The following is a 57,671-nucleotide window of genomic DNA, read 5'->3' as shown; positions in this document are numbered from 1 at the left end:
AGGGTGACGTCGGTGGTGGTGCCGCCCACGTCCACGATGAGGGCGTCCGGCGGTGGCGGGGTGCCGGTGTTTGCCGATGCATCCGGCGATGTGTTCGGGGCCGTGGCGGGCGAAGCCACGTCCTTGCCCGCGTTTGCGCCTGCCGGTATCGCGTGTTCCTTTCCGTCCGCGTTTCCGGCGTCTTCATCCCCATTTGGCAGCCTGCCGGCGTCATCATTTCCATTTGGCAGCCTGCTGGCTGCATGCGCCGCGCCGTACCCGGCCATGGCGGCGGGGCCGCTGGCCACGGTGGCAGATGCGTTGCGCAGGGCCGCGTCCATGGGCATGGCCGTGGCGTCGCCGCGCACCACCACCACCGGGGCGGCAATGCCCAGATCCTCCAGCGCGGTGCGCACCCCGTCCAGAAAACGGCGCATCACCGGCAGCAGGCGGGCGTTGAGCACCGCCGTGGCCGCGCGCTCCTTCATGCCCGCGCGCGAACTGGCCAGATGCGAGCAGAACACCGGCTTGGGGTCCACCATGCCGATGGCCCGCTCCGCCACCAGTTCGTGGGCCGGGTTCACGAAGCTCATCATGCCGCACACGGCGTAGGCGTCCACCCGGTTCTGCATCAGGCGGATGGCGTCCACCAGCCGGTTCAGCGCCAGCGGCTCCTCTTCCGAGCCGTCCAGCTTGTGACCGCCAGGGATGGCGTCCATGGAGGCGCAGGGCACGGTGATGCGCCCGGCGTAGCCGATGATGAACAGCCCCACCTCGGCCCCCTGCCCTTCCACCACGGCGTTGGTGGCGAGGGTGGTGGACACGGAGACCAGGTCCACGGCGCTGGCGGGCAGGCCGGACGAGGCCAGCGCGGCGGCCATGGCCCCGGCCATGCCCCGGCCAAGGTCGTGATGGGTGGTGGGCCGCTTGGCCGATGCCACCACCCGGTGGGTGGCGGCGTCCACCAGCACGGCGTCGGTGCAGGTGCCGCCGGTGTCCACGCCCATGACGTAGCGCACGGGCCGGATGGGCCGAATGGGCCGGTTGGGTTGGTCGGATCGGTCGGCCCCGGCGATCTGGTCCTGTTGATGGGGCTGATGGGGGGCGTTGCTGGCGGCGGGGGTGTCGGCTTGGCTGGTCATGAAAAAACCTTGCAATGCATGGGGATGATGTCGGAAATCCGTTGGGCTGGAGACGGCGTGCTCAACAGCGCCAACGGGCGAAAGGACAATCCGGATGTTGCCTGGGCCGGCTTCAGGCCGGATGTCGCCTAGGCCAGCTTCAGGCCGTTGTCCACGGGCCGCTCCGGCACGGCCAGCACCACGCTGCCGTCCGCCTGCGCGAAGCCGGTGACCAGGAATTCCGAGCGGAACGGCCCGATCTGCCGGGCCGGAAAGTTCACCACGCCGATGATCTGGCGGCCCAGCAGGTCGTCCGCCTCGTACAGGTGGGTGATGCGCGCGCTGGACTTCAGCACGCCGATGCCCGGCCCGAAGTCGGCCCACACCTTCCACGCGGGGCTGCGGGCCTCTGGAAACGGTTCCACCTGCACGATGGTGCCGGTGCGCAGTTCCACCTTCTCGAAGTCGTCCCAGGTGATGGCGGGCAGGCCGGAAGCGGCGGCCGGGGTGGTCATGGGCGTTTCTCCCGTACTGTGTCGTGACGCGCGGGCGGGGCTATTCCGCCCTGGTGGCGGCGAACAGCATTCCTTCGGTGACGGACGAACTGCGGTAGCCGGTGCGGCCCAGGCAGGCCGCATCGTGAAATCCCGCCTCGCGGAGCATGGCCAGGAACACCGTTCCCGGTACGGCGCCGCCCTGTCAGCGAAACCAGCTGGACACCACGTCCGCGCCCTGCGGGGCGGGACCGTCCAGCATCTGGTCGGCTAGGCGCAGGCGGCCACCGGGCCGCAGCACCCTGTGGATTTCGCGCAATGCGGCGGGCTTGTCCACTATCAGGCTGAACACCCCGTTGGAAATGACCACGTCGAAGCTGCCGGAGGCAAAGGGCAGGCACTCGGCCCCGGTTTCCACGAAGCGGATCCGGGCGGACTGGCGGTCTGGTCCCAACGGGTCTGGCCCGGACAAGTCTGGTCCCAACGGGTCTGGCCCGGACAAGTCTGGCCCGGACGGGGTCGGGACGCGCCCCACCGGGGGCGTGACTGGGGCCGTTGCGGCATTGGTGGCGGCCAGATTGGCGCGGGCGCGGTCCAGCATGTGCGGGCTGGCGTCGGCACCGGTCACCGCGCCGTCCGGCCCGGCCAGCAGGGCGGCGCACAGGGTGTCCACCCCCGCGCCGCAGCCCACGTCCAGCACGGCATCTCCGGGGCGCACCGGGCAGGCGGCCAGTTCCGGCGGCAGGCAGCGGTCGCGGGGGGCGGCGGGGCTGCCGTCACCAGCCGCGTTGTCAGCCCCGTCGTCGCTATTGTCGCCAAAGCGCACCGGGGCATCCAGTTCCGCGTCCGGCATGTCGCAAAAGATATCGCCGGGCACGCCGCTGCCCGCAGCGGAGGGGTATCCGGCGGGCGGCGGTGGCGGCAGCAGGCACACCGGCGGCCACACGCAGGCGTCCACGGCGGCGAAGGGGTTGCCCACGCCGCAGAAATGGGCGCGCACGGCGGCGGGCAGACGGTCGGTCAGCGCCCCGTCATAGCCAAGGCCAGCCAGCCCGGCGTCACCCACCGGATAGCGGAACTTGCCCTCCGGCCCCTGGGCCACGGCGATGAAGCGGTCGCGCACGGCGCGGGCCACCAGCGCCCGTTCCGCCGGGCTCAGTGCGGCAGGGGCATGCCCGCCGGGTGCGCACCCGGACGGGAAAGAAGAGGCGGAAGGGGACGCGGCGGCCCCGCCCGGGGCCTGCGGCGGCGCTCAGACCCCGGTGGCGCAGGAATCGCCCGCGAAGGGCGGCGTGCGGCGGTGCATGGGTTCCTCGTGGTGGAGGTGACGACAAGGGCTCGGGCCGGTCCGCATGGTGTGTGCGGTGCGCGGTCTGCCTGTGGCCGTCATAGGGGGTGGCGCGGCGTGCCGTCAATGAAAGCAGGGAGAACGGCGAATTCGGCAAGGCCCATGCGCCGATGCACGGCGACACAAGAATGAGGTACGATGCTTTGTTTCTCCGCTCCTTTCTTTGAAGAAATTGTTTGTATTTCCTGTACATTTGGGGATCGTAAAATACGGGGTTCCAAGGGGCGGTAGCCACTTGGCCGCCGGAGGCGTCCAACAAAAGACATTACCAACAAGCTGAACCGGGCGCGGGTTTCCCCGCGCCCGGCATTGTGCATCCGGCAGCCCCGCACGTATCAATTTGCCCGGCCTCCGGCTATTCCCCGGCGGCCTCGGCCAGCTGGCGGCCCAGGGCGCGGCAGCGTTCCAGCCCTTCGTCGTCGGGGTTCCAGGCCTCGCGGGCCGGGTCGCCCACCTGCGAGAAGCCGCACTTGGCCAGCCGTTCGGCCAGCACCTTGGGCGATTCGCCGCTCCAACCGTACGAGCCGAAGGCGGCGGCCTTCTTGCCCCGGAACTTCAGCCCTTCCACCTCTTCCAGCAGGCCCGCCACGGAGGTCAGCACGCCCCGGTTCACCGTGGGCGACCCCACGGCCAGCACCTTGGACCGGAAGATCTGGGTGATGATGTCGTTCTTGTCCACCAGCCCGGAATTGAACAGCTTCACCGTCAGCGTGGGGTCGGCCTGCACAGCCCCGGCGGCGATGGCCTCGGCCATGCGCCGGGTGGAATTCCACATGGTGTCGTACACTACGGTCAACTGGTGCTCGGCGTAGTTGGCCGCCCATTGCTGGTAGCGCTGCACGATCTGCAACGGGTCCTTGCGCCAGATCACCCCGTGGCTGGGGCAGATCATGTCCACGGCAAGGCCCAGGGCCAGCACCTCGTCGATCTTCTTGGTCACCAGCGGGCTGAACGGGGTAAGGATGTTGGCGTAGTACTTGATGGCCTCCGCCCACAGTTCGCACTCGTCCACAAGGTCCGCGAACATCAGTTCCGAGGCGTAGTGCTGGCCGAAGGCGTCGTTGCTGAACAGCACGTTTTCGCCGGTCAGGTAGCACATCATGGAATCGGGCCAGTGGAGCATGGGCATTTCCACGAACACCAGTTCGCAACTGCCCAGCGAAAGCCTGTCGCCGGTGCGCATCACCCGGAAGTCCCAGTCCGCGTGGTACTGGCCCTTCAGCGATTTGACCCCGTTGGCAGAGCAGTACACCGGCGTCTTGGGGATGTGGCGCATCAACTCCGGCAGTGAACCGCTGTGGTCCGGCTCGCCGTGGTTGGCCACCACATAGTCGATGGACGAAAGGTCCACCACCTTCGCCAGATTATCCACGAATTCGCGGGCGTACGGCCCCCACACCGTCTCGATGAGCGCGGTGCGGCCACCGGGGTCGCGCACCAGGTAGGCGTTGTAGCTGGAGCCCTTGTGGGTGGAGTATTCCTGCCCGTGAAAGGTGCGCAGTTCCCAGTCGATCTTGCCCACCCAGTGGACGCGGTTGGTGAGTTGCATGGCCTGCCCTCCGTGCGGCGCGCGTGGCCACCCCCGGGTCCGCGCCGCGTGGCCCCAAGGGTGAAGAAGGAGGAGTGTCTACTTTGACAGGCTGGCAGGTTGCGCGGCAGGTGTCAACAGACTGCGATATGCCGGGCCGGAATGCGCCGGACCGGAATGCGCGACCGGGTGGAATGCGCGCCGGGCCGGGATTCCCCGGCGGGCGCGGAACGGGGGGAAGGTGCGGGATTCCCCGGCGGGCACGGAACGTGGGGAAGGTGCGGGGTCCGGCCCTTCGGGTGCCGGGCGCGGCGCGGCTGGTGTGGCGTTGCGCCGCCCGGGGCGGCAACGGGCGCGGGATGCGGAAAACGGCGGAGGGGGTGGCCCCTCCGCCGTCGGCTGTGGCGAGTCGTCGATGCCCCGGGCCGGAATCCGGAACGGCTTCCGTGAATACGGGGCGATGCTGTGCGCGGTGCCGCCGGGGTGCCAGTGCGGTCCGGCGGGCGGTGCGCGGCGTGCTCTCGGGATTGCGGCGTCACGTGACATGTCTTCTTGCGTCGGATGACATGTCTTCCTTACGTCAGGTGACTGCCTTCCTCACGTCAGGCGGCACGCCTTCCCGACGTCGGAGATGGAGCGGAATCAGGCGTGGCACCCGGCGCGCGGCGCGTCTTCTCCGGGCACCCACACGCATTCCTCGGACGAGGCGCGGGGGATGCTGACGGTCAGCACGCCATTTTCAAGGGCCGTGGCTATGCCCTCGGCCACGGCGTCATCCGGCAGCACCAGAATGCGCCTGAAGGTGCCGGTCCTGCGTTCCATGCGTTGCCAGCCGCGCCCCTTGTCCTGCGGCGAGGGGCCCATGCGGCCCGTGATGAACAGCCGTCTGCCGTCCACCCGCACGTCTACCCCCGCGTTGTGGCCGGGGGTGTCGACCGGCGTGTGGCTCTCGTCGCCGATCCCGCCGTTGCCCCTGTCTCCGGCCGACATGCGGACCAGACCGGGCACATCGGCCATCACGAGGTAGGCGTCGTCCTCAACCGCGATGTCCACGGCCAGGCGGCGGGTACCCTCAAACCCGCATTCGGCGGGCTGATGGGGCAGGGTTTCGTACAGCAGTTCTTCCGCCCCTGCCAGTTCCATGAGCCTGCGGATCTTTTCCTTTTCGTTGGCGCATTCCACATCGTAGGGAACGGGAGCCGCAAGGCGTCCATCATCATGCCGGTCGGAACCGGCGTCTTCGCGTTCGGCACTCCTGCGGAACCAGTTCCGGGGGTGCAGTGCGTCCAGTTTCATGGCGGTTCCTCCGTTGTCTTCACCGGCGGCACGGGCGCCGCGCGGCTGGGCCCCGGATGGCCGCGCCGCCGTGCGCAAGGCGTGTCGGAAAGGGGATGCCGCTTCCGGGCGGCGATGACCTGTTCCGGAAGGCGGACGGGCACGGCGGAGGCGTATGCGGGGTCCGACCGCGCGGTGTGCTCCGGTCCATACTTGAAAATAATTCTCAACAATAAAATGGCAACCGTCGCCGCGTGGATTTTTCGGTTCGGCGGCGCAGGCCGGGCACTCGTCCCGCAGGCACGCAAAAAGGGCGGGACGTCCGGCCCTTGCCGTGCGTCCCGCCCCCCTGCGTGATGAATGTGGCGGTGGGTTATGCCTCGTCGTGCTGCATCCGTTCGATGAGCTTGCGCAGCGAAAGGGCCTGGGTTGCCAGTTCCTCCACCGCGCGGGCCGACTGGTGCATGCCGTCCGTGGTTTCGCCCGAGATGCGGTTGATCTCGTCCACGGCGCGGTTGATTTCCTCGCTGGCGGCGGATTGCTGCTCGCTGGCCGTGGCGATGGAGCGCACCTGGTCGGTGGCCTGTTCCACCAGGGTCACGATTTCGCGCAGCGCCTCGCCGGAACTGCCCGCAAGGCCGGTGGCTTCCTCAATGGAGGCCACGGCGCGCTCCACGTGTTCCACGTTGCGCCGGGTGCCCTGCTGGATGCCGGTAATGGCCTCGCCCACTTCGCGGGTGGCCTGCATGGTCTTTTCGGCCAGCTTGCGCACCTCGTCGGCCACCACGGCGAATCCGCGCCCGGCGTCACCGGCGCGGGCCGCCTCGATGGCGGCGTTGAGCGCCAGCAGGTTGGTCTGGTCAGCGATGTCCGAAATCACGTTCATGATCTTGCCGATGCCGTCGGCCTGGCGGCCAAGGTCGGCCATGTCGTCCTTCAGGGCCACGGCCTGGCGTTCCACGGTGCCGATTTCCTCCACCACCCGGCCCACCACGGCGGCGCCGGTATCGGCCTTGGACCTGGCGCGCTCGGCGGTGTCCGCCGCCTGCGAGGCGTTGCGGGCCACCTCGAGCACGGTGGCGTTCATTTCTTCCATGGCGGCGGCGGTTTCGGCCACGCGCTGCGATTGCACGGCGGCGCCCTGGGTGGACTGGCCTATCTGGGCGGAAAGCTGTTCGGATGCGGACCCCACCACCTCCACCACGCCCTGCAACTGTCCGGCGGCGGCCAGCATGCCCTCGCGCCGGGCAGACTGGGCGCGGCGGGTGGCTTCTTCGGCCTGGGCCATGGCCGCGCGGGCGCGTTCCGCCTCTGCCCCGGCGTCGCGGGTGGCGGCCTCGGCCTCGCCGATCTTGGACTTCAGGTTGTCCACCATGGTGCGCAGGCTGTCGGCCAGTTGGCCCACTTCGTCGCGCTGGTTGATGTCCAGCCGGGTGTCCAGCCGCCCTTCGGCCACGGCAGAGGCAAACACCACCCCGCGCCGCAGGGGCCTGACGATGGAGACGGTCAGCAGCACGCCCGCCAGCAATGCCAGGGCGGGCACGGCCACCATCAGCACCGAGATCACCGTGCGGCGCCCGGCGGCGGTCTGGGCGGCGGACTGCTGCTGGGTCTTGGCGGAGGCCATGTTCACGGAGATGACGTCGCCCAGTTCCTTGAACAGCGCGCGGCTGCGCTCCGTGACCGGACCCAGCACGAGGGTGGCGGCCTTGTCGTGTGCCGCGTCGTCCGAGGGGCTGCGTTCCCAGTCGCCGATGAGGGCGGCGGCCTCGGCCATGTCGCGCTCGAACACGGCAAGGCTGTCCAGGAATTCGCGCCATTCGGCCTGTTCGGAGGCGCCGTGCTCTATGGCCTCGTACCGGGCGATGCCCGATTTGTAGGCCGCCACGGCGTCCGCAAGGTTCTTGTACTGGCGGGGCCGGTCGGCCAGGTCGGGGATGAGCAGGGTGCGGTGGGCCACCGTGACGTTGCGCAGGTTGAAGCGGGCCTGGGCCAGCGCCTCTATGCCGGGCAGGTACACGTCGGAAAGTTCCGTCTGCGCGGCCAGTTGTTCGCGCATGCTGACGTAGCCCGCGATGCCGAGGCCCATGGACAGCAGGGCGACGAAGATGAAACAGGAAACGAGACGGGTGCCGATTCTGACGTTGCGCATCAAAGCCCCCCTTGCTGCGGTACGTACATGGTGTGTCCCATCCCGCAGGCGCCGTGGCGCGGATGCGGAGGGCGAAACTGCGTTGGCGCGGGATGCGCCGTTTTTTTCGCAGGATTCCGGCTGCGGGTGGGCATGCCGTCAGAAGGCAGCGCTACACCGGATGCCGGTGCCCGCGCAATCACTTTCGCATGCCCGCGCCAGAGGGCCGTGACCTGGGTCACGAACGGGCAGGGCTTCCGCATGGGGTCGGATTTGGCCGGATACCGGGGCGCCGGTGCGGAACCCGGCGGAAGCGCCGGGACGTTGCATTGGGCGGGCTGGCCGGGTATCCTTGAAAATGGGGCAGATGTCCGCGTTGCCGCGCCCGGCTTCCGCCCCGTGTGGTCAGGGGCTGGTGCCCCCGCCCGGCTGCCGTCCGCCTGCGTCGGTTCATGCCGCGCATGGCCGTTTCCGGCCAATTCTGGATTCGTCCCGTTCCGCCAACGTACAGGAGTGCAACATGACGCAGCGTGTTCAGGTGGGTGGCTTGCAGATCGCAGCGCCGCTGTATGACGTCATTGTCCGCGACATCGCGCCGGGTACCGGCGTGGACCCCGACCGGTTCTGGACGGCCCTTGAGAACATGGTGGAAACCATGGCCGACAGGAACCGCGCCCTGCTGGCCAAACGGGCGGAATTGCAGGACGCCATCGACGCCTGGCACCGCGAGCGGCGGGGCGCACCGCACGATGGCGCCGCCTACGAGGCCTTTCTGCGCTCCATCGGCTACCTGGTGCCCGAAGGGCCGGACTTTGCCGTGACCACCGAAGGCGTGGACCCGGAAATCGCCCTGGTGGCCGGGCCGCAGCTGGTGGTGCCCATCACCAATGCCCGTTACGCCCTGAACGCCGCCAATGCCCGCTGGGGCAGCCTGTACGACGCCCTGTACGGCACCGACGTGATTTCCGAAGACCCTGCGCAGGGCGGCGCGCCGCGCGGCGGCGCCTACAACCCCGCGCGCGGGGCGCTGGTGGTGGCGCGGGCCGCCGCCTTCCTGGACGAGGCCTTTCCGCTGGCCACCGGCAGCCACGCCGATGCGGCGCGCTACGACGTGCGTGGCGGCAAGCTGGCGGTCATCCTGAAGGACGGCGCGGAAACGGGCCTTGCCGACCCCGCCCGCTTCGTCGGGCATGCGGGCGACCCCGCCGGGGGCAACGGCGCGGTGCTGCTGCGCAATCACGGACTGCACGCGGAAATCCGCATCGACCGTGAACACGCCATCGGCAGGATCCATGCCGCCGGGGTGCGCGACGTGGTGATGGAGGCGGCCATGACCACCATCCTCGACTGCGAGGATTCGGTGGCCGTGGTGGACGGCGCGGACAAGGCGCAGGCCTACCGCAACATGCTGGGCCTGTTCCGGGGCGACCTTTCGGCGGAATTTCCCAAGGGCGGGCGCACCGTGCTGCGCACCCTGAACCCGGACCGCGAATACACCGGGCCGGACGGGGCCGCGTTCTCGCTGCCGGGCCGCAGCCTGCTGCTGGTGCGCACCGTGGGCCACCTGATGACCACTGACGCGGTGCTCGCCCGGTCCGGCGAAGAAATTCCCGAAGGCATGCTGGACACCATGGCCACGGCCTACATCGCCCTGCACGACCTGCGCGGCACGTCCAGCCACCGCAACAGCCGCACCGGCGGGGTGTACATCGTCAAGCCCAAGCAGCACGGGCCGGAAGAGGTGGCCTTTACCGTCGAGCTGTTCCGCATGGCGGAAGACGCCCTGGGCATGCCGCGCAATACGCTGAAGATCGGCATCATGGACGAGGAACGCCGCACCACGGTGAACCTGAAGGAATGCATCCGCGCGGCGGCGGAGCGGGTCATCTTCATCAACACCGGCTTCCTGGACCGCACCGGCGACGAAATCCACACCTGCATGGAGGCGGGCCCGGTGGTGCGCAAGAACGCCATGCGCGGCGAACGCTGGATCATCGCCTACGAGGACTGGAACGTGGACACGGGCCTTGCCTGCGGCCTTGCCGGGCGCGCCCAGGTGGGCAAGGGCATGTGGGCCAAGCCCGACATGATGCGCGAGATGGTGGAAACCAAGATCGGCCACCCCAGGGCGGGAGCCAATTGCGCGTGGGTGCCCTCGCCCACCGCAGCCACACTGCACGCCATGCACTATCACGCCGTGGACGTGGCCGCCGTGCAGAAGACCCTGGCGGGCCAGCGCCGCGCCACCCTGGCCGACCTGCTGACCCTGCCCCTGATGGGGCCCGCATCCCGCCCCACGCCGCAAGAGGTGGAAGAGGAACTGGCCAACAACGCCCAGTCCATCCTGGGCTACGTGGTGCGCTGGGTGGAACAGGGCATCGGCTGCTCCAAGGTGCCGGACATCACCGACGTGGGGCTGATGGAAGACCGCGCCACCCTGCGCATTTCCAGCCAGCACATCGCCAACTGGCTGCACCACGGCATCTGCACCCGCGATCAGGTGGTGGCGGTGCTCAAGCGCATGGCCGCCGTGGTGGACCGCCAGAACGCGGGCGACCCGGCCTACCGGCCCATGAGCGCCGACTTTGACGCCAGCGTGGCCTTCCAGGCCGCGTGCGACCTGGTGCTGCTGGGGCGCGAGCAGCCCTCGGGCTACACGGAGCCCATCCTGCATGCCCGCAGGCAGGAGGCGAAGGCGAAGTTCGGCATCATCTAGGGCGGATGGCGTCTGCCGCCGCCCCCGGCGCCCAGGCACGCCCGATACGCCAGACACGTCAGACACGCCAGACACGCCAGACACGCCCGATACGCCTGATATGATTGTCCCCGCCGGAAGCCAGCTTCCGGCGGGGTTTTTCGTCGTGGGCGGGCCGACCGCCGGGTTGGTCGGAAAATAATGGCGCTGCACGGGGGCTGCGGTATGGCGCGAAGAGGGGAAGGCGCACGCGCATACGGGCCGGGCCGCGCCCGGCGGGGATGGAAACCGTCATGTCGGATGCCAACATTTGCGGCAAGGATACCAAGATCCTGCAACAGTTCCGCACTACCCTGTCGGCACAGGCCGGGTTGCTGGCGCGCGGCCCGTTCAAGGGCACGGAGGTGCACGCCGCCGTGGCGGCCCGCCTGGAAAAGCCGGATTTCTCGTGGGACGATGCCTACTTCGTGGAGCAGAGCCTTGCCCCGTTCCATACCGACGAGCGCGTGCTCATCGAGATAGAGCGGCTGTTGTCGCAGGCCCGCGGCATCATGGACCCGGGCACGGCGGGGTTCTATGCCGATGTGGACCCCAAGCCCATGTCGTCCCAGTGCCGGCGTGAACTGTTCGCGCGCATCCTTGTGGACCTGCAACTGGAATCGCAGAAGCGCGAGCGGCGCAAGTGGCTGCTGGAACGCACCTGCAAGTATCTCGTGCGGCTCATGCTGGGCACCTTTGCGGTCATGCTGTTCCATGCAGAACTGTCCGCCATGGCTGCTGCGGTGTTCTGGGTGGTGGCCGGGTGGCTGGTCAACTGGATGCCGGGCGGCATGGGGTCTGCGGGGTTGCCGTGGCGGGGGCCGGGCATCGGCCAGGTGATGCTGCTGGCGCTGGCGGGCGGCTGCGCGGGCGCGCTGGTGACGGTGGCCCTGCGCATGAACAACTATTTCAAGACGTCGCGCCTGCGCGAGGTGGAGGCGTACGCGTCGGTCTGGTACATCGGCAACCGCATGCTCATCGGTGCGGTGGGGGCGCTGGCGGGCTGCTATCTGGTCAATGCCAAGATCATCTCGCTGTTCAACATCAACGACCTGTTCCTGCCGTTGGGCAGGGGGGGCGGCATGCAGGGCGGGGCCACCGTGTACAGCATCGACGTGCTGAAGACGGTGGTGGTGAGCATAGCCTTCGGCTGCTCGGAATACTTCATTCCCGCCACGTTCGGAAAGCTGCCCGGACTAAAGGCCGATGCGGGCGGGGCCACGGGGGCCGCTGCCGGGGCCAGCGTTCCGCATCCGCAGGCGGGCACCGCGCCGCATCCGCATATCGCGCAGGCCGCCCGTTCCGGCAAGGCCGCCGGAGCGGACCGGGATGCGCCGCCCCAGAAACGGCCCCCGGAGCAGGCACCGGAACAGCCGTCAGCGCTCCCGCCAGCCCCCCTGGCCCCTTTGGACCCTTTGGACCGGCTGGACCGGCTGAATCTGGACGAACGGCTGGAAGCGGAAGTCACGGAGGGGGCGGGTACGCCGGACAATGCCCATCCAATCCCCCGCCCGGTCCCCCGTCCGGACAAGGGCGCGGCGGGTTCCGGCGGCGGCAGTGCCGGAAGCGGAGCCTGACACCGGGACGAGAGCAGACATCCGGGCCACGTGCGGGCAACGCGCCGCCCGCGGATGACGCCGCCGCCGCACCTGATGGCGGCGGCGTTCGTGCGTCCTGTCCCCGGCCCCCCATTTCGCGGCCCGGCGGCCCGCCGCACGTCTTTCCCCTTGCTCCCTCCCCCGGCCTTCACTATTTTGTGATAATGGAAGATCAGCCCCGCCGTTGCCGAAGGTCGGCCCGGCGGCGCGCCGTTCGTCCCGGAATTTTCCGCATTGGCCACGGCTGGCCGCATGCCGCCGTCACATAGGGAGGTTGCCATGAAGGTGCTGATGATCGTCACGTCCAACGACAGGCTGGGCGATACCGGCCACAAGACCGGGCTGTGGCTGGAGGAACTGGCCGCGCCCTATTACGCGTTCACGGATGCCGGGGCCCGGGTGACCCTGGCCTCGCCCAAGGGCGGCGCCGCGCCCGTGGACCCCCGCAGTGAAACGGAAGAGGCCCAGAACAGGACCACCCGCCGCTTCACGGCGGACCCGGCGGCCATGGCCGCCCTGAAGGACACCGTGCCCCTGGCCGAAGTGCGCCCGGAGGACTACGACGTGCTGTTCTATCCCGGCGGGCACGGCCCGTTGTGGGATCTGGTGGACGATGCGCGCTCGCTGGCCATCATCGAAAAGATGCACCGCGCGGGCAAGCCCGTGGCGGCGGTCTGCCACGGCCCCGCCGTGCTGGTGCGGGCCACCACGCCCGACGGCAAGCCGCTGGTGGCCCGGCGCAACATGACCGGGTTCTCCAACGCCGAAGAGGACGCGGTGGGCCTGTCGCAGGTGGTGCCCTTCCTGTTGCAGGACGAGCTGACCCGCCTTGGGGCCAAGTACGAGCGCGGCCCGCTGTGGGAACCGCACGTGGTGGCGGACGGGCTGCTGGTGACCGGGCAGAACCCGGCCTCTTCCGAGCGCACCGCCAAGACGGTGCTGGAAGTGCTGGCCCGCTCGTGCGGCTGCGCGCCGTATCCGGGCGAACCCATCAGGGAACCGGGGGAGCCGGGGGAAACGGGGGCGCAGGGGGCGTAGCCCGAAGGCGATGGGACGGAGGGGTGGCCTCGTGACGGGACGGCAACTCCGTCGATCCGGAAAAAGGAAAACGGCAAGGGCAGGTGGGTCGCCATGGCCGCCTGCCCTTTGTCGTGTCTGCGGTGCGGGCGGTGAAAAACAGGGAAAGGAAACGGCGAATGCCTGCCGAGTGGCGCCGACAGTGGTGCTGCGGGGGATGGTGTCGGGCAGCGCGGCCTTGGGGGCGGATTGCCGTCGCCTCGGTGGCTACCTTGCCCCGTTGCCGCCGTTGCCGCCATTGGTGCCATTGCCATTTGCCGTGGGTCGCAGCAGGCAGGCGATGGCGTGGAACACGGTCTGCACGTAGCGACCGGACAGCACCTCCGGCAGGGGGAAACAGGGGGGATCTTCGGACGGTTCGCACCCGGCAAGGGCGGTGAAGGTGCGGCGCGACAGAGCTTCCAGCGGTTGTTCCAGCATTTCGATCCACAGGCGTTCGCTCTCGCTGGGGCCGTCGCCGGGGCCGTCACCGCAAGGGCCGGTGGACGGCGGGATGTCTGACAGGCGGCAGCGCAGGGGGCGGCGGGCAAAGAGCATGCACCGCCCGACCGGTTCGTCCGGTTCGTCTGGCATGCCCGGTGTGCCGGGTCCGCCTGCTGTGCCGGACGCGCCAGATACGGCAGATACGGCAGATGCCCCGGATGCCCCAGACGCATCCGCCTTTTCGGTCCTGTCGGCCATGTCCGCCGTGCCGGGCCGGACGGCAGTGCCTACGACGCCCGCATCCGCCATCTGTGGCGTCCGGGCCAGCAGCGGACAGGCGGTCCGGTTAGCCGGGGCGTCACCGCCACCCTGCCCACCGGCAAGCGCACCTGCGCCCGTGTCCGTGTCCCTGTCGTGAGTGGGGGCGGGCGCGGCTCCCATGCGGTGCGCCCGGCAGGCCTCCTGCACGGCCCCGCGCTGGGCGGCGGTGAGCAGGGTGTCGGCGCTGCGGGCCAGCGCCGCCGCCTCCACCAGCGTCACAACCGGGGGCACGCGGCAGCAGCGGGCATGGTCGCGCCCGCACTGCGGCGCGTCCGCCGGACTAGGCATGCCGGGCATGCCGGGCATGGCGCGCAGGGTGGCGTCCAGACGGGCCACCAGGGCCTCGTATTCGGCCAGCACGGGCAGAAGATCATCGTGGCGGGCGGGTTCTGGCGCGGGTTCGCGCAGGGTCAGGGCGCGGTTGCGGCGTCCGTAGCGGCGCAGGGCGCTCCACTGGCGGTAGTTGGCGGGCTTGGAGCGCAGGCGGCGCATCAGCCGTTCGGTGCGGCGCTGGCCCAGCCCCCGGCGCAGCAGGTAGGCGTTCAGCACCGTGCCGGTGCGACCAATGCCGTAGCGGCAGTGGATGTATACCCGGCGGCCCAGGTACACGGCCTCGTCCAGCCAGTCCAGGGCCTGTTCCAGGGCGGCTTCGTCCGGGGCGTGTTCGTCCTCTATGGGCAGGTAGAACACGTCGAAGCCCTGTTCCTGCTCCAGATCGGCCAGCACGCACAGTTCCTCGCACAGGTTCAGGATGGCCTGTATGCCCTGTTCGCGCAGGGCGTCGAGGTGCTGGCGGGTCACCGGCGCGGGACCGGCGGCGATGTGCTGGGTGACCCAGGTGACGGGAAACGCGGGATGCCCCGAAGGGGCCTGCGTGGTCAGGGCATTGCGCAGGAAGGCCGCCACCCCTCGCGCGGCGCGTTGCAGCAGGCCGCCCCGGCGGGGGGCGTCGCCGCCGCTCCCCCCGGGCGGGCTTGCCGGTGGTGCCGCGTCCGGGCCGCTCATGGCGCGCCCTCGCCCGCCGTGTCCAGCCGGGCCAGGAAGTCGTCGGCCATGGCCTCGGCCTCGTCGGCATCGCCCAGGCGCACGTCCAGCAGGCGCGTTTCCGCCAGCAGCATGCCCAGCATGGCCAGCCGCTTCTGGATCACGGCCTCTGCGTCCGGGCCGTGCCGGGCGTCCAGCAGGTCGCCACGGGTCTTCACGGCAAAGCCCTGCCGGGCCAGGACCCGTTCCAGCACGCGGATGCGCAGTTCGCGCCCTTCCGCCGCCGCGCCGCCGCCCTTGAAGCGGAACTGGATGTAGTTGGTGCGGTCCTCGGGCGAGCACAGGGTGTCCACCAGCGCGAAATGATAGCCGAAGCGCATCATCAGGTGCGCGTAGTGGGCGGAAATGACCGCGTAGCTGGCCAGTTGGGGCGCATCGCGCCGGAAGATGCCCGCGCTGATGCGGTCCAGCTCGTTCCAGTCCGCCGCCGGGGGCATGTTGGCCCACAGCTCGCGCGCGGCGGACAGGCCGAACCACAGCGCCCACATGGGCGTGGAGCGGAAGTCGTCGGGGCCGATCTCTTCCTTGCCCGCCGCCGTGGGGAACAGCCCGTCCTCGATGTTCAGCACGTACATGATCATGGGCACGTCGGTGCGCAGCTTCTTGGCGCCGCCAAGGCCGCGCCCGCCGCGCCCCACGAGGGAGAACATCTCGGCCACGCCGCGTTCGTGGGCAAAGCGCACCAGGTCGTGCATGGACCGGCAGTTTTCCGGCGCGAAGTCGCTGGACGCCGGGTCCGTCAGGTTCAGCTTGGCGATGTGCTGCATGGCCCGCGCAAGGCGGCGCATGCCGCCGCGCCGCTCGCGCGCCGCTGCCGCCGCCTTGCGCCGGGCGCGGGGCCGCGTGCCGTCCCCCTTTTCCTGGGGCGGCCTGCCCGCGTGCACCCGGCCCGTGGCGCCGTCCACGGTGACCATGGCCCCGTCCGCGATGGCCGTGAACGGATCGGCGATGCCGGTGACCACCGGCAGCCCGAATTCGCGCGCCACCGAGGCGAAATGACAGGCCCGGCTGCCGGTCTGGGCCACCACGGCCTCCAGCCGGTCGATGATCCGGGTCAGCGAGGGGCCAAGGGTGGTGGTGACCAGCACCGTCCCCTGGGGCATGTCGCCGATTTCGCAGCAGATGGCCGCGTGGCGGGCCGTGCCGCTGCCCACCCCGGCGGAGACCGGCTCGCTGCCTTCGGCCAGCAGGGCGAGAGATTCATGGGACGCGGGTGCCGTGCCGTCCGGCCCGCCTTCCGCGCCAGCCGTCTGCTCCGGCACGATGCCGTGCTCCGTGCCGCCGGGCACCGGGCGCGACTGCACGATGAAGATGCGCCCCGCCGTATCCAGCACCCATTCCACGTCCTGCGGCTCGCCGAACAGGTTTTCCAGCTCGCGGCCATAGCGGGCCAGGCGCTTCATGTCTTCGGTGGTCAGCAGGGGCGTTGACGGCACCGGCTGGGCAAGGGTGGCCCCCACGGCTTCGGGGCGTTCCAGAATGCGGCTGCGCGGGCGGCGCGACAGCCACGCCGACTGCGCGGGGGTGTCGCCGCTGACCAGCACGTCTCCGGTGCCCGCCACGGCGTGCACGGCGGTGACGCCCTCGGTCAGTTCCTCTGCGGGCAGGCGGCGCGGCGGATCCGGGTCGCGGGTGTAGATGACCCCGGCGCAGGCCGCGTCCAGCATGGGCATGAGCAGCGCGGCCATGGGGGTTTCCGCGTCGGCAAGGCCGTGCAGGATGCGATAGGACAGGGCGCGCGGCTGGTACTTTGAGGCCACCACCCGCTTCCAGGCCATGCCCGCATGGCCCGGCTCCACCCCCAGCACGCTGGCGTACTGCCCGGCGAAGGACACCGGGCCGTCTTCCGCCACGGCGCTGCTGCGCACCGCCAGCGGGGTGCGCTGGGGGCTCATGGCGTAGGCGGCGCTAAGGATGTCCTCTTCCAGCCGGGGCGGCAGTTCCGCCTCCAGGATCATGGCCCGCAGTTCCTCGGAAATGGCGGCCAGTTCGTCCGGGCGCGACAGGCGCAGGCGGCGCAGGCGCGCGTCGATGGGCTCGCGCAGTTCGTTGTGCTCGATGAAGTAGTGGTAGGCGGCGGCGGTGACCACCGTGGCGTCGGGCACGGGCAGCATGGACTGGCTGCGCACGGCGGCCAGGCGCGCGGCCTTGCCGCCCGCGCGGTCCGGGCGCTGGTGCGCCTCTGCCAGCGGAATGACGTAGGGCGGGGCCAGGTCCGGCTCGGGCACGCTGACCGCCATGCGCATGTAGAAGGCGATCTTGTTGCAGTAGTCGGCCAGGCCCATGTACCGGGCGGGGTTCATCTCCATCAGCTGGCCCAGCATGGCGCGCACCGCATCGTCCAGCTGATCGGCCAGCTCGACCACGCGCGACCAGTCCACCTTCTCGTTGCCGTAGTGGATGTCCTCCAGCTCGGCGATGAGTTCGAGGCTGCGCGAATCGTGCCGCAACAACTCGCGGAACGCGTTGTACTTGCGCCGCAGCAGGGTGCCGGGCGCGAAGACCTGGTAGGTCCAGTGACGGAACAGTTCGCCGATGGCCATTGCGCTCCCTTGGGCTGGCTGGGGTGGAAGTGGCGGACGCATGCGGAACCCCGGTCTGCCCGGTAGCCCGCCGGGCATGACCGGCTGTCCGGCCAGACGGGTCGCCCGATTCGTCCGATTCGTCCGGTTCGACCGGTCCGTCCGGTTCAGGCGGTCCGGCGGCGTCAGCCGCCCAGCACCTCTGCCACCTTGCTTTCCAGTTCGTCCTTGTCGATGGGCTTCACGCAGTACTCGTTGGCGCCCAGGCGCAACGATTCGCGCGCCGTTTCCAGTGTGGGGTAGCCGGTCAGCATGATAACCCGGATGTCCGGGCGCAGTTTTTTCATCTCTTCCAGCACCTCCACCCCGGTCATGCGCCGCAGCTTCATGTCCAGGATGGCCAGGGCCGCGCCCTTGTCGCGCACGTGGGCGATGGCCTCTTCCTCGTCCGTGAACACCGAGACCGCGTGGCCCTTGCGCTCCAGGATGCGCTTGATAAGCACCCCCGCGTCGATGACGTCGTCCAGCACGATGATGTCCGCCATGGGCTTCCTTCCTTGTTGTCTCTGCGGGCCGGTTTTTTTGTAAGCCTCCGGCGGGCAGGGGGTATACCCCCTGCACCCCCGAAATGTTCTTGAGGGGAGCCCCAGCCGTTGGCGAGCGCGCAGCGCGAACCTTGCGGATGGGGACGGCAACGCGGGGTTAGGGGTGGGCGACCCTTCGCCCCAGCCCTTGGCGAGCCTGCGAGCCTTACGGCCATCGTGCGCAACGCGCGAACCTTACGGATGAGGACCGCACCGCGTTAAGGGGTTCCCTCTCCGGTTCGTTCTTCAGTATTGTCCACCCCGTTCTTTTCTTCCTCCTGCACCTTGGCCCTGGGGTCGGTATCGGGCAGGTCGGCGGCGCCCAGAGGTTCCAGAGGCAGAACCACGCGAAACACGGCGCCGGGGCCGCGCGTGGCGCCCTGAGGCATGTCTTCGTCGATGAACCCGGGGGGCAGGGGGCTGTGTGCCTCGATGAACCCTTCGTGGTCCTCGATGATGCCGAAGGACACGGACAGGCCGAGCCCGGTGCCCTTGCCCACGGGCTTGGTGGAAAAGAACGGGTCGAAGATCTTTTGCAGATGGGGTTCGGGAATGCCGATGCCGGTATCGGCGAACCAGGCGGTGACGGTCATGTTCATGATGTCCAGCCGGGTGCGCACCTTGATCAGCCCGCCGCCGGGCATGGCGCCGGTGGCGTTGTGCAGCAGGTTCATCCAGACCTGCTTCAGCTTTTCGGGCGCGCCGTAGATGACGGGCAGCCGGTCGTCGAGATCGGCGAGGATGGTCACGTTCTCCAGCGAGAAGGTGTGGCGCACAAGGGTGACCACTTCCATGATGGAGTTGTTGAAGCACATCTCCTTCTTCTGGCTTTGGGTCTGGCGCGAAAAGCCCAGCAGGTCGGAGACGATCTTGCGGCAGAACTTGGCCTGCTTTTCGATGATCTGCAGGTCCTGATGCATCTGGGCACCCGGGGGCACATCCTCTTGCAGCAGTTGCGCGTAGCCCAGGATGATGCCGAGGGGGGTGTTGATCTCGTGCGCCACGCCACCGGCCAGCTTGCCGACCGATTCCATCTTCTGCGACTGGATGAGCTGGTCCTGGTAGCTGCGGATGGCGGTAATGTCGCGCGCGGTGGACAGCACGCCGATGATGCGCCCGGTCTCGTCGGACACCGGCACCTTGACCAGGTGGAACCATTCGTCGCGGCCATGGCCGAAGTCGGAGGCGGCGTCGCTTCCGCCCGCTGCGGAGGCGGCGTCGCGGCGGTCCTGCGCCTCGCGGTACACGGGCTGGCCGCCGGTAAGGATGGCGCGGTTTTCGGCCACGCGCAGTTCGGCCTTGTCGCGCGGAAAGATGTCGAAGTCGCTCTTGCCGATGATTTCCGCCGGGGACAGCCCCAGCGAATCGGCAAAGGCCTTGTTCACGGAAAGATAGCGCAGGTGTTCGTCCAGCAGGGCCAGCCTGTCGGGGGTCACTTCCAGGATGGTGCGCATGATGCCCTGCTGCCGGGTAAGGTCGCGCTCGGTCTCGCGCAGTTCGGCGATGTGGGCGCGCAGGGCGTGGGCCATGACGTCGAAGGTGTCGGCCAGTTCCTCTATCTCGTCACCGGCAAAGGTTTCGTACACCTCGCACTGGCGGCACTGGGCAAGCTTTGCGGGATAGGCCCTGCCGTCGCACCCGGCGCAGGCGGTGCCCTTGACGTACCAGCAGCGGCGTTCGGTATCGCCGTAGGCGGGGCAGTCGGTGCGGCCGCACAGCCGCTGTTCCCAGCAGTTGCGCCGTGCAGAGGTGGTGGCGGGCAGGTGCAGGTTGCCGCGCACGATTTCTTCGGCGTGTTCCTTCAGCGCGCCGATGCGGGCGGTGATGCGCTTGGCGAAGTGGGCGCTGATGACCACGGCCACCAGCAGCGCCACCACCGAAAGCCCGCTGATGGCGAAGATCATGCCGTTGACCACGTCCAGCACCTTGGTGCGCGAAAGGCCGATGCGGATGGTGCCGAACTCGCGCCCGCCCACCATCACCGGGGCGGCAAAGTCGTAGATGCGTTCGCGCCCGGTATCCAGCAGGCGCACGGCAAGGTGGCCGTCCTCGGATTCGTTGGCTTCCAGCAGGTCCAGCGGAAAGGTGCGGCCAAAGGTGTGGGCCAGCACCTGGGCCCGGTCGTCCATGATGAAGGCGTAGACGATGTCGCTGTCCACGTTCAGCAGTTCGTCCACCAGGTTGCGCAGGCGCAGGAAGTCGGTGGACAGCATGGGGTCTGCCGCGCGCAGGGCCAGGTTGGTGGCCAGCACGGCGCCGCGCCGCTTGCTTTCCTCGATGAGGGCGTTGGCCGCGATGCGCGTGACGAACAAGGCCAGCAGCGCGGCCACGAACAGCACGATGAGCGTGATGCCGAGGTTGAGCTTGCGGCGGAAGTTCAGGCGGCGCAGCAGGTTCATTCCAGCCCCACCTTGGAAGGGTCCAGCCGCAGCTTGGAGAACAGTTCGCGGCAGGGGTCGTAGTCGCGGTCGGTGGTGGGAATGATGCCGCGCATGCCTGCGGCGGCCAGGATGCGCTCGTGCTCGGGGTCGTTTTCCGAAAGCGCGAACAGGGCACTGGCGATGCGCCGCACGATGTCCGGGTCCAGCCCCTTGCGCGCGGCGTAGACCCAGCTGGGATATTCGCGGGTGTTGGCCACCACCTTCAGGGCGGAAAGGTCCACCTTGCCTTCCAGAATGCCCAGGGTGCCTTCGCGGATGGAGGCGATGTCGTAGCGGCCCGCGTACACGCCCAGCACGGCCTTTTCCTGCTTGCCGCCGGGGCCCGGGGCAAAGGCGATTTCCGAAAAATCCTTCTCCGTCAGCCCGTTGTCGTGAAAATGGCCGAGCACGAACAGGTAACCGCCCGCGGAATAGGGATCCACGGCGATCCACCGTTTGCCCCGGCAGTCCTGCTCGTTCCTGATGGCGGTGTTGTCGGCGCGGGCGATGATCTGCCCCCGGAAGGTGGCCCGGCCAGAGGGCTCGACGATGCCCGCGAAGGCCCGCGCGCCGCTTTGCGCCAGCAGCACGTAGGTCATGGGGTTGGAAAAGGAGATGTCGATCTCGCCGCGCTCCACCATGCGGCGGTGCGCCTCGAAGGTATCGGGGAACACCTGGCGGATGGCGAGGCCGGTGGCCTTTTGCAGGTATTCCACCAGGGCGCGGTGGCGCAGGTACGAGGTGGAGTGCGAATACTGCGGCAGGTAGGCATAGGTGATGGCGGGCACGGCTTCCGGCGCCTTCACCTCTGCCCGGCGCGTCATGTCCACCGGGGTCACGGGTTCGCTGTCCCACCACAACTGGATGGCGGCGGCAATGACCATGACAAGGGCGGTTATGGCGAGAAAGCGCGTGCGCACCGTGCGGCTCCGGATGGAAAGAGGGGCCTAGCCGCCCCGACCGTTCTGGGTGGTCCCGCTGGCCCCATGGGGCTGGTTGGCCCCTCGGAGTTCGCGGTTGGCGGGATCGTCAGCGCCAGCGTCGGAGAGGGCAGCGCCGGAGATGGCGGGGCCGGAGGGGGCCGCGTCGGGAATGGTGCCGGGCGGCGGCGTGGCGGCCCAGGCCTGCAAACGGGTGAACCACCCTATTCTGGACATGACGTTGGCATAGGTGATGCGCAACGGAATGTACAGAAGCAGGAACCAGAACAGGGTGGAGGGCTGCTGGCCGATGAGCGGGGCGTCCCATGGCAGTTCCGGGGTGGCCACGGCAAAGCGCATGTCCATCCAGGCCAGGGCGAAGGGCAGGGGAATGATGGACACGCAGAACATGGCCCCGCCCAGCGAGAAATAGTGGCCGAAGGCGTCGTGCGCCTGGCTGTTGACGGCCTTGTAGCTTTCCTTGTCGCCCGCGCGCAGGGCCGCTTCCGACAGTTTGTGATGATGCTCCATGCCGTGGCGCAGTTCCGCCAGGCGGCGGCGGTTGAGGCGCGTGGCGCACAGCGAAAGCCCGCTGCCGAGCGCGATGCACCACAGGGCCAGCACGGCCGTGCCCAGCACGAAGCCGACCAGGGCGTTGCCGGGCAGCCGGTAGGGCGCGATGAACAGGGGGTCCAGCCATGCAAGGGCGGCGTGCAGGGTATCCATGATGCGTCAGGTTGCCTTCGTTTGCGGGAAAAGGAAAGGGGGCGGGGCTTGAGGCCCCGCCCCCCGGCGAATCGGGATGGAGTCTCGGCTAGCCGAACATCTTGATGTTGAAGAAGCCGCGCAGCACGTAGTCGATGCCGACGTACAGGGCCAGCACGATGAAGATGCGCTTCAGCCAGGTGTCGGAGAAGTACTTGGAGGTGCGGGGACCGATAACCGAGCCGATGAAGATGCCCACCAGTTCGGTGCCGATCATGGTCCAGTCGAGCGGGGTGCCCTTGCTGACCAGGGTGGCGATGGAGGTGACCATGGACACGAGCACGGCAAGGGCCGAGGTGCCGGCGGCCAGGTACATGGGCAGCTGCGAGATGCTGGTCAGGAACGGCACCAGCAGGAAGCCGCCGCCAACGCCCAGGAACGCGGCGATGGCGGAGATGACGATGCCGCCCACCACGGGCAGGACGGGGTTGAACGAAAATTCCACGCCCGAGAAGGTGAACACGCACTTGGTCAGGCTGGTGGAGATGACGTGCACGCCGATGGCCTTTTCATCGACCTGTTCGCCGCTCTTGATCTTCTTCACCGCTTCTTCGAAAGCCTTGGCGGCTTCCTTGGCCTTCTTCTTGGAAGCCTGGCCGGCGGGAGAGGTTTCCCAGAACAGGTACAGGCCCAGCACCAGCACGAACAGGCCGAAGTAGCCCTGGTACTGCGAGAACGACACCTTGCCCGCGAAGAACGTGGCCGAACCCCACGCGCCAAGCAGCGAGCCCGCGCCAAGGGCAAGGGCCAGCGGCAGCACGAGGCGGCCCATCTTGTAGTAGTTGAACGAGGAGATAAGGGCCGAGAAGCCCACCAGCCACTGGTTCGAGGCGCGGATGGAGTCGGTGGCCACCTTGTTCAGGGGCAGGTCCTTGCCCAGCGTCTTGACGTAGCCGCCAAGGCCGAACACCGACATGTGGCCCACACCGGCCATGACGCCGCCGAACGCGCCCACGGTGGAGAAGATCCAGCCTACCCACACGGCCCAGGCAAAGGACAGGATGGGGCTGACATGGGGGGCGCCGGGAATGCCGAGGAAGCCGGCGGGGGCATCGGCCTTGACCTTGCCTGCCTGCACGGCGCCGTCAATGGCGTCGGACAGCTTGTCGGCCCAGGCGGGCTCGAACCACAGAAGGCTTACGGCAACGACGGCCGCGAGCAGCAGCAGATGTTTGGTGTGCTTGGACACGGTCTCTCTCCTTGGGATGGTGTTTCGGTGCGCTTCCGAAATGGGAACGGGGGCGCCGCCTACGGGGGGGGCGACACGGCGGCGGCCCCGTCGTGCCTACTTTTCTTTCTTGAAGATGATCAGCGGACAGTTCTTGCAGATGTCCGCGCCGGGGAAGTTGTCGCCGGGGCGGGTGATGGCGCCGCTGCCCAGGTTGCGCTTGCGCTCCAGCAGGCGTTCCACGGTAAGGCCCATGTGTTCGCCGGGGATCACGAAGTTGATTTCGCCGCGCTCGGTCTTGCCCGCGTTGTAGCTGCCGGAGCAGGCGGGCAGCATGTTGGCGGTCTTTTCCAGGTACGAGAACACGGTGCCGCCGCAGGCGGACGAGTTCATGGTCACGTTGGTCTTCAGCGGATGCTGGTCGGTGGCGGCCATGTAGTCCACGGCCAGGTGGTAGGCCTGCATGTTGTCGCAGTAGAAGTGGACCACCGAGGGGTCGACCACGGCGTCACCCAGCGGGCCCACGGCGATGGCCTTCAGGCCTTCGGGCAGGCGCGGCTTGGACCGCACGAAGCGTTCGGCCTGGGCCAGGTCGCGCACGTACTTGGCGTGGCTCTTGATTTCGTTGTCGTCGATTTCCTTCCAGCCGAAGGACACCAGGGCGTTGGAGCAACCCAGGCCCTCGGGGCCGGAAAGCACGGTCTGGCCCTTCATGCGCGCGGCGATTTCCCACTGGCAGAAGGTCATGGGCTTCACGGGCAGGTAGAATTCGGCCTTGTCCTTGAAGGTTTCCAGCTCCGCCTCGTCGAAGAAGAACTTGACGGCGATGGGGTAGTGGTACAGGCGCAGTTCGTCCATCAGGACCTGCTGCATTTCCTTGTAGCTCAGCGACATGTGCGATCTCCTCGGGCGTGCGGCCCGCGTTGCGTGTAGTGCCTGCCTGGGCGCGGCGTGGCCGCGCGGCCTGTGGCGGGTACCGCCGCCGTCCGTTCGATTCCCGGTCGTCCCCCGCGTGTCCGCACAGGCGGGGGATGTTTCAGGGGGGCCTCCGGCGAAGGAGGGTGCATGCCTTCGCGGGATGCCCGGCATGCGCATCCGGTGGTTCTGCCTGGGCCTGCCAGCCGGGGCAGCCGGATGCGGGACGGTGGCGTCTCGGTAGGCCGCCCCTACCAGCGGTGAAAAAACCGGGCAACGGAAAACGGGAATGCGAAAAAATGTACTTTTCGCACAAGCGGAACGGGTCTGTGACGTGTATTTTTGAGAGGTTTATGTGAAATAAATAATGATTATATATTTTATATAATTGAATGATGAAAAAGACGGCGCGTCAGGCGGATGAAAGAGGCGCAAAGGGGTATTCACCCGTTTTCATACCATGCCCGGTGTGGAATGAACATATGAATCAAGTGTAAAATAACCACGGCAACCTCGTTCGCTTCGGCGGGCACAAGGGCTGGGCGGGCAGGTTTCAAGGGACGGCAAGAGGGGCAAATGCAACCCGGTTGCATTTGCCCCCTGCACGGGGTATGCGGGCATGGCGGCATGGGTATTGGCGCAGTTGCGGACAGTCCCGTGCAGCTCGTACCGGATCGGCTCCGGCCCTGCATTGCCCCGGGTATTCAGGGCCTTGCGCCGTCGCGGTCTTGCCCATGGCGCCAGCCACGGTGCACCCCGTGCATCGTTCCCCGGTCATGTTGCCGCCCTGCAATCGCCACCTTGCAACCCTTTCCCCACCCTGCCGTTTCCATGGACGCACGCCTCATCCATCTCGCCCAGACCGCCCTTGCCGTGTTTCTCGAAGCCCTGCCCTTTCTGGTGCTGGGCTCGCTGGTGTCCGCCTGCATGGAGGTGTTCGTGCCGCGCGCCTGGGTGGAGCGGCGGGTGCCCAAATCGTTGCCGGGGGCGCTGGCCTTTGGCGTGGCGCTGGGCACGGTGCTGCCCACCTGCGAATGCGGGGTGGTGCCCGTGGTGCGGCGCATGATGGGCAAGGGGGTGCCGGTGCCTGCGGCGGTGGCCTACATGCTGGCCGCGCCGGTGGTGAATCCGGTGGTCATGGTGTCCACCTGGGTGGCCTTTCGCGGCGACATGCTGATGACCGGGCTGCGCGCGGCCGTGGTGGCCGCCACGGCTGTGGCGGTGGGCATTTCGGTGCGCCGCATGTCCGTGGGCGGGGCGTTGCGCGCTCATGTGCCCGGCGGTCCGGATGCCTGCGGGTGCGGTTGCGGGCATGACGATGCCGAGTTCGGGCATGAGCATATCCCTGCCGAACCCGTCAGCGGTCCCGTAAGCGGACAGGGTGGCGCACAGGCCCAACGGCTGCCGTGGTTTAACGAGGTGCAGGCCGCCATGATGGCGGCGCCAGCGGCTTCTGCGGCGGCTGGTGCGGCGTCCCCCACGCTCATCGCGCCTGCCGCTGCCGTATCCCGTGCGGCGCAGGTGCACGGGGTGGCCCGGCACATGACCGCCGACCTGCTGGACGCCTGCGCCTGGCTGCTGCCCGGCGCGCTGGCCGCCGCCGCGTTCCGCACCTTTACCCCGCCCGAGGCGCTGTTCCTGTTCATGGATACCCCGGCTCTGGCCATACCGGCCCTGATGGGGCTGGCCGTGCTGCTCAGCGTGTGCTCCGAGGCCGACGCCTTCGTGGCAGCATCGTTCGTGGGATTTCCCGCCTCGGCCCGGCTGGCCTTTGTGGCGCTGGGCCCCATGCTGGACCTGAAGCTGATGGTCATGTACGGCGCGGCATTCCGGCGCGGGCTGGTGCTGCGGCTGGTGGTGCTGCCCACCCTTTGCGTGTGGGCGGCGTGCATGCTGCTGGCCGGGCTGGGGGTGCCGGAATGAGTGCCGCCCGTACCGCATTCCGCCTGCCCGCAGCCGTCGTCCTTGCCGACGTGGCCCTGCTGTGGGGCATGGCGCTGATCATCGCCTGGCTGGGGTGGTCGGGCAGCTATTCCATGTTCCTGAACCCGCGTTTCCTGTGGCTGACCCTGCTGACCGGCGCGGCGCTGGCCGTGCTGGGCGCGGCGGTGCTGCTGCGCGGCATGACGGGCGCGGCATCCCCGACGACTCTGGGGGCAGGGGCCGTGGCGCGGCCCGTGCCGCTGCGCCGGGCACTGCTGCTGGGGCTGCTGCTGGGGGTGAGCCTGACTGCCACCGTGGACTGGTGGGGTACGGATGCGGCCCTGTATGGCCGGGTGACGGCTCCGTCTGGCGTGACGACGGCTTCGTCTGGCATGACGACGGCTTCGCCTGGCATGACGACGGCTTCGCCTGGCATGACGGCGGCTTCGCCTGGCGTGGTGACGGGCAGGATCGGCGGCGGCGCGGCGGATGCGTCGGCACCCGCGAATCCGCCCCGTCTGTCTGTTCCGGCCCGGTCCGGGTCACTGGGAACCGCCGCGGGGCCGGGCATGCATCCCGACGCACGATCCGATGCACGGTATGACGACCCGGACGCCTTTGCCGGGCCGCCCGACATCTGGGAGCCTTCCGGCAAGCCCGGCTCCCGCCCCGGTCCGTTTGACGATGCCCCGATTGAGGATGAACTTGGTCCCCGCGCCACCTACGCGGGCAAGGACTACGTGCGCATCAACGTGGCGGAGCTGTTCCTGCTGGAGCAGCGCAACAGGCCGGAGGAACTGGCCGGGCGCTACGTGTTTCGCGGCGCGGTGACCCGCCACCCCACGCTGGATGCCCAAGGGGCGGTGGCCGTGTTTCGGGTAAGCCTGTACTGCTGCCTGGCCGATGCCACGGCGGGCGGCTTTGCGGTGCGGCCCGGCGTGCAGGAAGACGACCACCCGGCCACGGGACAAACTTCTGGCGCGGCCCGGTCTGCCCCGGCTCCCGTCACCTCGCCGCCCGCACCCGGCGCTGCCCCCACGCTGCCGGTGCCCGCATCGGGGGGCGTGCTGGCCGGGCTGCGCGATGGTCAGTGGATAGAAGTGTATGGTCGCATGACCCGGGAAAAACTGCCCGCCAAGCTGGCCCGCCTTGCCCCGCGCGACGTGTTTGCCGGGTCGCTGAACCCCGGCTGGGTGTTCACGGCGGACGCCGTCCGGCTCATTCCGCCGCCCGGCGATCCGTTCATCTTCCAGTGGCGCGAGGCCGAACCCTATTTGTGGTAGGCCCCGCCGCCCGTGCATCATCACCCTGTCCCGTTCGCCTTCCCCCTTTCATATCGCACACATGACAAGACCGGGAGCGGCCCTGCGGCCACTCCCGGTCGTTTCGTTCATGTGTCGGCGGATGCGGTATTGTCCGTTTCCGTCAGGCGAATGCCAGCGGGCGGAAAGACAAGCCGAAGTCTCTACGCGGGCTTCGGCGTGGTCACCTCATCCACCAGATACAGGATGTTGCGGTACGGAATCTTGCCGTGCAGCGAAAGGCCGATTTCGCAGGTGCGGCTGGTGGAATAGCCTTCCTCGCAGATTTCCACCTGCCGCCGCAGTTCCTTCAGCGCGCCCGCGTTCAGTTCCGGGAAGCTGAAGCCCCGGTCCCCGGCGAAGCCGCAGCAGAACACGTCTTCCGGCACGATGACCTGTTCGGCGCACAGTTCGGCCAGTTGCTTGAACTTGCCGGGCAGGCCCAGCTTCACCGCCGTGCAGGTGGAGTGAATGGCGATGGTGCGTTCCGCCTTGCGGAAGTCCAGCGCCTGCGTCAGGTGCTCCAGCGCGAATTCGATGGGCTCGTACAGCCTCAGGCGCCTGTCCAGGGTTTCCTTCATGCGGTACAGGCAGGGGCTGGTGTCGCACAGGACGGGAATGGCCCCGTTGTCGCTGACCTTCAGCAGGGCCTCGGACAGCTCCTTGGCCTTCATGTCGGCCTGGGCCTTGAAGCCCTTGCTCTCGAAGGGCTGGCCGCAGCACAGGTCGCCCAGCTTTTCGGGGAACAGCACGTGGTAGCCCGCCTTCAGCAGCAGGCCGATGGTCTTGGCGGGCAGCGGGTCGCGCTGCTCGTCGTCGCGGGCCGGGCCCATGGAGCGGGCGATGCAGCTGGGGAAGTAGACCACCTTGCGGTCTGACACCGGGCCGCGCGGCGCGTGCGCCGGGGCCGATGCGCCGGTGGGCATGGCCCGCGTCCACAGGGGGGCCTTTTTCAGCGAGACCACGCGCAGGAATTTGGCGCCCTTGTCCATGACGTCGGTGCCCAGCACCCGGTGCAGCAGGTCCGCCCCGGTCAGCGCCACGGACACGCTGCGGCACACCCCGCCGTAGTGGCGGGCCACCCAGTCCGCCGCCTTCTGCGCGCGCGCGCCCACCTTGTCGGCGCGCAGTTCCTTGATGAACGCGCCGGTGTTGATGCCCACCGGGCAGCGCGTGGCGCACAGGCCGTCGGTGGCGCAGGTGCTGTCGCCCAGGTAGTCGTAGCCCGAGAACAGTTGCTTGAGCAGGCCGGACTTTTCGTCGCCCGCCTTCATGCGCGATATTTCGCGCCAGCCCACGATGCGCTGGCGCGGGGTGAAGGTCACGTCCTTGGACGGGCAGATGGGTTCGCAGAAGCCGCATTCGATACACTTGTCGATGACGGTGTGCGCGGCGGGCAGCGGCTTCAGGTTGCGGATGTGCGCTTCGGCGTCGGGGTTGATGATGACGCCGGGGTTCAGCAGGCCGTACGGGTCGAACAGGGTCTTCAGTTCGCGCATCAGCAGGAAGGCGTCGCGCCCCCACTCCAGTTCCACGAACGGGGCCATGTTGCGGCCGGTGCCGTGTTCCGCCTTGAGCGAGCCGGAGTAGGTGCCGACGACCATGGCCGCCACGTCGTCCATGAAGGCGCGGTAGCGGTCCACTTCCGACTGGGTGTTGAAGTCCTGCGTGAACACGAAGTGCAGGTTCCCTTCCAGGGCGTGGCCGAAGATGATGGCCTCGCTATAGCCGTGTTTGGCGAACAGGGTTTGCAGTTCCAGCGTCGCGTCGGCCAGCGAGGCGATGGGGAAGGCCACGTCCTCGATGATGACCGTGGTGCCCACCTTGCGCACCGCGCCCACGGCGGGGAACAGGCCCTTGCGCACGTTCCACAGGGTGCCGAATTCGGCGGGCACGTCGGTGAAGGCCACCGGGCGGATTTTGGGGATGGCGTCGATGGAGGCGGTGATGCGGGCGATCTGGTCGTCCAGGGTGCCCTTGTCGCCCGCGCGGGTTTCCACCAGCAGGGCGGCCGCGTCATCGGGAAGGCCCTGCAATCCGTCGGGCATGCCGGGCTTGTCCTCCACCGAGCGCAGGGAGGCGCGGTCCATCATTTCCACGGCGGACACGGGCTGCTGGCGCAGGATGATCGTCGCCTCGCACGCATCGCGGATGGTGGGGAAGATGACCAGCGCCGAGGCCTTGTGGGCGTGCTCCGTCACCGTGTGGTAGGTCACCTCGCTGATGAAGCCGAGGGTGCCTTCCGAACCCACCATGAGGTGCTGGATGATGTCGAACGGATCGGCAAAGTCCACCAGCGCGTTCAGGCTGTAGCCGGTGGTGTTCTTGATCTTGAACTTGCGGGTGATCAGGTCGGCCAGTTCCGGCTTGTTCATGATCTGCGCCCGCATGGCGGCCACGCCGTTGACCATTTCCGGGTGGGTACGCTGGAAGGCGGCGCGGCTCTTGGTGTCGGACGTGTCCAGCACCGTGCCGTCGTGGAACACGACGCGCATGTGGCTGAGCGTCTTGTAGCTGTTTTCGGCCACGCCGCAGCACATGCCGCTGGCGTTGTTGGCCACGATGCCGCCGATCTTGCAGGTGTCGATGGAGGCCGGGTCCGGCCCGATCTTCTTGCCGAACTCGGCCAGCAGCCGGTTGGCGTGGCTGCCGATGATGCCGGGTTGCAGGCGTATCTTGGTGGCGTTGTCGAAGATGGCGTACTTGCGCCAGCCGTCGCCCAGGCGCACCAGGATGGAATCCGTCACGGCCTGGCCGGAAAGGCTGGTGCCCGCCGCGCGGAAGGTCATGGGCAGGCGGTGCTTGTTGGCCAGCTTGATGACGCCCACCACCTCGTCCTCGTTGTGGGTGTCCACGACGATCTTGGGGATGAGCCGGTAGAAGCTGGCGTCTGTGCCGTAGGCCAGGGTGCGCAAGGGATCGGTGAACACGTTGCGCCGGGGGATGAATTCCAGAAGATCCTTCAGAAATGCCTGGTACGCGGCGGGGAGCATGCATGCCTCCTGTTGGGCGGTTGGCGGGCAGCCTTTGGGGCGGGAGTGTGTCTAGTGTGTCTGCGGTTACGGGTTCGTGCCGTGCCATGTTTCATGGCGGCAGGGGCAACGTGCGGACAAGTATAACTTGCCGCATTGCCTGTCCCCCGCTGGTCAGTCCCGGGCGGCCTGGCTCCATTGGACTGCCACGGACGGCGCACGGGACACCGGGAATCCCAACCCTAGCATGGGGGCGCGGACGTGGGAAGGGGGGACGCGCCAAAGGGGTGGGCGCTCACGCGGCGGGGGCGGCGCGGGGGAACGCGGGAAGGCGTGGATGGCGGGAAGGGATGCAGTCTGGAGGCAGGCGCGGAAAGGGGCAGACGGTCAGCCCCATGCCTGCATGAGCATGGGGCGGCGTGGGGGTGGCAGACGCCGTGCGGCGCACGCGCGGGAAGAATGTCCGCAGGCTGGAAGTGCCCGGCTCAGGCCTTGGGGTTTGGGCCGTACATGTTGGCTTCCGGCAGGCCGGGGATGCAGGCCATCACCACGCCCACCAGGGGAATGACCGACCACCATCCGCTGCGCCCGATGTCGTGCATGCGCCGAAAGCCCACGCCTATGCTGGGCATGAGCCACAGCAGCGAGGTGTAGTTCATCAGGTCCAGGTGCATCAGCACGTCGGCAACGCTCATGACCACGCCGAACAGGATGGTGAACAGGGTGAACCCCCAGTACTCCTTGCGCCGCGCCCGACCGTGAATCATGTAGAACAGCCGCACCGGCTCCACGGCAAGCAGCCAGAAGCCGGTGGGCTTGCCGTTGCGCAGCCGTTCGGGCGGCAGGTTGTACAGGATGCGCCAGTCGTGGGTGCGGCGCGCCTCGTGCCGCTCGAGCCTGTCCGCCAGGTTCGTCGGGTCCGCCTCGTTCGGCGTGGCGAATCCGTTCGACGTGGCGGCCATGCCCGGGGGCGGCAGGGGGCGGGCGTCGAAGCGCTCGATGATGGCGGCCAGCACCTCGGCGTTGCGCAGGTGCAGGGCCTGGTGAAAGTCGGCGGCGTGGTGCTGCGCGATCCACGGGATCAGAAAACGCCGGTCGCCGCGCGGGTGAAAGAACGAGAGCACGGCGGTGCGGATGACCTTGTCATGGAGCAGGGTGTGGTTGTCCGGGGTGAGCAGACCGTGCCGGGCCAGCAGGTCGAACAGGGCGCGGTCCTTGCCGGAGGTGCGCACCCCTTTGATGCGCCCGCGCGCCAGCGCGTAGAACAGCAGCAGGTTGAGCAGCCTGCCCATGTGCATGTCGCGCAGGGCATCGCGGGCAAGATCAATGGTGCCGGTCTGTTCGAAGAAGTCGAGGATGTCGAGGGGCGGCAGGGGCTGGGCCAGGGCCAGGGTGTCGGACCGGTAGCGCGAAAGACCGTAGTGCTCGGGGTCGCGGGCGGTGTCGCCTTCCGTCTCCGTCAGGGGCAGCAGGCGGGCGCGCAAGGCCACCACCACGCTCATGATCTCCTGGTCGGATGCGACGCGCGTGCGGAAGAACATCAGCCACACCAGCAGGCACAGGGCGCAAAGCACAAGGAAGAAGAGCAGGAACGCCATGGGAGCCTCCGCACGCAATGGTTCATTGTTGCATAGCAGCGGATGCGGCGGAGTATCAATGGGGTGATATTGCAGGGGGGAAGGTCTGGACGGGACTGGGCCTGTCGCCCGGCACCGGTGGTGCGGCAATGGCGCGCCGGAGGCATGCCGGACCTGCGCCGTGCTGGCGCGGACAATCTACCACGCCACCGGCACCCGCACGGCCTGCCCGGCCTTGTTGGTGAACAGCAGGTAGCCCTTTTCGCGGCCATGCAGGAACAGGGCGCGGGTGATTTCCACGTCCTTGCGGCAGTATTCGGCGATGAGGTCGAGGCGCTTTTCCTTCCACCATTGCAGGGCTTGCAGGCCGTCCGCCGATTTGGGCGTGCCGAAGGTGGCCTGGGCCAGGTTGTCCAGCGAGATGCGGTAGGACAGGCGGTCCTTTACCTTGGTCAGCATGTCCAGGGTGGGCAGGGTGTGCAGGTCGTAGGGGGCGAAGGGCGAAAGCACCGCGTAGTCGAAGCGCGAGATGTTGAAGCCCACCACAAGGTCCGCCGCGCGCAGACGGTGGAGCATTTCGGGCACGGCGTCCTGTTCGTAGGGGGTGTAGGAATCGTCGGCGGCGTCGTACAGCACGGCCACGCTCACGCCCATGCGGTCGGCCCGGTGCCAGCCGCCTACTTCCGCCGCCGCGCGGCGGGTTTCCACGTCCAGCACCATGTAGCGGCCCACGGGGGCGATGATCCTGCCGTCCGTCTTGCCTGCCGCCGGTGACGCAGGCAGCGGCCCGGCATCGGGGGGGGATGTGGTCATGGCGTGCTCCTTGGAGGCGTTCTTCATGGGGCGTTGGCCCGAATCCGGTCCATTGTCGGCAACTGTTCCGGTTCCGGTGCGTTCTGTAGGCATTGCACGATGCGGTACTGCCCCCTCTTCCATATATTGGTAATCGTGGCGTGCTGTCTCGTCCGGGCGATGAGGCCCGCTTCGGGCGTCATTGCCCGGACGCAGAAAGGGGGGTCGGGGGGCGGCAGCCGTTATGCGAGCATCGCGAGCATTACGGATGGCGACCGCAGCGCGCATATGTCCCCCGGCGGGGTCCGGGGCAGCGCCCCGGCTCTCTTCCCCCACCCTATCATCAGAAATAAAAATCCCCCTGTCCGCCTTCCCCCCCTGCTCCAGCCCGGGCTGCACCGGGTCGGATTCCGGCGTGCCGCTGGCCATGCGGTCCAGCAGGAACAGCGCGCCCGCCTTGTCGATGGGCCGGTTGCCGGAGCCGCACTTGGGCGAATGCACGCACGAGGGGCAGCCGGTTTCGCACGGGCATTCCGCGATGGCGGCGCGGGTGGCGCGGAACAGCCCGTCGGCATCGGCAAAGGCGGCGCGGGTCAGCCCGGCCCCGCCGGGCAGGCCGTCGTAGATGAACACGGCGGGGCGGCCCACCTGCGCGTGCATGGGGGTGGAGATGCCGCCAAGGTCGTTGCGGTCGGTCATGACCAGCAGCGGCAGGATGCCGATGGCGGCGTGCTCCAGCGCGTGGATGGCCCCCATGAAGTGTAGCAGTTCGTTCTCGGTGGCGATGCGGGCGGCGTCGGGAATCTCGAACCACAACCCTTCAGTCTCGAAGACGAAGGGCGGCGCGTCCAGCGGCACCACGGACAGCAGGCGCTGGCCGGACACGCTGCGCTTCTCGTAGCCGGTAATGGTTTCCGTCACCCGCAGCTTGCCCAGAAACACGCGGGTGCCACAGGCCACGCACTGGTCGTGGATGTCGAGAATTTCCGTGGTCTTGTTGGCGCGCACGCGGGTGAACCACGATACGCGGGCCTGCTCCGCCACCACCTTCTGCGCGCCGGGGTCCAGCCGGGTGATTACCCAGCTGCGGCCCCGGTGCAGGTACACCGCGCCGGGGTGGGTTTCGCGGTAGGCACGGTGGCCGTCCACGCTGCCGATGACGTTTCCGTCGCCATCCTCGATGGTGAAGGTGTTGCCGCTGCCGCGCAGGTCCACGTGGCGGTGGGGCCGCTTGCGCGCGGCCAGCAGCGTGGTGCCGTCGGCGCTGCGCAGCACCAGCCCTTCGGCCTCCAGTTCCGCCAGCGCGGTGGCGGCGCCCGGTGCGGCCAGCCACGGCTCGTCCGCAGGAAGGGGCAGTTCCGCCGCAGCGCATTCGATGTGCCGCTTGGCAATGACCGGGTTGTCCGGGTTGACCACGGCGTGCTCGGCGGGCCGGTCGAAGAATTCGTTGGGGTGCCGCACGAAGTACTGGTCCAGCGCGTCTTCTCCGGCCACCAGCAACACTGCCGATTCCTGCTGCGCCCGGCCCACACGGCCCCCGCGTTGCAGGGTGGACATGACCGTGCCGGGGTAGCCCACCAGTATGCACAGGTCCAGCCCGCCGATGTCGATGCCCAGTTCCAGCGCGCTGGTGGAGATGACCGCCAGCAGGTCGCCCCCGGCCATGCGCGCCTCGATGTCGCGCCGCTCTTCCGGCAGGAACCCGGCGCGGTAGGCGCTGATGCGGTCGCGGTACGGCCCGGCCTTTTCCGCGGCCCACATGCTGATGAGCTCCGTCATGCGTCGCGATTGGCAGTACACGATGGTGCGCAGGTCCCGTGCCAGTGCCGCGCGCAGCAACTGGATGGCCGCCGTGGACGGGCTGTCGTCCGGGTTCACGAACACGAAGTGCCGCAGGCCCTGCGGCGCGCCGCTCTCGGTGATGACGTTGATGGAAGATGCGGGGCTCTGCCCCGCGCCCCGCAGCTCTGCTGTCCCCATCCGTAATACTCGCGCTTCGCGCTCGCCCAACGGCTGGGGCAAGGGGACCGCGTCCCCTTGACCCCGTTTTGTGGGGTAGGAACCCTGTTGAAAGGTTTTGGGGGATGGGGGCGCGGGGGAAGGGGACCTTTTGCAAAAGGTCCCTTCCCCCGCAGGGTTTTCTTCACCAAAATCCCCACCCAGCCCTGTCAGGTTGGCGGCCAGTTCGCCGGGGTTGCCCACGGTGGCGGAGCAGAACACGAAGGTGGGGTGCGCGCCGTAGCGGGCGCACACGCGCAGCAGGCGGCGGAACACCTGGGCCATGTGCGCGCCCAGCACGCCCCGGTAGGTGTGCACCTCGTCCACCACGATGAAGGCCAGCGAGGCCAGCAGGCTGGTCCACTGCTGGTGGTGCGGCAGGATGGCGAGGTGCAGCATTTCCGGGTTGGTCAGCAGCACGGTGGGCGGGTTCTGGCGGATCTTGCGGCGGAAATGGTCGGTGGTGTCGCCGTCGTAGATGGCGGCGCGGGGGCGGGCGTCATCGGGCCAGGCGGCGGTAAGGCCGGTGAAGGTGGAAAGCTGGTCCTGGGCCAGGGCTTTGAGCGGGAACAGGTACAGGGCGCGGGCGTCCGGGTCGGACAGAAAGCGTTCCAGCACCGGCAGGTTGTACACGTAGGTCTTGCCGCTGGCCGTGGGCGTGGCGACGACAACGTGGCGCCCGGCGCGGATGAGGTCGGTGGCGCGGGCCTGATGGGTGTACAGGTCGCCTATGCCGTTGCGGGCAAGGATGTCGCGGATGGCCTTGGGCCACGGGCGGCGGTTGGGGGCGTGGTAGGCCTCGCGCGCGGGCAGGGCGCGGTGATGGGTGACCTGCCGCCCGAAGGGCGAGGCCAGCAGCGCGGTGATGTAGTCGCGCACGGGGTTGTCCGCGTCGAGGTGCAGGGGGGCGCGCGGCGCGGCAGGGGCGTCGGGAATAGTGGCGGTGTTGCCGGGCGACGACGCGGCGGCTGGCGCGGCGGTGGCGGTGCCTTGCCCCGGCGTGTCCGTGGGGCTGAAGGACGCGGACGTGCCGGGCAGGCGAGAATCTTCGGGGGCGTGGGGCATGGGCTGGGGGTGCGCCCGGCTGGCCGGGGGCGGGTTGCGAACGGAAGCGGAATGCGCGGTCGGCACGGGGGGCCTTGCCCCGACCTAGGGCAGGGGGGCGGGGGTTGTCAACGTGGCCGCGCCTGCGGGGACAGGGGCGAAACGGCAGAAAACGTGTCGTGGGTTGTGTTGCCGCGCCCGAGGCGCGTCCGGAATCTTCGACAGCCGGGCAGGCATGCAGGCAGTGAACCATGAAAAAGGGCAGGCCCATGGCCTGCCCTTGTGCGTTCGTGCAGAGGCGTGACGCTAGTCCGCCGCGCTTTCGTCCTTGTCCTTCTTCTTGTCCTTTCCGTCCTTCGCGGACTTTTCGGACTTGCCGGACTTGCCGGATTTGTCGGACTTGTCGGATGTGGACTTCTTTTCCGGCTTGGCGTCCTTGCCGGGCTTGTCCTTCTTCTTGTCCCCGTCGCGCTTCTCGTCCTTGTCGCGCTTCTCGTCCTTGTCGCGCTTCTCGTCCTTGTGGTCCTTTGCCTTGGCCTTTGCGGGCTTGTCGGCCTTTTTGAGGGCCACGTCCAGGTCGATGTCGCCCACTTCTTCCACGTCGGCACAGCCAAGGGGGGCCAGATGGTCGCGACCGGGCAGGTTGGCCACTTCTTCGCAGGCGGCCACGGTTTCATCGTCGGGGATGCGCCAGGAAATTTCGATCATGAACTTGCCGCGCCCGTCGCGCACCTTGGCTTCCACGTCCACGTCGACGGCTTCGGGCGGGCTGAGCACCAGCGTCTCGTCGCCCTTCTGGACCTTCAGGCAGCGTTCCTTCAGCCCCTCGGCCAGCGCCTCGACGACGCCCGCCGCGTCCGCGCAGAGCAGCCGGGTACTCAGGGATATCTTCTGCTTTTCCATGGGAGACCTCCGTGGTGCGGTTTGTCGTCCTTGTCGACTATGCGGCGGCCATGACCACCCGTCAAGGCCGGGAAATTCGAAGAGGGTGCGCCGTATACGCAGGGCTTGCAGGGGAGCTGAGAGCAACAGGAAAAATAACGCCCACCCCTACCAAAGAGTTTGGGAGGTTGGGGGGCCGGGGGAAGGAACCTTTTTACGCTTTGCGGTCGCCATCCGTAAGGTTCGCCCTTCGTGCTCACCTAACGGCTGCCGCAAAAGGTTCCTTCCCCCGGTTGTGTCATTTGTCTCTTTAATGCCCGGTGATATTGTATTTTTTCAGCTTGTACTGCAGCAGGCTCTTGGAAATGGCGAGCAGTTCTGCGGCCTTCACCTGCACGAAGTCTGCGCGGACCAGGGCGCGGCGGATAAGGGCGGCCTCGATGCGTTCCAGGGTATCGGCCAGGTCCAGTTGCACGGGCAAGAGGTCCACGGCGCTTTTCAGCTGGGCTTCCTCGTCGCGCAGTTCGGGGGGCAGGTCGTCCACGCGGATGGTATCGCCGGAGACGAGCACGAGGCAGCGTTCCACCACGTTCTGAAGCTGACGGATGTTGCCGGGCCATTCGTAGCCGGTCATGTAGTCCAGGGCTTCGGGGGTGAATGTCTTGGGGGTGACGCCGTTCTCGCGGGCCAGCTTGTCCACGAAGTGGGCCACCAGCAGGGGGATGTCCTCGCGGCGTTCGCGCAGGGGCGGCAGGGCGATGTGCACCACGTTCAGGCGGTAGAACAGGTCTTCACGGAAGTTGCCCTTTTCCACTTCTTCCTGAAGGTTCTTGTTGGTGGCGGCCACGATGCGGATGTCCACCTCGACCTCTTCGGTGCCGCCCACGCGTTCGAAGCGGCGTTCCTGCAACACGCGCAGCAGCTTTACCTGCAATTCCGGGGTCAGTTCGCCGATTTCGTCCAGAAACAGGGTGCCGCCGCCCGCCTGTTCGAAGCGGCCCCGGCGCATGGCCACGGCCCCGGTGAAGGATCCTTTTTCGTGGCCGAACAGTTCGCTTTCCAGCACGCCGGGGTTGAGGGCCATGCAGTTGACGGAGACGAACGGCCCCTTGTTGCGGGGCGAGGAAAAGTGGATGGCGCGCGCCACCAGTTCCTTGCCGGTGCCCGATTCGCCGGAGATGAGCACCGTGGAGCGGCTGGGCGCGGCGCGGTCGACCATGCCCAGGGTTTCGCGGATGGCCCTGCTTTTGCCGATGATCTGGTGCATGCCGTAGCGTTCTTCCAGATTTTCGCGCAGCACGCGGTATTGGCGGTGCATGCGCGAAAGTTCCGCCGCGTTGTGCACGGACAGCAGCAGTTCGTCGTTGGAGAAGGGCTTGGTGATGTAGTCGAAGGCGCCGTACTTCATTACCTCGACCGCGCTTTCGATGGAGCCGAAGGCGGTCATGATCAGCACGGGGATGTGCGGCCAGTTCTTCTTGACCTGTTCCAGCACCTCGCGCCCGGTGATCTTGGGCATCTTCATGTCGGTGACGATGACGTCGACTTCCGACTCCTCCAGAAATGCCAGGCCGGTCTCCGGGTCGTTGAGCGCGGTGACGGTGTAGCCCGCGTCGGTCAGCAGGGCCTCGAGCACGAGCAGGTAGTTCTTCTCGTCGTCGAGCACGAGCAGATGCGTCTTTTCGTTCATGATGGATCCGGTTGCGGTGTGGTGGTGCCGGGCGCGCGGGCACGGCGGTGTCAGCAGGGTTCAAGGGACAGAAATAGGGCCGGAAGGCCGCGCGCGCAACCCGTGCGAGGGGCTTTGGCGCGCGTGAACGGGGCGAAACGCGTAAAAAAGGGCCGGGCCGCAAACGCAAAACCGCAAAACGGGTCGCTCGCACGGGGCAATGCGGCGGCTGGACGCCCGTTGCCTCCGGCCTTACCCGTCGCCACTCATTGCCGATCAGCCGCCGCACAACCCAGACAGCCCGTACTGCCCATACAGCCCGGATACAGCCCGGACACGGGCCGCACGCCGCAAGCCCGCAGGCTATTCGGCGCGCAGGGGCAGGCGCACGTACACCACGGCGCCGCCTTCCGGCGCGTTGTCGATGCGCAGGCTGCCGCCGTGGCTGGTGATGATGGAATTCACGATGGGCAGGCCAAGGCCGGTGCCGTCATCCTTGGTGGTGAAGAACGGGTCCAGCAGTCGTTCGCGGTTGGCGGGGTCGAAGCCGGGGCCGCTGTCGCGGAAGGCCAGTTCCACGGCATCACCGTCGCGGCGGCTGGTGACGGTGATGGAGCCGGGGCCGTCCATGGCCTGCAACGCGTTGACCATGATGTTGTAGAAGGCGCGGTACAAAAGATCCCCGTCGCCGGAAATGGTGATGCCGGGCTCCGTCTCGCGGGCCACGGCGACCTCGCGACGGGCCAGCTCGCCCTCCAGAAATCCCAGCACGCGGTCCAGCACCCCGTCGGCTTCCACAGGATCCTGCCGGGGCTGGCGGGGGCGGGCGTAGTCCAGAAAGTCGTTGACCGTCTGGCTGAGCCGCTTGGCCTCGTCGTAGATGGCTTGCAGGATGCGCGCGGTGACCGGGTCGGAACTGCTGGGGCGCTTCAGCAGCAGTTCCGCGCTGGAGCGGATGATGCCGAGCGGATTGCGGATTTCGTGGGCGATGCTGGCCACCACGCGGCCCATGCCCGCCAGCTTTTCGTGCTGGTGCAGTTCGCGCTCAAGGCGCTGCTTTTCCTGCATGCGTTCGGCCATTACCCGTTCGGCGCGGCGGATGAACACCAGCAGCATGCCGAACAATACCAGCGACGAAAGGCTGGCTGTGCCGATGATCAGCCACTGGAAGGCGATGATGGACCGGGTGTCGTTGGTGATGTCCTGGGTCATCTCCAGTACGCCCATGATGGGGCCGTCGTCGTCATCGTCGATGCGGCCCAGGCGGTTTTCCACGCGCAGGGGGTAGGTGGTGCGCAGGATGAAGCTGCCCGGCTCCAGCCGGGGGGTGAACAGGGCCTGCCAGAACGAGATGTTCGCGTCCACGGTGTAGCTGGGGTCTTCGTCGCGCAGCGCCACGGTGACCTCCGGCCCGGCCAGGTCGGTGCGGCCAAGGTCTGCCCGGTCGGTGGAATAGGACACGATCTTGCCGTGGTCGTAGATGCGCACCCGCGAAACCTGCAACCCGTGCACCACCGACTGCACCAGCTGGTCCAGCCGTTCGTACTGCACCGGCTGGCGCAGGGCGATGCGCCCGAAGCCCACCAGCGTGGGCAGGGTGAAGCGCCGGTAGATCTGGTGGTTCAGGTTTTCGGCCAGCAGCGAGGCGAATTCCTGCTGCTTGCGGAACATGGTGTTGCGCGCCGAATCGGTGATGATCACGGACATCACGATGCTGGTGGCCAGGATGAGCACCAGCGATACCCACGACAGGAAGCGGGCGAAGCCGAAGGGCAGGCCCCCCGGCAGTTCGAAACGGCGCGGCACCGGCTAGAACTCCTGCGATTGTTCGGCCCGGCCCAGGAAGGCGGCAAGGTCTGCCTCTTCCGCCGGGTAGCCGGGGGCGCCCAGCCGGGCGTTGGCAAGGCGCTTGCCAAGTTCCACGGCGGGCTGGTCCAGCGGGTTGATGTTCATGAGCCAGCCGGTGAACAGGGTGGCCAGTTCCAGCAGGCCCATCAGGCGGCCCGCGGCGGCTTCGCCGGTGCTGCCCATGCGCAGTTCCACAAGGGGCGTGCCCTGGCTGGCCAGGGCCATGCGGGTGCCCAGGCCCTCGGCGTCCAGCAGTTCGCCGAAGCGGCGGCCCTTCAGGAAGGCCCACTTGTCCGGCAGATCGGCGGGGAAGGTCCGGCCCTGCGGCAGGCCGGGGCAGGTCAGGAACAGGCAGCCCTTGTCGCGCGGGCCGTCCAGAAACATCTGCTGCAGCGAGTGCTGGTCGGTCACGCCCACGGCGGGCAGGGGCATGGTGCCCTTGCCTTCCTTGCCCAGGCTTTCGGCCCACAGCTGGGCGAACCACGGGCCGAAGGGCGCCCACAGCGGCACGTAGCAGAAGAAGATCAGCTGCGAGTAACGGGCATCGGCCAGGGCCATGTTCCACAGGGCCAGCTGCCACGCGGGGTGGCCGGGCAGGGCGTGGGCCGGATCGGCCACAAGGGGGGCCCCTACGGCCTGCGCGCCGTCCAGCAGCCCGCGCCAGTCCAGCCCCATGAACGCGGCGGGCACCAGACCCACGGCGGACAGCACCGAATAGCGCCCGCCCAGATGGTCGGGCACGGGCAGCGAGGGCAGGCCCTCGGTCAGCGCTTCCTGCCGCAGGAACCCGGCCTTCTCGTCGGTGACCACCAGCATGTGCTCGCGCCAGGCGTTGCCCAGCGTTTCACGCAGCCACTCCTTGGCCAGAAAGTATTGCGCCAGCGTCTCGATGGTGCCGCCCGACTTGCTGACAGCCACCACGATGGTCTGTTCCGGCGGCAGGTTGGCGAACCAGGCCTCCATGGTGTCCGCATCCACGTTGTCGGCTATCCACAGCCACGGGCCGTCATGGCCGGGCCTGTCCTGCTGCGGAAAGAACGCCCGTTGCAGCGCCCGCGCGCCCAGCGCGGAACCGCCGATGCCCAGCAGCACCATGTGGCGGTAGCGGGCAAGGGTGGGCTGCAACGCGGCAAGGCCCGCCTCCAGCGCGTCGCGGTAGGGCATGTCGATGAACGGCAGGTGCCCGGCGGCCAGTTCCACCTTCAGGCGGTGGGCCATTTCGCCCTTGTGCAGGTCGTGGATGGCGGCGGCGTCGGGCGTCAGGCGGCCCAGCGGCGCGGCGGGCCAGGCGTTGGTCCAGTCGAGGCGATGGGGCTGGGGCATGGTCATGCTCCTTGCGGGCCGGAGAAAAGGCCCATGGCGTGCGTGCCGGTGATGCGCGGCGTGGCCGCGCGGGGCGCGACGTGGAATATGGGGGGCACCTCGCCGTCGCGCGGGCGGGGCCAGCGAAGCGGCGGCATGCCCCGGTCGGTCGCGTGCGCGAGCCGCGCGGGACATGCCGCCGTCATATCGTACTTTTCAGCGAAGGGCGAGGCCGGTGCGGCAACGCAGGATGTTATCCGAAGAGAACCTTGGCCACCTTGTCCAGCGCAATCATCAGGGTGTCGTCCGACACAGCGTACGAGAAGCGCAGGCAGGCATCGTCGCCAAAGGCAACGCCGGGCACCAGCGCCACGTTGGCCTGTTCCATGATGTGCGTGCACAGGCTGGCCGAATCGGGCAGGGCCGGGGTGAACAGGGCGCGCATGTCCGCGAACAGGTAGAAGGCGCCGTCCGGCTTGGGGCAGACCACGCCCGGCCACGAGGAAACAATGCCGTGTGCCAGGTCGCGCCGACGGCGGAAGGACTTCTTCATTTCCTCCACCGCGTCGTAGGGGCCGGTAAGGGCGGCCAGCGCCGCCTTCTGGGCCACGGAGCAGATGTTGGAGGTGGACTGGCCCTGGATCTTGGTCATGGCCTTTATCAGGTCGGGGTGGGCCAGGGCGTAGCCCACGCGCCAGCCGGTCATGGCAAAGGTCTTGGCCAGGCCGTTGACCACCGCCACGTTCTCGGGGTGGCGTTCCCACCAGTCGCATACGCTGACGGCTTCCGCCGGTTCGTAGACGAGGCGGTCGTAGATTTCGTCCGACACCACGAACAGGTCGCGGGCGATGGCCCATTCCATGATGGCGTCGGTTTCCGCGCGGCTGTAGCAGGCGCCCGTGGGGTTGGAGGGCGAGTTCAGCAGCAGCACGCGGGTTTTGGGGGTGACGGCGCGGTCCAGCTCTTCCGGCGTGACCTTGAAGCCGCGCTCCGCCGGGGACGCCACGAACACCGGCACGCCGGCCGCCAGTTCCACCAGCGCGGGGTAGCTCACCCAGTAGGGGGCGGGCACCAGCACCTCGTCGCCGGGGTTGAGCAGGCACTGGAACAGGTTGTACAAGGCCTGCTTGCCGCCGTTGGTGACCACCGTGGCTTCCATGGGGGCTTCCACCCCGTAGAAGCGGGCAAAGTAGCCGCACACCGCCTGACGCAGTTCGGGAATGCCCGGCACCTGCGTATAGCGGGTAAAGCCTTGGTCGATGGCGGTCTTGGCCGCCTCGCGCACGTGTTCCGGGGTGGGGAAGTCGGGCTCGCCCACGGCAAGGCTGACCACCTGCACGCCCTTGGCCTTGAGCTCCAGCGCCTTGGCGTTGACGGCCAGGGTGGCCGAGGGCTTGATGCGGGTGAGACGGTCGGAGATTCTCATTACGGTGCGTCCTGTTCGCGTGGTATGGGGTGCGCTGCCGCCTGCGTGCCACGTGATGCGCAAGGCACGAAAGGCACGGGTGGCACGGCGGGCGCGCATGAGAACATCGTGCGGCAGGGCGGGCCGTTGGGCGCGTCTGCTCTCGGCGGCTGGTTACCAGCTTACGGGGCGACTGTAAATTGCGGAAACATCAAAACATACCGGCAGGATGCGCGGGCAGCTGGCCGTGCCGTGGCGCACGGCGCGTACCATGCGCCAACCTGCCGTAAGGAATGGCGATGTCGGGCGACGGAAAACGCCGTGGAAAAGGGAAAGCCGCAGGCGCGCGGGCCGGGGGCGGGAACGTGCCCGGTGGCGCCAGCAGTGCCGAGCGTTCCGCGAGTAACGGTCGTGAAGGGGAACGGATGACCGGAGCCACGGGCACGGCGGGGGACAACATGGAGGACGATTTGCCGATCATGGGCACGGCGGGCTACGGCGCGCCGCTGCTGCCGTTTCCGCTCGGCTGCATCGTTGGGCGCTTCGTGCGGCGGGTAAAGCGGTTCAGCGTGGAACTGGAAGTGGATGGCGCACCCCTGTGGGTGCACAGCAACAATTCCGGGTCCATGCTGGGGCTGATGCGCCCCGGCGCTGCGGTGCTGGCATCGCCTGCGCCCAACCCGGACCGCAAGCTGAAATACACCCAGGAACTGGTGCGCTGCGACGGCGACGGCCCGCGCGGCTTCTGGGTGGGGGTGAACACCTCCGTCCCCAACCGGCTACTGGAAGCGGCCTTCCACGCCGGGCGGCTGCCGTGGGCCGCCGGGTACACCACCCTGCGGCGCGAGGCCAGGCGTGGCGAAAGCAGGCTGGACGCCCGGCTGGACGGCCCCGGCCTGCCCACCCTGTGGGTGGAATGCAAGAACGTGACGCTGGTGGAGGACGACGTGGCCGCCTTTCCCGATGCCGCCACCGAACGCGGGGCCAAGCACCTGCGCGAAATGATGGATATCGTGGCGCGCGGGGAACGCGCCGCCGGGTTCTACCTCATCCAGCGACCCGACGGACGCTGCTTCGGCCCGGCGGACTACATCGACCCGGCCTATGCCGAACTGTTCCACGAGGCCCGCGCGGCGGGCGTGGAAATTCACCCCCACCGCGCCCTGGTGGGCATGGCGGGGGTGGACATCGGGTGCGAGATGGCGGTGGTGGGGAAATAGCCGGGCGGTCCCGGTGGAAGGCGGGCGAGACTGACCGAAAAACGGGTGTTGCGAAATCAGGCCGATTCGGCGGCCTGCGCGTTCTGGCCCTTTTGCAGCCGCTCCAGCGCGGCCTGCTTGCGGGCCTCCCACACCTTCATGCCCACGCGGCGGCCAAGGTCGGACTGGCGGGCGCGCAGTAATGCTTCTGCCGCCTCGCGTTCGCCCTGCTGGTTGAGCATGGCGACTGATTCCAGGTCGCGCAGGTACTTTTCGCATTCGGCGATGATGCCGGAAAGGTCGATGGCCGAAAGCTCTTCCGGCACGCGGACCGATTTGACCTTGCGGGGCATGGCGTTCTCCGTGGGGCGCGAGTGGGCGCGGGCACGATGGACAGACAAGCGGAACCGTACTGGTGCAGGGCGGCAGGCGCCACGAGCCAGATGCGGAAGCGGCAGGGTGATGCCTGCGCGCGCGGCGCTTGCCGGAACGTGCGCGCCAAGTGGTCGATACACGTTCTGTCGTGCGGTCAGTAATACAGATGGTATCCGGAACGTCAACGGTCTATCGGGGCAGGAATTCCGGTTTTTTTAGAAGGCGTCTCCCACTGCGGGGCAAAACAGTGGGCGCGGGTGGGCCGTGCGTCCCCCCTTTGTCCCACCTGCCGCCATCGCCGGTCCCCCGTTTTCGTCGCCTGTCCGGGCGGGCCGCGCGGCCTTTCTGCGGTTGCTGCGCCTTGACGGGCCGCGCCCAGCCGCGTATGGGGCCTGTTCCGCCATGCCCGGCGAAAATCCGGAGCAGGCCCGTTGTCGCCTGTCGCCGCCCGTAAATGCCCGTTCGTTGATGACGCGGGCAGGGCGTCCGCACCCCATATTCCTTTGTCACATTCTGTCCGGCCATCGGCCCTGCGTCCTGATCGGAGCAGGTTCGGAGCAAGTCCGGAGCAGGCCCGCGCCCGGCCCGGCGTCCGGTTCGTGACTGGCCCGGCATTGACCGGCCCGCACCCCGCACGTCCGCCAAATTTTCCCGCCGTTCCTTGACGCACGGCCCGTGCTGTGGAACATGCGGCGGAGAACACGACTTTTTTTCCGCAAGGAGCATATATAATGACCAAGACCGAACATCGCTGCGGCTGGGTTGCCCTGCTGGGGCCGCCCAACGCGGGCAAGTCCACGCTGCTCAACTCTGCGCTGGGCCACAAGGTGGCCATCGTCACCCCGCGCGCCCAGACCACCCGCAACCAGATCGTGGGCATCCTGTCCGAGCCGGACGCGCAGGTCATCTTCATGGATACCCCCGGCATCCACCAGCAGCGCGGCCGCATGAACAAGATTTTGTTGCAGACGGCGTGGCAGTCCATGCACAGCGCCGACGTGATCCTGGTCATGCTGGACGCGGACCTGTACATCAAGAAGCCCGACTTTCTCGAAAACGACGTGAAGCCGCTGATGGACGCCGTGGCCGCCGAAGAGCGCCCCGTCATCGTGGCCGTGAACAAGGTGGACCTGTTCCGCGACAAGTCGAAGATGCTGCCCCTGTTCATAGAGTTGCAGAAGCTGTGGCCCAAGGCAGAGGTGTTCCCCGTCTCGGCCCTGACGCGCGACGGTCTGCCCGAACTGGTCAAGCTGCTGAAGTCCAAGCTGCCCGTGGCGCCTGCCATGTACCCGGAAGACCAGCTTTCCACCCTGCCGGTGCGCTTCATGGCGGCGGAAATCGTGCGCGAAAAGCTGTTTCTGGCCCTGCGCCAGGAACTGCCCTATTCCGTGGCCGTGGAAATCGAGAAGTGGGATGAAGAGGAAGGGCGCGACCTTGTGACCATCCACGCGGTGATCTACGTGGGCCGCCCCTCGCACAAGTCCATGGTCATCGGCAAGGCCGGGGCCACCATCAAGGACCTTGGCACCAAGGCCCGCGTGGATATCCAGACCCTGCTGGAAAAGAAGGTGCACCTTGAACTGTGGGTCAAGGTGCGCGAAGGTTGGACAGAGGACGTGGGCTTCCTGCGTTCGCTGGGTCTGGCCGACGAATAGCGACGCACCACCGGCAGGCTGCCACCGCATGGCACTGCCGGAACGCCGTCAGCGGTTTTCGCGCCGTCCGTCCGCCGTTTGTCGTGCGGCGGGCGGCGCTCACGCTTTTTGCCATCCGGGATGCTGTCATGCCGCACGATATTGCCGCCGCCTCCGCCTTTCTGCCGCCCGAAGCCGCACAGGCCCTGCTGGACCGCTGGGCCGCCGTGCGCGCCCGCGTGGACGGCGCCGCCCGCGCCGCCGGGCGCGACCCCGCCGGGGTGACCCTGGTGGCCGTGTCCAAGTATCACCCCGCCTCGTCCGTAGCCGCGCTGGCCGCTGCCGGGCAGCGTGATTTTGGCGAGAATTATGTGCAGGAAGCACTACGGAAACAGGCCGAAGTTGCCGATATGACGGGCATGGGTCCGGATGCGGCCGCCGGGACGATGGCGGCGGGGGGCGCAACCCCGCGCTGGCATTTCATCGGCCATCTGCAAAGCAACAAGGCCAAGGACGTGGTGGGGCGCTTTGCCCTGCTGCACACCGTGGATTCGGAAACCCTGGCCCGCAAGCTGGACCAGCGCCTGGCCACCCTGCCCGCGCAGGGGGCCGGGGGCGTTGCGCCCAGTCAGGACATTTTGTTGCAGGTGAACATCGGTGACGAGGAGCAGAAATCCGGGGTGGACCCGGACGACCTGCCCGCCCTGGCGGACGCCGTGCTGGCCCTGCCGCGCCTGCGCCTGCTGGGGCTGATGTGCATGCCGCCCATTTTCGACGACGGCGAGGCCTCGCGCCCGTACTTTGCCCGGCTGCGCGAACTGCGCGATGCGCTGTCCGCCCGTGTGGGCCTGCCCCTGCCGCACCTGTCCATGGGCATGTCGCACGACGTGGAAGTGGCCGTGGCCGAAGGGGCCACCATCGTGCGGGTGGGGACCGATATTTTCGGCCCGCGTCCGGTCAGGGGATAGTGGAAAGAGTGAGGGTCGCAGGGATGGTGGGCATATGGGGTGGCGGTCAAGGAGCGGGCAGGGCGCTTTTCTGCACGCCTCCGGCGGGCAGGAGGCCATGCCCCCTGTCCCCCCGATACTCCGGCAAGCGCCCGGCGACCGTCTCCCTTTGATCGTTGCGGGGTGAGCCGGCCACATCCGTCCGGACTTTTCCGCCGGGCTGGCCCGAACCGCCCGAAACGCCCGCCACACACGGGGCGCGCACCAACCGCCCGCGCACGCAGCAGGGGTACCGCATGGATCTGGCAACCGTACTGGGCATCCTCATCTCGTTCGGGCTCATCGGCACGGCGCTGTCCATGGGCGGCAACCCGCTGTTCTTCGTGGATTCGGCGGCCCTGCTCATCGTGCTCGGCGGCACTCTGGGGGCCGCGCTGGTGCATTATCCCCTGCCCGTGGCCCTGCGCGTGCTGTCCATCACCCGCAAGGCCTTCGCCACCCGGCTGCACCGCATCGACCTGGTCATCGACCAGTTCATGGAATTCGCCCACCGCGCCCGGCGAGAAGGCCTGCTGTCGCTGGAGCCCGCCGTGCGCAACCTGGACGACCCCTTCCTGCGCAAGGGGTTGCAGCTGACCATCGACGGGCTGGAACCCGACGCCATCCGCGAGATCATGGAAAGCGAGATCGCCGCGCTGGAGACGCGCCACTCCATGGGGGTGGACATCTTCAACGCGCTGGCCTCGTATGCTCCGGCGCTGGGCCTGGTGGGCACGCTCATCGGCCTGGTGCAGATGCTGCGCTCCATGAACGACCCCTCGGCCATCGGCCCGGCCATGGCCGTGGCGCTCATCACCACCTTCTACGGGGTGGTGCTGGCCAACCTGGTCTTCCTGCCGCTGGCGGGCAAGCTGCGCCACCGCAGCAAGGAAGAGGTGCAGCTGATGGAAATGCAGCTGGAAGGCATCCTGGCCATTGCCCGGGGTGAGAACCCGCGCATCATCCTGGAAAAGCTGAGCTGCTATCAGCCGCCCCGCGAGCGGCGCACCAGCTAGGCCCCTCACCCCGGAGCACCGACCATGGCGCGCAACAGGCGGAAACCGCAGCCCGCAGGCATCACCCAGCCGCCGTGGCTCATCACGTATTCCGACCTGATGACCCTGCTGCTGACCTTCTTCGTGCTGCTGGTGGCCATTTCGGTCATCGACGAGCGGCGCAGGGTCATGGCCGTGGGGTCGGTGGCGGGCAGCTTCGGGCAGGAGCAGGGCACCGCCACCCTGCGCGAACCGGCGGACGGGCGGCCCGTGCCGGGCATCGTCCCCATGGGTGACGCGCCCCCGCGTGGCCGCGACCTGACCCCCCTGCGCGACATGCTGTGGGAAGATGCCGAGCGCGACATCAACTATCAGGAAAACGGCTACATCCAGATTTTTTCCATCAACGACGAGGTGCTGTTCCGCACCGGCGCGACGGAACTGACCGAGCGCGGCGCGGCCCTGCTGGCGCGCATCGCCCCGGTGCTGCGCGGGGTGGAACACCCGGTGCTGGTGGCAGGGCATGCCTCGCCCGCGCGCGACGAGGAAGGCATCCTGTTCCGGCTGCGCGGCGACGAAAAAACCCTGCCCACGCCGTGGCGGCTTTCGCTGGGGCGGGCCACGGCGGTGTACCGCAGGCTGGCCGACCTTGGCGTGCCGCGTGGTCGCATGCTCATCGAGGCCCACGGCGACACGCGCCCCCGCTTCGACAACCTGACCCCCGAAGGGCGGCGCGCCAACCGGCGCGTGGACATCGTGCTCGACCGGCGCAACGCCGAATGGGCGCGCCGCATGGAATCCCTGAAGGAGGGTGCACCCGTGCGCGAGACCTTCCAGTACAAGGGGTTCCGGTTCGATTTCGCCATGCCCGGCGGCGCGGGAACCGGAGCGGATTCAGGCCCCGGCTCCGGTCAGAATCCCGGCCAGAACCCCGGCCCGGACTCCGGCCGGAGTGGCGGGGGGAACTGAGATGGCCGACATTCCTTCCGTCCCCCCCGGCCTTCCCCGTCAGGCGTCTTCGCCGGTCCCTCCCCATGCGCCCCCGCATGTGCACGGACCCGCGCGCCGTCCGCGCCGTGCCCCGGCGGAGGACAAGCCCCGCCAGCCGTGGCTGCTGACCTACTCCGACCTGGTCACCCTGCTGCTGACCTTTTTCGTGCTGCTGCTGTCCATGTCGTCCATGAACCGGGTCACCCTGTCGCGCATCGGCAGCCATTTCGGCGAGGCTGGCGAGCAGGCCCCGGGCGTCACCGGCTCGGTGCCGGAGCGCATCCGGCTGCTGGAGCCGCTGCTGGCGCGCCCCGCGCAGGTGTTCGCCCACCAGCGCGAGATCAAGGAACTGCTGTTCCCCGGCGCCGAGTTGCCCCCCGGCATAGACCGAAGTACACTGGACAAGAACCTGCGGATACTGGAACATCCGGAGGGCGTGGTGCTGGCCCTGACCGACGACCTGCTGTTCGCCCCCGGCCAGTGGCAGCTGCGCGAGGCATCGCGCCCCCTGTTGGGCATGCTGGCCGAAGTGCTGGAATACGTCACCGCCGACGTGGCCATTGCCGGGCACAGCGACCCGCACACCGAAGGCGTGTCCGCGCTGGAGCAGGCCGCCGGAACGGGAGGCGGGGCAGGAACCGTAACGGGTGACGCCATCGGTTACGAACTGGCCGGGCGGCGTGCGTTGACGGTTTTGGAATATTTCGTGCAAAGAAAACTTGACCCGGCCCGGTTTTCCGTCGCGGGGTACGGCCCGGACCGGCCATCTCTGGCCGGGCAGCCTCCCTCTCCCGGTGCTCCGGGCGTGCCGGAGGCCTCGGGCGAGCCGGACGCGGCAGCGGGGTCCAGCGATCCCGACCGCAACCGCCGGGTGGAAATTCTGGTAAAGACCACGCCGAGACTCGGCGGATACTAGCAGGAACCGCAAGGCGCGGCCCGGCGGGCGGCCAGCCCCGCCCAGCCCGCCCAGCCCCGCGATGTCCAGTTGCCCCAAGGAGCGAGCGCAGTGGCGGAAGAAGCCGCACCCCCAAAGAAGAAGTCCGGCAAGCTGAAGTGGATCATCCTCATCCTGTTGCTGTTGTTGCTGGGTGGCGGCGGCGGTGGCGGGGCGTACTGGTGGTTCGTCATGCGGCCCGCCGCGCAGAATGCCGAGGGCGCGCCCGAACCGGCCAAGGCCGAGGGCAAGGCCGACGCCAAGGGCGGCGAGGCCCCGGCCCGCAATGCCAAGGTTGCCAAGTTGCCGACGTTTCTGGTGAACCTGGCTGACCCCACGGGCCGTCGCTACCTCAAGCTGACCATGGAGGTGGAGGTTGGCTCCGACGCCACGGTCAAGGAGCTGGAAGGCCAGTCGGCCAAGGTGCGCGACGCGGTCATCCTGCTGCTGTCCAGCAAGTCGTACGCGGACCTTGCCCCCATCGAAAGCAAGCTCCAGCTCAAGAACGAGGTGGCCGAACGCCTGAACCAGATTCTGGGCGGCCCCAAGGTGCTGCGGGTGTATATTACCGAAATGGTCATCCAGTAGGCGCGGCGCGCGCAAAAGGAATACCCATGAGTGACGGCAAGGATGTCGATCAGGATCTGCTGGCGGCCCAGTGGGCTGCCGCCCTGGAAGGGGAAGACGACGAGGATGGCGGCGGCAAGGCCTCGTCCGCTGTCGGGGGCGGCGAGGACGACGCCCGCCTGGCCGAGGAATGGGCCAAGGCCCTGGCCAGTGAAGAGCAGACCCAACTGAAGAAGGAAAAGGAACAGGGCTTCTTTGCGTCTGCCGCGCGCGAGGCCAAGTTCAAGGATTTGACGGAAGAGGCCAAGTCGCCCCGGCCCGACAGCGGTCGGCGCGAACTGGACTTCATTCTGGACATTCCGCTGGACGTCTCGGCGGAACTGGGCCGCACCCGCCTGCTTATCAACGAACTGCTCCAGCTGGGGCAGGGGTCGGTGGTCGAACTGAACAAGCTGGCTGGCGAACCGCTGGAAGTGTACGTCAACGGCAAGCTGGTGGCGCGCGGCGAGGCCGTGGTCATCAACGAAAAGTTCGGCGTGCGCCTGACCGACATCATCAGCCCCATCGAACGGGTGAAGCAGCTTGCTTAACGCCACAGAATCCGCCGTGGGTGCCGCCAGTTCCGTCGCCAGCCCCGTCACCAGTCCCGCCGCCGACATGGCCGCTCAGGCTTCGGCCCAGGCGGAGGGCGCCGTGCGCGCCGCCATTTCCGCCAACGCCACCCTCGGCGACGCGGCCCAGTCCCTGCCCCATGCGGCAGGCCAGGTGGCGGCCAGCGCCGCCGACGCGGTGAACGCCACCATGGCGCACGCCAACGCGACAGTGGGGGCCTCCGACGGGCTTGCCGCCGCCGCCGTGCCCGCCTTTTCGTGGGGCGGGTACATCCAGGCCGTGGGTGTGCTGTTCCTGCTGGTGGGGCTGCTGTGGCTGGCCCTGTGGGCCGTGCGCCGCCACGGCGGGCTGTTCCGCGCCGTGCCGGGCGCGGGCGGCTTTTCGCGCGACGACCTGCGCCTGGAGGCGCAGTTGCCCATTGGCCCGCGCAAGGGGCTCATGGTGGTACGCTTCTTGAACAAGCGATTGCTGCTGGGCGTCACCGACCAGCAGATAACGCTACTCACGGAGCAGGACCTTGACCATGAGCACGGCAGCGACGACGCAACTTCCGACGCCGGAAGCCTTTCCGATCAGCCTGGCGGGCGCGGCTCCGGCGGCTTCTCCTCGGTGCTGGGGCGTGCCCTCGGCAAGGGGCGCACACCTTCGGGAAACTGACGCTCCCGTCGTCAATTCCGCCCCGGCATCCGTCCGCCGGGGCGTCACCGGCCTGACGGCGGACATCGCCCGGGCCCCCGTCCAGACCGCCGCGCCGGACGCCCCCCGTCAGGACGCCCCCCGTCAGGGTTTCACTCGTCAGGACGCCACGTGCGTGGCAGCCGTCCGCCCCCTTGTCCCGGCTTCCTGCGACCTGCCCGTGGGCCACGCCCCTCTGCCGGGCAGTCCCCAACTACCCGGCGCCACCCGTCCCGCCTCCGCCTGCCGCCTGCTTTCCCTGGTCACCGCGCTGCTGCTGCCCCTGTCGCTTCTGTCGTTGCTGGGCGGCGGCGTGGCCCATGCCGCGCAGGACCTGGTCATGCCCACCATGCAGCTTACCCTTGGCGCGGGCCAGACCGAGCCGGAAAAGGTCTCGCTGCTGCTCGAAATCCTGTTCATGCTCACGGTGCTGTCGCTGGCCCCGGCCATCATGCTTACCGTGACCAGCTTCACCCGCATCATCATCGTGTTTCACTTCATCCGTCAGGCGCTGGGCGTGCAGCAGCTGCCGCCCTCGCAGGTGCTGGCCAGCCTTGCCATTTTCATGACGGTGGTGATCATGATGCCCGTGGGCAAGCAGATCAACGACACCGCCCTGCAACCCTACCTCGAGGAGCGCATCGGCTTCAACGAGGCGCTGGACAAGGCCCAGGTGCCGCTACGCTCGTTCATGTTCAAGCACACCCGCGAGAAGGATCTGTCGATCTTCTACGCCATCACCAAGATGGAGCAGCCGCGCACCAAGGAAGAGGTGCCCACGGTGATGCTGGCCGCCGCCTACGTCATCAGCGAACTGAAGACCGGGTTCACCATCGGCTTCCTGATCTACATCCCGTTCCTGGTGCTGGACATGGTGGTGTCCAGCATCCTGCTGGCCATGGGCATGATGATGCTGCCGCCCATGATGGTCTCCATGCCCTTCAAGCTGCTGCTCTTCGTCATGGTGGACGGGTGGGCGCTGCTGGTGGGGTCGTTGGTCAACAGTTTCGCGGTCTGAAGAGGTACGTCACATGACGCCGGAAATGGTCATTGCCTTCGCGCGCCAGTCCATTGAAATCGCCCTGCTCATCTCTATGCCCATGCTGGGCGTGGGGTTGGTGGTGGGCGTGGTGGTCAGCATCATTCAGGCCGCCACCCAGATCCAGGAGATGACCCTGTCGTTCATCCCCAAGATCGTCTCCATCTTTCTTGCGCTGCTCATCTCGTTTCCGTGGATCATGGATAAAATGATTACCTACACGCGCGAGGTGTTTCTGAATATTCCCAATTACATCCGGTAGCATGCCCCGCATTGCGCGGCCACGGCCCGGTATGGCCGGGCATGGCCGGGTATGGCCGGGCACGGAAAAGCCCCTGTCCTTCCGGTGGAAGGGCAGGGGCCTTTGTGTTGTCGCGGGTCGGGTTTCGGAAGGCGGCGGCAGGGGAGGGGCGGGGAATCACCCAGCCCGTCCGTCCGTTACCCTCCGCCCGGCTGTAAGGGCGCGCTTCGGCTATCCCTTCTGGCGGCGCGCCGCGAAGCACCCCACCAGGATGGCCCCGGCCTGGGCCACGTTCAGCGAATCGAAGTCGCGGGCCATGGGAATGGACAGGGTGAAGTGGCAGCGCTTGGCCACGTTGGGCCGGATGCCGCTGTCCTCGTTGCCCAGCACCAGCACGGCGGGGGTGCGCAGCGGCTCGGTGAACGGGTTGCGCGGCCCGCTGCCGGGCTTGCCGTCCGTTTCCGGCGCGGCCCCGCCAGCAGCATAGATGGTGTAGCCCGCCGCGTCGGCTTCATCCAGCGCGCGGGCCAGGTTGGTCACCTTGGCCACGGGCAGCTTTTCCAGGGCACCGGCGGCGGCGCGGGCTGCGGCCCCGCCCAGGGCGGCCCCGCCATGGCGCACCACCACCAGCCCCGCCGCGCCCAGCGCGTATAGGGTGCGGGCCAGGGTGCCCACGTTGCCGGGGTCCTGCACCTGGTCCAGCGCCACGATGAGCGGCAGCGGAGCGTCGGGGGCGTCGCGCAGGATGTCGCCGAATTCGGCGAACCCGGCGTCGAACACCCGCGCAATGACACCCTGATGCGAAGAGTGGGAAGACTGGGCGGCGCGTCCGGCGCGTCCGGCGCGTGCCCCGGTCCGATCCGCGGAAAGGTCGTCATCGTCGTCACCGGCGTCGCGTGCCGCGCCCCGGCCTTCCAGAATGTCCCAGGCGGCATCGTCATCGGCAAAAAGGTCGTCGTCGGCGTGGGGTGCGGCCATGCCCGGCTCGGCCATGTCCGGTTCGGTCGTGTCGCTGCCGGTCTGCGCGATGGCCTTGCCCGACGCGAACAGCCGGTCCAGGGCGTGTGCCTCGGCAAAGATGAAGCGCACCCGCGCCTCGCGGCACAGTTCCACGATGCGGTCCACCTCGCGCCCGCGCTTGCCCTTGCGGATAAGCACGGTCTCCACGCGGCTGGGGTCCGATTCCAGCAACTCCAGCACCGGCTTCACGCCGGGCAGGATGGAGCAGGGAGACTCCGGGGCGTCGGGCAGGATGTCGCGGGTGTCCGTGTGCATGCTGGGGCGCGCGTCGGGGCGGACATCGGAACGGGCGTCACGCCGTCCGTCGGCGGGTTTGCCCCGGTGTGGCGGACGGCCAGGCCGCTCGGGCCTGCCGTGCCGGTCATCACGAGGACCGGGCCGCGAGCCGGGACGGGAGTTGCGGCGGTCGTCGCCACGGCCTTCCGGGCGGGCGTCACGACCCGAACCGGGGCGGGAGTCGCCCCGTTCGCCCCGTTCGTTCCGTTCGCCGGGCTTTCCGGGCTTGCCGCCGTGGCCGCGCGGGGCATCGCCGCGTCCGCCCTCGCGTTCGCCGGGCCTACCCGTGGGGCGGCCATCCTTGCGGTTGCGGTTGGCGGAACGGGAACGGCTGTCACGCGTATCGTCGTTGCGGGCATCGCGCGGCGCGTCGTCGCGCGCGTCGGTGCCCCAAATGGGGTGCTTCTTGGGCATGTGTCGCTTTCGCCCGGATGGGCGCGGGTAGACGGGTTGCGTTGGATGGGCGGCATGAGGTAGGGTCGGGATGCCGCATACACCGCAGGTACCCTTGAACGTGCTTCCACGCAAGGGGCCACGGTGCCGCACCCGCCGGGCCGACAGGCGCCGGGGCCAGCCGGAACGCGGCGGACGACCCGACACACGCTCCTTCTCGCGGCCTTCTTCCGCCGCTCCCAACACATCCGGAATATCCATGCAGCGAACCAGACTCCTGTCTTCCGCCCTGCGCGCGCGCCGTGCCGTCCGGCACGTGCTCGTGCTTGTGGCGGTGGCGTTGTTGGCCGCCGGCTGCGCGCCCAAAAAGAATCTTCCTCCCATTCAGCCCGCAGAGGCCTGCCCGGTGCCGCCCAGCGCCGCCGCCACCGCCGCCGAACCCGAAGAGGTGGTGGAACTGCCCATCCCGCCCGCCGACGACGGCGTGCCCCTTACCCCGCAGGAATGGGCGGCCCTCAATTCCACCGGCGAACTGGACAAGAACCTTTCCCCGGAAGCCCGGCGCGACGTGGAATTGCACTTCAAGTACTTCACCCACCGCGCGCGCGGCACCTTCGAACGCTACCTGAAGCGTTCGCAGAACTACCTGCCGCACATCCGCGAGGTGTTCCGCCAGCAGGGCATCCCCGAAGAGATCGCCTATCTCGCCATCGTCGAAAGCGGGTTCAACCCCAATGCCGTGTCCTCGGCGGGCGCGGTGGGGGTGTGGCAGTTCATGCCCTACACCGGCATGCGCTACGGCCTGTCGTACAGCTGGTGGATGGACGAGCGGCGCGACCCGTACAAGTCGGCCCGCGCCGCGGCGGATTATCTGCAAAAGCTGTACGGCGACTTCGGCGACTGGCATCTGGCCATGGCCGCGTACAACGCGGGCGAAGGCAAGATTTCGCGGGCGCTGGAAGGCACCGGGGCCGAAGGGTTCTTCGACCTGCGCACCAAGAACCACATGCTCGACGGAAAGGCCCAGCTGAAGGACGAAACGCGCCAGTACGTGCCCCGGTTCATCGCCGTGGCCAAGATCATGCGCAACCTGGAGTCCCTGGGCTTTCAGGCCCCGGATTACAGCTGCCCGCCCAAGCTGGAACAGCTGCGGGTAAAGCCCGGCACCGACCTGATGGCCCTGGCCCAGGCCATGGGCCAGAGCTGGAGCGACTTTTCCGCCAACAACCCGGCCTTCCGGCGCTACATTTCGCCGCCCGATGCCCACACCACCGCCTACGTGCACCCCATGCACCTTGAAGCGGCCACCGCCTTCCTGACCAAGCCGCAGCAGCGCAGCTACGCGGGCTGGCGGGTGTACAAGGTGCGTCAGGGCGATACGCTGGACCGCATCGGCAAAAGGTGCGGGGTGCCCGTTTCGGTGCTGAAGCGGGTCAACAAGGCCAGCGGCAAGTTGCAGGTGGGCCAGGAACTGATGATCCCCGGCGGGGGCGACGCAACGGGCTTCACCGCCCAGGCGGAGGCGCCTGCGTCGAAGTCTGCGACTTCGGCCAAGGGCGGCAAGGCCGTTGCGGACAAAACGGACAAATCGGACAGGCCGGACAAATCGGACAAATCGGACAGGCCGTCCCCTGTCCGCACCCGCGACATCGCCGAGCGCCGCGCAACGTATATCGTCAAGCAGGGCGACACGTTGTACGGCATCGCCAAGGCTCAGGGCAGCAGCGTGGAAACCCTGCAAAAGGCCAACGGCCTTTCGGGTATCGCCCTGCAACTGGGGCAGAAGCTGTACATTCCCGATGCCGGGGCCGAGGCCACGGCCATCGCCCGGCAGGAAGCGGAGGCCGCCAACAAGGCCATCGTGGCCAGCGCTTCGCGCGGCGGTGCCGAGCGGGCCGCCACGCCCGTGGCCGTGGCCACCGCGTCCAAGGGCGCGACGACCAAGTCCGCCGCCCAATCCTCCGCGCCGTCGGGCCGGGCCATCGTGTACAAGGTGCAGGAAGGCGACACCATGTGGGCCATTGCCCGCAAGTTCAACGTGCCGCCCAAGGATCTGCTGCGCTGGAACAACCTGGAGCGCGATGCGCAGCTGAAGCCCGGCGACCAGATCACCGTGCACGCCGCCCAGTAGCGTCTGCCGATAGCGCACCCGGAGCCTTCCGGGCGCCGCCCGATAGTGGTGCATGACACCATGCTTGCCTCAGCGCCCCGGTTCTGCCGGGGCGCTTTCGTTTGGCGGGCGCGTTTTTTGTCGGTGCGCAAATCCACGGCTGGCGCGGGCTGGCGGGGCTGAGCGAAAATAAAATCAGCGGGCTGACGAAAAACCTGTTGACGCCGGGTGGCGAAGCGCATAGATACCCCCTTCGCCGCAACGGACAGCGTTCGACGCGGCTCGCTCTTTCAGCCGGATCAATAGGTTGCCGCTTTCCTGAACCCACTGCGGGATTCACGGGGTCTTCGAGAAAAAACGAAGAAAACGAAAAAAGCGGTTGACACCTGGCAGGGCGCTGGGGCATACATGCTCCTCGCCGCGGCGGGAAGCCCCGGCGGGGCGACGGACCGCAGAATGCTGCGGTTTACGGAATCGGTTCTTTGACAAGTAAATAGCGAGTCGGGAAGGAATCAGCCTTTACGATAGTAATCAATCGTACGGGT

General features: G+C 68.2%; 41 protein-coding genes (1 of these 41 running past the window's edge). 17 read left to right on the top strand and 24 right to left on the bottom strand.

The window, feature by feature from the left end; translation table 11 throughout:
• The 6 genes from K6142_RS14335 to K6142_RS14310 form a co-directional block, all read right to left on the bottom strand.
• A protein-coding gene (locus tag K6142_RS14335) for a hydantoinase/oxoprolinase N-terminal domain-containing protein (RefSeq protein ID WP_223380914.1) crosses the window boundary here: on the bottom strand, positions 1-1,121 show its 5' portion. It extends 1,069 nt beyond the left edge of the window; the window shows 1,121 of its 2,190 coding nt (coding positions 1-1,121); its start codon is at positions 1,119-1,121; its stop codon lies beyond the left edge, outside the window.
• A gap of 128 nt (positions 1,122-1,249) precedes the next feature.
• Positions 1,250-1,615: a tRNA-binding protein gene (locus K6142_RS14330; RefSeq protein WP_223290505.1), complete on the bottom strand. Its 366-nt coding sequence runs from the start codon at positions 1,613-1,615 to the stop codon at positions 1,250-1,252.
• A gap of 184 nt (positions 1,616-1,799) precedes the next feature.
• Positions 1,800-2,729, bottom strand: a complete 930-nt coding sequence (locus K6142_RS14325; protein WP_223380913.1) for a methyltransferase domain-containing protein — start codon at positions 2,727-2,729, stop codon at positions 1,800-1,802.
• Positions 2,730-3,297: 568 nt separating this feature from the next.
• Complete coding sequence (locus tag K6142_RS14320; RefSeq protein WP_190245823.1) at positions 3,298-4,491, bottom strand: anaerobic nitric oxide reductase flavorubredoxin; 1,194 nt, start codon at positions 4,489-4,491, stop codon at positions 3,298-3,300.
• Between the two features lie 621 nt (positions 4,492-5,112).
• The gene (locus K6142_RS14315) at positions 5,113-5,766 is read right to left on the bottom strand and encodes an Hsp20/alpha crystallin family protein (protein ID WP_190245824.1); all 654 of its coding nucleotides are present in this window, start codon (positions 5,764-5,766) and stop codon (positions 5,113-5,115) included.
• A gap of 352 nt (positions 5,767-6,118) precedes the next feature.
• Positions 6,119-7,897 (bottom strand): methyl-accepting chemotaxis protein, encoded by a 1,779-nt coding sequence (locus K6142_RS14310; RefSeq protein WP_190245825.1) that lies wholly within the window; start codon positions 7,895-7,897, stop codon positions 6,119-6,121.
• A 499-nt stretch (positions 7,898-8,396) separates the two neighbouring features.
• Here K6142_RS14310 and K6142_RS14305 point away from each other — a divergent pair, with 499 nt between their 5' ends.
• The 3 genes from K6142_RS14305 (at position 8,397) to K6142_RS14295 (ending at position 13,246) form a co-directional block, all read left to right on the top strand.
• A complete protein-coding gene (locus tag K6142_RS14305; protein WP_190245826.1) occupies positions 8,397-10,592 on the top strand; it encodes a malate synthase G in 2,196 nt (731 codons plus the stop codon).
• Between the two features lie 272 nt (positions 10,593-10,864).
• Positions 10,865-12,187 carry a hypothetical protein gene (locus K6142_RS14300; RefSeq protein WP_190245827.1) on the top strand — a complete coding sequence of 441 codons (1,323 nt, stop codon included), beginning with the start codon at positions 10,865-10,867 and terminating at the stop codon, positions 12,185-12,187.
• A gap of 300 nt (positions 12,188-12,487) precedes the next feature.
• On the top strand, positions 12,488-13,246 hold the full coding sequence (locus tag K6142_RS14295) for a type 1 glutamine amidotransferase domain-containing protein (RefSeq protein ID WP_190245828.1): 759 nt from the start codon (positions 12,488-12,490) through the stop codon (positions 13,244-13,246).
• Between the two features lie 246 nt (positions 13,247-13,492).
• On the opposite strand, the gene K6142_RS14290 is transcribed toward K6142_RS14295, so the two are convergent.
• From K6142_RS14290 to K6142_RS14255, 8 genes are all read right to left on the bottom strand, one after another.
• Positions 13,493-15,034 (bottom strand): dual specificity protein phosphatase family protein, encoded by a 1,542-nt coding sequence (locus K6142_RS14290; protein WP_223380912.1) that lies wholly within the window; start codon positions 15,032-15,034, stop codon positions 13,493-13,495.
• Positions 15,031-17,616, bottom strand: a complete 2,586-nt coding sequence (locus K6142_RS14285) for a PEP/pyruvate-binding domain-containing protein (protein ID WP_223380911.1) — start codon at positions 17,614-17,616, stop codon at positions 15,031-15,033. Before K6142_RS14285 ends, K6142_RS14290 begins: the two co-directional genes overlap by 4 nt.
• Positions 17,617-17,780: 164 nt before the next feature.
• Positions 17,781-18,140 (bottom strand): response regulator, encoded by a 360-nt coding sequence (locus K6142_RS14280; RefSeq protein ID WP_012613297.1) that lies wholly within the window; start codon positions 18,138-18,140, stop codon positions 17,781-17,783.
• Between the two features lie 257 nt (positions 18,141-18,397).
• Positions 18,398-20,578: an ATP-binding protein gene (locus K6142_RS14275; protein WP_190245502.1), complete on the bottom strand. Its 2,181-nt coding sequence runs from the start codon at positions 20,576-20,578 to the stop codon at positions 18,398-18,400.
• Positions 20,575-21,519, bottom strand: coding sequence for a phosphate/phosphite/phosphonate ABC transporter substrate-binding protein (locus tag K6142_RS14270; protein ID WP_012613299.1), 945 nt, complete (start codon positions 21,517-21,519; stop codon positions 20,575-20,577). Before K6142_RS14270 ends, K6142_RS14275 begins: the two co-directional genes overlap by 4 nt.
• 27 nt (positions 21,520-21,546) lie before the next feature.
• Complete coding sequence (locus tag K6142_RS14265; RefSeq protein ID WP_190245501.1) at positions 21,547-22,245, bottom strand: hypothetical protein; 699 nt, start codon at positions 22,243-22,245, stop codon at positions 21,547-21,549.
• Between the two features lie 88 nt (positions 22,246-22,333).
• Positions 22,334-23,473: a sulfite exporter TauE/SafE family protein gene (locus tag K6142_RS14260; protein ID WP_190245500.1), complete on the bottom strand. Its 1,140-nt coding sequence runs from the start codon at positions 23,471-23,473 to the stop codon at positions 22,334-22,336.
• A gap of 96 nt (positions 23,474-23,569) precedes the next feature.
• On the bottom strand, positions 23,570-24,346 hold the full coding sequence (locus tag K6142_RS14255) for a DUF169 domain-containing protein (protein ID WP_012613302.1): 777 nt from the start codon (positions 24,344-24,346) through the stop codon (positions 23,570-23,572).
• 852 nt (positions 24,347-25,198) lie between these two features.
• On the opposite strand from K6142_RS14255, the gene K6142_RS14250 reads away from it, so the two are divergent.
• Complete coding sequence (locus tag K6142_RS14250) at positions 25,199-26,290, top strand: permease (RefSeq protein WP_190245499.1); 1,092 nt, start codon at positions 25,199-25,201, stop codon at positions 26,288-26,290.
• The gene (locus K6142_RS14245; RefSeq protein WP_190245498.1) at positions 26,287-27,573 is read left to right on the top strand and encodes a hypothetical protein; all 1,287 of its coding nucleotides are present in this window, start codon (positions 26,287-26,289) and stop codon (positions 27,571-27,573) included. Before K6142_RS14250 ends, K6142_RS14245 begins: the two co-directional genes overlap by 4 nt.
• Before the next feature lie 182 nt (positions 27,574-27,755).
• On the opposite strand, the gene K6142_RS14240 is transcribed toward K6142_RS14245, so the two are convergent.
• The 8 genes from K6142_RS14240 to K6142_RS14205 all read right to left on the bottom strand — a co-directional run bounded on the left by K6142_RS14240 (position 27,756) and on the right by K6142_RS14205 (position 43,101).
• Entirely contained in the window at positions 27,756-30,584 is a 2,829-nt protein-coding gene (locus K6142_RS14240; RefSeq protein ID WP_190245497.1) for an FAD-binding and (Fe-S)-binding domain-containing protein, read from the bottom strand.
• Positions 30,585-31,048: 464 nt separating this feature from the next.
• Positions 31,049-32,161, bottom strand: coding sequence for a DUF805 domain-containing protein (locus K6142_RS14235; protein WP_190245496.1), 1,113 nt, complete (start codon positions 32,159-32,161; stop codon positions 31,049-31,051).
• A 177-nt stretch (positions 32,162-32,338) separates the two neighbouring features.
• A complete protein-coding gene (locus K6142_RS14230) occupies positions 32,339-35,995 on the bottom strand; it encodes a DEAD/DEAH box helicase (RefSeq protein WP_223380910.1) in 3,657 nt (1,218 codons plus the stop codon).
• Between the two features lie 285 nt (positions 35,996-36,280).
• Positions 36,281-36,877 carry an amphi-Trp domain-containing protein gene (locus K6142_RS14225; protein ID WP_190245389.1) on the bottom strand — a complete coding sequence of 199 codons (597 nt, stop codon included), beginning with the start codon at positions 36,875-36,877 and terminating at the stop codon, positions 36,281-36,283.
• A gap of 289 nt (positions 36,878-37,166) precedes the next feature.
• A complete protein-coding gene (locus K6142_RS14220; protein WP_190245388.1) occupies positions 37,167-38,546 on the bottom strand; it encodes a sigma-54-dependent transcriptional regulator in 1,380 nt (459 codons plus the stop codon).
• Positions 38,547-38,888: 342 nt separating this feature from the next.
• Positions 38,889-40,331, bottom strand: a complete 1,443-nt coding sequence (locus K6142_RS14215; protein ID WP_012613310.1) for a sensor histidine kinase — start codon at positions 40,329-40,331, stop codon at positions 38,889-38,891.
• A gap of 3 nt (positions 40,332-40,334) precedes the next feature.
• On the bottom strand, positions 40,335-41,696 hold the full coding sequence (locus tag K6142_RS14210; RefSeq protein WP_190245387.1) for a glucose-6-phosphate isomerase: 1,362 nt from the start codon (positions 41,694-41,696) through the stop codon (positions 40,335-40,337).
• Between the two features lie 232 nt (positions 41,697-41,928).
• On the bottom strand, positions 41,929-43,101 hold the full coding sequence (locus K6142_RS14205; protein ID WP_190245386.1) for a pyridoxal phosphate-dependent aminotransferase: 1,173 nt from the start codon (positions 43,099-43,101) through the stop codon (positions 41,929-41,931).
• Between the two features lie 437 nt (positions 43,102-43,538).
• Here K6142_RS14205 and sfsA point away from each other — a divergent pair, with 437 nt between their 5' ends.
• Positions 43,539-44,300, top strand: coding sequence for a DNA/RNA nuclease SfsA (sfsA, locus tag K6142_RS14200; RefSeq protein WP_190245393.1), 762 nt, complete (start codon positions 43,539-43,541; stop codon positions 44,298-44,300).
• A gap of 56 nt (positions 44,301-44,356) precedes the next feature.
• Here sfsA and K6142_RS14195 read toward each other — a convergent pair whose 3' ends face one another.
• Positions 44,357-44,632: a hypothetical protein gene (locus K6142_RS14195; protein WP_190245385.1), complete on the bottom strand. Its 276-nt coding sequence runs from the start codon at positions 44,630-44,632 to the stop codon at positions 44,357-44,359.
• Between the two features lie 753 nt (positions 44,633-45,385).
• Here K6142_RS14195 and era point away from each other — a divergent pair.
• The 10 genes from era to fliQ all read left to right on the top strand — a co-directional run bounded on the left by era (position 45,386) and on the right by fliQ (position 53,348).
• Positions 45,386-46,309 (top strand): GTPase Era, encoded by a 924-nt coding sequence (gene era / locus K6142_RS14190; protein WP_190245384.1) that lies wholly within the window; start codon positions 45,386-45,388, stop codon positions 46,307-46,309.
• Between the two features lie 128 nt (positions 46,310-46,437).
• Positions 46,438-47,256, top strand: coding sequence for a YggS family pyridoxal phosphate-dependent enzyme (locus K6142_RS14185; protein WP_190245383.1), 819 nt, complete (start codon positions 46,438-46,440; stop codon positions 47,254-47,256).
• A gap of 275 nt (positions 47,257-47,531) precedes the next feature.
• Complete coding sequence (locus K6142_RS14180) at positions 47,532-48,290, top strand: motility protein A (protein WP_012613318.1); 759 nt, start codon at positions 47,532-47,534, stop codon at positions 48,288-48,290.
• A 24-nt stretch (positions 48,291-48,314) separates the two neighbouring features.
• Complete coding sequence (locus tag K6142_RS14175; RefSeq protein ID WP_190245382.1) at positions 48,315-49,238, top strand: flagellar motor protein MotB; 924 nt, start codon at positions 48,315-48,317, stop codon at positions 49,236-49,238.
• A 1-nt stretch (position 49,239) separates the two neighbouring features.
• On the top strand, positions 49,240-50,175 hold the full coding sequence (locus tag K6142_RS14170) for a flagellar motor protein MotB (protein WP_190245381.1): 936 nt from the start codon (positions 49,240-49,242) through the stop codon (positions 50,173-50,175).
• A gap of 90 nt (positions 50,176-50,265) precedes the next feature.
• On the top strand, positions 50,266-50,781 hold the full coding sequence (fliL, locus tag K6142_RS14165) for a flagellar basal body-associated protein FliL (protein ID WP_012613321.1): 516 nt from the start codon (positions 50,266-50,268) through the stop codon (positions 50,779-50,781).
• Between the two features lie 26 nt (positions 50,782-50,807).
• A complete protein-coding gene (gene fliN / locus K6142_RS14160) occupies positions 50,808-51,350 on the top strand; it encodes a flagellar motor switch protein FliN (RefSeq protein ID WP_012613322.1) in 543 nt (180 codons plus the stop codon).
• Positions 51,343-52,029: a flagellar biosynthetic protein FliO gene (gene fliO / locus K6142_RS14155; RefSeq protein WP_223290404.1), complete on the top strand. Its 687-nt coding sequence runs from the start codon at positions 51,343-51,345 to the stop codon at positions 52,027-52,029. The genes fliN and fliO overlap by 8 nt, the downstream gene beginning before the upstream one ends.
• 154 nt (positions 52,030-52,183) lie before the next feature.
• Positions 52,184-53,065, top strand: coding sequence for a flagellar type III secretion system pore protein FliP (gene fliP / locus K6142_RS14150; RefSeq protein WP_012613324.1), 882 nt, complete (start codon positions 52,184-52,186; stop codon positions 53,063-53,065).
• A 13-nt stretch (positions 53,066-53,078) separates the two neighbouring features.
• A complete protein-coding gene (gene fliQ, locus K6142_RS14145) occupies positions 53,079-53,348 on the top strand; it encodes a flagellar biosynthesis protein FliQ (RefSeq protein WP_190245380.1) in 270 nt (89 codons plus the stop codon).
• Positions 53,349-53,558: 210 nt separating this feature from the next.
• Here the strand turns inward: fliQ and K6142_RS16685 are convergent, their stop codons facing one another.
• Positions 53,559-55,037 carry a TrmH family RNA methyltransferase gene (locus tag K6142_RS16685; RefSeq protein WP_317846389.1) on the bottom strand — a complete coding sequence of 493 codons (1,479 nt, stop codon included), beginning with the start codon at positions 55,035-55,037 and terminating at the stop codon, positions 53,559-53,561.
• Between the two features lie 238 nt (positions 55,038-55,275).
• Between K6142_RS16685 and K6142_RS14130 the strand changes: the two genes are divergently transcribed.
• Complete coding sequence (locus tag K6142_RS14130) at positions 55,276-57,147, top strand: LysM peptidoglycan-binding domain-containing protein (RefSeq protein ID WP_190245379.1); 1,872 nt, start codon at positions 55,276-55,278, stop codon at positions 57,145-57,147.
• Positions 57,148-57,671: the final 524 nt, after the last annotated feature.

It is taken from the genome of Nitratidesulfovibrio sp. SRB-5, assembly GCF_019931275.1.
Lineage (GTDB): Bacteria > Desulfobacterota > Desulfovibrionia > Desulfovibrionales > Desulfovibrionaceae > Cupidesulfovibrio.
Note: the sequence above shows the minus strand (reverse complement) of the source record. Positions and strands in the feature narration are given on the sequence as shown.

Bases quoted from the DNA above. Each gene is read 5' to 3' on its own strand.
- K6142_RS14330 (WP_223290505.1), bottom strand. From the start codon at position 1,615: ATGACCACCCCGGCCGCCGCTTCCGGCCTGCCCGCCATCACCTGGGAC.
- K6142_RS14320 (WP_190245823.1), bottom strand. From the start codon at position 4,491: ATGCAACTCACCAACCGCGTCCACTGGGTGGGCAAGATCGACTGGGAA.
- K6142_RS14315 (WP_190245824.1), bottom strand. From the start codon at position 5,766: ATGAAACTGGACGCACTGCACCCCCGGAACTGGTTCCGCAGGAGTGCC.
- K6142_RS14310 (WP_190245825.1), bottom strand. From the start codon at position 7,897: ATGCGCAACGTCAGAATCGGCACCCGTCTCGTTTCCTGTTTCATCTTC.
- K6142_RS14305 (WP_190245826.1), top strand. From the start codon at position 8,397: ATGACGCAGCGTGTTCAGGTGGGTGGCTTGCAGATCGCAGCGCCGCTG.
- K6142_RS14300 (WP_190245827.1), top strand. From the start codon at position 10,865: ATGTCGGATGCCAACATTTGCGGCAAGGATACCAAGATCCTGCAACAG.
- K6142_RS14295 (WP_190245828.1), top strand. From the start codon at position 12,488: ATGAAGGTGCTGATGATCGTCACGTCCAACGACAGGCTGGGCGATACC.
- K6142_RS14290 (WP_223380912.1), bottom strand. From the start codon at position 15,034: ATGAGCGGCCCGGACGCGGCACCACCGGCAAGCCCGCCCGGGGGGAGC.
- K6142_RS14285 (WP_223380911.1), bottom strand. From the start codon at position 17,616: ATGGCCATCGGCGAACTGTTCCGTCACTGGACCTACCAGGTCTTCGCG.
- K6142_RS14280 (WP_012613297.1), bottom strand. From the start codon at position 18,140: ATGGCGGACATCATCGTGCTGGACGACGTCATCGACGCGGGGGTGCTT.
- K6142_RS14275 (WP_190245502.1), bottom strand. From the start codon at position 20,578: ATGAACCTGCTGCGCCGCCTGAACTTCCGCCGCAAGCTCAACCTCGGC.
- K6142_RS14265 (WP_190245501.1), bottom strand. From the start codon at position 22,245: ATGGATACCCTGCACGCCGCCCTTGCATGGCTGGACCCCCTGTTCATC.
- K6142_RS14255 (WP_012613302.1), bottom strand. From the start codon at position 24,346: ATGTCGCTGAGCTACAAGGAAATGCAGCAGGTCCTGATGGACGAACTG.
- K6142_RS14250 (WP_190245499.1), top strand. From the start codon at position 25,199: ATGGACGCACGCCTCATCCATCTCGCCCAGACCGCCCTTGCCGTGTTT.
- K6142_RS14245 (WP_190245498.1), top strand. From the start codon at position 26,287: ATGAGTGCCGCCCGTACCGCATTCCGCCTGCCCGCAGCCGTCGTCCTT.
- K6142_RS14240 (WP_190245497.1), bottom strand. From the start codon at position 30,584: ATGCTCCCCGCCGCGTACCAGGCATTTCTGAAGGATCTTCTGGAATTC.
- K6142_RS14235 (WP_190245496.1), bottom strand. From the start codon at position 32,161: ATGGCGTTCCTGCTCTTCTTCCTTGTGCTTTGCGCCCTGTGCCTGCTG.
- K6142_RS14230 (WP_223380910.1), bottom strand. From the start codon at position 35,995: ATGCCCCACGCCCCCGAAGATTCTCGCCTGCCCGGCACGTCCGCGTCC.
- K6142_RS14225 (WP_190245389.1), bottom strand. From the start codon at position 36,877: ATGGAAAAGCAGAAGATATCCCTGAGTACCCGGCTGCTCTGCGCGGAC.
- K6142_RS14220 (WP_190245388.1), bottom strand. From the start codon at position 38,546: ATGAACGAAAAGACGCATCTGCTCGTGCTCGACGACGAGAAGAACTAC.
- K6142_RS14210 (WP_190245387.1), bottom strand. From the start codon at position 41,696: ATGCCCCAGCCCCATCGCCTCGACTGGACCAACGCCTGGCCCGCCGCG.
- K6142_RS14205 (WP_190245386.1), bottom strand. From the start codon at position 43,101: ATGAGAATCTCCGACCGTCTCACCCGCATCAAGCCCTCGGCCACCCTG.
- sfsA (WP_190245393.1), top strand. From the start codon at position 43,539: ATGGAGGACGATTTGCCGATCATGGGCACGGCGGGCTACGGCGCGCCG.
- K6142_RS14195 (WP_190245385.1), bottom strand. From the start codon at position 44,632: ATGCCCCGCAAGGTCAAATCGGTCCGCGTGCCGGAAGAGCTTTCGGCC.
- era (WP_190245384.1), top strand. From the start codon at position 45,386: ATGACCAAGACCGAACATCGCTGCGGCTGGGTTGCCCTGCTGGGGCCG.
- K6142_RS14185 (WP_190245383.1), top strand. From the start codon at position 46,438: ATGCCGCACGATATTGCCGCCGCCTCCGCCTTTCTGCCGCCCGAAGCC.
- K6142_RS14180 (WP_012613318.1), top strand. From the start codon at position 47,532: ATGGATCTGGCAACCGTACTGGGCATCCTCATCTCGTTCGGGCTCATC.
- K6142_RS14175 (WP_190245382.1), top strand. From the start codon at position 48,315: ATGGCGCGCAACAGGCGGAAACCGCAGCCCGCAGGCATCACCCAGCCG.
- K6142_RS14170 (WP_190245381.1), top strand. From the start codon at position 49,240: ATGGCCGACATTCCTTCCGTCCCCCCCGGCCTTCCCCGTCAGGCGTCT.
- fliN (WP_012613322.1), top strand. From the start codon at position 50,808: ATGAGTGACGGCAAGGATGTCGATCAGGATCTGCTGGCGGCCCAGTGG.
- fliQ (WP_190245380.1), top strand. From the start codon at position 53,079: ATGACGCCGGAAATGGTCATTGCCTTCGCGCGCCAGTCCATTGAAATC.
- K6142_RS16685 (WP_317846389.1), bottom strand. From the start codon at position 55,037: ATGCCCAAGAAGCACCCCATTTGGGGCACCGACGCGCGCGACGACGCG.
- K6142_RS14130 (WP_190245379.1), top strand. From the start codon at position 55,276: ATGCAGCGAACCAGACTCCTGTCTTCCGCCCTGCGCGCGCGCCGTGCC.